The sequence below is a fragment of the Glycomyces artemisiae genome (assembly GCF_003002955.1).
Lineage (GTDB): Bacteria > Actinomycetota > Actinomycetes > Mycobacteriales > Micromonosporaceae > Glycomyces > Glycomyces artemisiae.
Genome location: NZ_PVTJ01000007.1, coordinates 285,175 through 341,741, shown reverse-complemented (window position 1 = coordinate 341,741; position 56,567 = coordinate 285,175). Strand labels below are relative to the sequence as shown.

At 71.2% G+C, this 56,567-nt stretch carries 51 protein-coding genes (1 of these 51 running past the window's edge); 30 read left to right on the top strand and 21 right to left on the bottom strand.

Going from position 1 to position 56,567, the window contains the following annotated elements; all coding sequences use genetic code 11:
• The first annotated feature begins 11 nt into the window (after positions 1-11).
• Both thrS and B0I28_RS19175 read left to right on the top strand, forming a co-directional pair.
• Positions 12-2,060 (top strand): threonine--tRNA ligase, encoded by a 2,049-nt coding sequence (thrS, locus tag B0I28_RS19180; RefSeq protein ID WP_106365442.1) that lies wholly within the window; start codon positions 12-14, stop codon positions 2,058-2,060.
• Positions 2,061-2,288: 228 nt separating this feature from the next.
• Positions 2,289-3,068, top strand: a complete 780-nt coding sequence (locus tag B0I28_RS19175; RefSeq protein WP_106365441.1) for a hypothetical protein — start codon at positions 2,289-2,291, stop codon at positions 3,066-3,068.
• Between the two features lie 2 nt (positions 3,069-3,070).
• Here B0I28_RS19175 and B0I28_RS19170 read toward each other — a convergent pair whose 3' ends face one another.
• On the bottom strand, positions 3,071-4,564 hold the full coding sequence (locus B0I28_RS19170; RefSeq protein WP_106365440.1) for a potassium/proton antiporter: 1,494 nt from the start codon (positions 4,562-4,564) through the stop codon (positions 3,071-3,073).
• Between the two features lie 81 nt (positions 4,565-4,645).
• Between B0I28_RS19170 and B0I28_RS19165 the strand changes: the two genes are divergently transcribed.
• The 6 genes from B0I28_RS19165 to pdxS all read left to right on the top strand — a co-directional run bounded on the left by B0I28_RS19165 (position 4,646) and on the right by pdxS (position 9,471).
• On the top strand, positions 4,646-5,185 hold the full coding sequence (locus B0I28_RS19165) for an HIT family protein (protein WP_245889037.1): 540 nt from the start codon (positions 4,646-4,648) through the stop codon (positions 5,183-5,185).
• Between the two features lie 112 nt (positions 5,186-5,297).
• Positions 5,298-5,927 (top strand): phosphatidylinositol phosphate synthase, encoded by a 630-nt coding sequence (pgsA, locus tag B0I28_RS19160; RefSeq protein WP_106365439.1) that lies wholly within the window; start codon positions 5,298-5,300, stop codon positions 5,925-5,927.
• Complete coding sequence (locus B0I28_RS19155) at positions 5,920-6,804, top strand: phosphatidylinositol mannoside acyltransferase (RefSeq protein ID WP_106365438.1); 885 nt, start codon at positions 5,920-5,922, stop codon at positions 6,802-6,804. Before pgsA ends, B0I28_RS19155 begins: the two co-directional genes overlap by 8 nt.
• 8 nt (positions 6,805-6,812) lie before the next feature.
• Positions 6,813-7,931, top strand: a complete 1,119-nt coding sequence (locus tag B0I28_RS19150) for a glycosyltransferase (protein WP_106365490.1) — start codon at positions 6,813-6,815, stop codon at positions 7,929-7,931.
• Between the two features lie 43 nt (positions 7,932-7,974).
• On the top strand, positions 7,975-8,454 hold the full coding sequence (locus B0I28_RS19145) for a hypothetical protein (RefSeq protein ID WP_106365437.1): 480 nt from the start codon (positions 7,975-7,977) through the stop codon (positions 8,452-8,454).
• Between the two features lie 96 nt (positions 8,455-8,550).
• The gene (gene pdxS / locus B0I28_RS19140; protein WP_106365436.1) at positions 8,551-9,471 is read left to right on the top strand and encodes a pyridoxal 5'-phosphate synthase lyase subunit PdxS; all 921 of its coding nucleotides are present in this window, start codon (positions 8,551-8,553) and stop codon (positions 9,469-9,471) included.
• A gap of 49 nt (positions 9,472-9,520) precedes the next feature.
• On the opposite strand, the gene B0I28_RS19135 is transcribed toward pdxS, so the two are convergent.
• A complete protein-coding gene (locus B0I28_RS19135) occupies positions 9,521-9,940 on the bottom strand; it encodes an SSI family serine proteinase inhibitor (RefSeq protein WP_106365435.1) in 420 nt (139 codons plus the stop codon).
• Positions 9,941-10,000: 60 nt separating this feature from the next.
• On the opposite strand from B0I28_RS19135, the gene B0I28_RS19130 reads away from it, so the two are divergent.
• Positions 10,001-10,300 (top strand): hypothetical protein, encoded by a 300-nt coding sequence (locus tag B0I28_RS19130; RefSeq protein WP_106365434.1) that lies wholly within the window; start codon positions 10,001-10,003, stop codon positions 10,298-10,300.
• On the opposite strand, the gene B0I28_RS19125 is transcribed toward B0I28_RS19130, so the two are convergent.
• Together B0I28_RS19125 and B0I28_RS19120 are read right to left on the bottom strand one after the other, a co-directional pair.
• The gene (locus B0I28_RS19125) at positions 10,297-10,911 is read right to left on the bottom strand and encodes a hypothetical protein (protein WP_106365433.1); all 615 of its coding nucleotides are present in this window, start codon (positions 10,909-10,911) and stop codon (positions 10,297-10,299) included. The two genes, B0I28_RS19130 and B0I28_RS19125, sit on opposite strands and share 4 nt — an antisense overlap.
• A 33-nt stretch (positions 10,912-10,944) precedes the next feature.
• Positions 10,945-11,355, bottom strand: a complete 411-nt coding sequence (locus tag B0I28_RS19120) for a hypothetical protein (protein ID WP_106365432.1) — start codon at positions 11,353-11,355, stop codon at positions 10,945-10,947.
• A 177-nt stretch (positions 11,356-11,532) separates the two neighbouring features.
• Here B0I28_RS19120 and pdxT point away from each other — a divergent pair, with 177 nt between their 5' ends.
• Entirely contained in the window at positions 11,533-12,147 is a 615-nt protein-coding gene (gene pdxT, locus B0I28_RS19115) for a pyridoxal 5'-phosphate synthase glutaminase subunit PdxT (RefSeq protein ID WP_106365431.1), read from the top strand.
• Between the two features lie 40 nt (positions 12,148-12,187).
• Entirely contained in the window at positions 12,188-12,949 is a 762-nt protein-coding gene (locus B0I28_RS19110) for a YebC/PmpR family DNA-binding transcriptional regulator (RefSeq protein WP_106365430.1), read from the top strand.
• A 55-nt stretch (positions 12,950-13,004) separates the two neighbouring features.
• Here B0I28_RS19110 and B0I28_RS19105 read toward each other — a convergent pair whose 3' ends face one another.
• The gene (locus B0I28_RS19105; protein WP_219926855.1) at positions 13,005-14,255 is read right to left on the bottom strand and encodes a multidrug effflux MFS transporter; all 1,251 of its coding nucleotides are present in this window, start codon (positions 14,253-14,255) and stop codon (positions 13,005-13,007) included.
• A 282-nt stretch (positions 14,256-14,537) separates the two neighbouring features.
• On the opposite strand from B0I28_RS19105, the gene ruvC reads away from it, so the two are divergent.
• The 6 genes from ruvC (at position 14,538) to secF (ending at position 20,516) form a co-directional block, all read left to right on the top strand.
• On the top strand, positions 14,538-15,083 hold the full coding sequence (gene ruvC, locus B0I28_RS19100; protein WP_106365428.1) for a crossover junction endodeoxyribonuclease RuvC: 546 nt from the start codon (positions 14,538-14,540) through the stop codon (positions 15,081-15,083).
• Complete coding sequence (ruvA, locus tag B0I28_RS19095) at positions 15,080-15,679, top strand: Holliday junction branch migration protein RuvA (protein ID WP_106365427.1); 600 nt, start codon at positions 15,080-15,082, stop codon at positions 15,677-15,679. The genes ruvC and ruvA overlap by 4 nt, the downstream gene beginning before the upstream one ends.
• Before the next feature lie 3 nt (positions 15,680-15,682).
• Positions 15,683-16,753, top strand: coding sequence for a Holliday junction branch migration DNA helicase RuvB (gene ruvB / locus B0I28_RS19090; RefSeq protein WP_106365426.1), 1,071 nt, complete (start codon positions 15,683-15,685; stop codon positions 16,751-16,753).
• A 67-nt stretch (positions 16,754-16,820) separates the two neighbouring features.
• Positions 16,821-17,294 (top strand): preprotein translocase subunit YajC, encoded by a 474-nt coding sequence (gene yajC / locus B0I28_RS19085; protein ID WP_219926854.1) that lies wholly within the window; start codon positions 16,821-16,823, stop codon positions 17,292-17,294.
• 162 nt (positions 17,295-17,456) lie between these two features.
• Entirely contained in the window at positions 17,457-19,295 is a 1,839-nt protein-coding gene (secD, locus tag B0I28_RS19080) for a protein translocase subunit SecD (RefSeq protein WP_146148170.1), read from the top strand.
• A gap of 6 nt (positions 19,296-19,301) precedes the next feature.
• The gene (gene secF / locus B0I28_RS19075; RefSeq protein WP_106365424.1) at positions 19,302-20,516 is read left to right on the top strand and encodes a protein translocase subunit SecF; all 1,215 of its coding nucleotides are present in this window, start codon (positions 19,302-19,304) and stop codon (positions 20,514-20,516) included.
• An 81-nt stretch (positions 20,517-20,597) separates the two neighbouring features.
• Here secF and B0I28_RS19070 read toward each other — a convergent pair whose 3' ends face one another.
• The gene (locus B0I28_RS19070) at positions 20,598-20,789 is read right to left on the bottom strand and encodes a YtxH domain-containing protein (RefSeq protein WP_106365423.1); all 192 of its coding nucleotides are present in this window, start codon (positions 20,787-20,789) and stop codon (positions 20,598-20,600) included.
• Between the two features lie 167 nt (positions 20,790-20,956).
• Here B0I28_RS19070 and B0I28_RS19065 point away from each other — a divergent pair, with 167 nt between their 5' ends.
• Positions 20,957-22,144 (top strand): FAD-dependent monooxygenase, encoded by a 1,188-nt coding sequence (locus B0I28_RS19065; protein ID WP_106365422.1) that lies wholly within the window; start codon positions 20,957-20,959, stop codon positions 22,142-22,144.
• Positions 22,145-22,192: 48 nt separating this feature from the next.
• On the opposite strand, the gene B0I28_RS19060 is transcribed toward B0I28_RS19065, so the two are convergent.
• The 4 genes from B0I28_RS19060 to B0I28_RS19045 form a co-directional block, all read right to left on the bottom strand.
• Entirely contained in the window at positions 22,193-22,669 is a 477-nt protein-coding gene (locus B0I28_RS19060) for a hypothetical protein (RefSeq protein WP_106365421.1), read from the bottom strand.
• 54 nt (positions 22,670-22,723) lie between these two features.
• Positions 22,724-25,009, bottom strand: coding sequence for a RelA/SpoT family protein (locus B0I28_RS19055; protein ID WP_106365488.1), 2,286 nt, complete (start codon positions 25,007-25,009; stop codon positions 22,724-22,726).
• A gap of 226 nt (positions 25,010-25,235) precedes the next feature.
• Positions 25,236-26,132: a peptidylprolyl isomerase gene (locus B0I28_RS27985; protein ID WP_146148169.1), complete on the bottom strand. Its 897-nt coding sequence runs from the start codon at positions 26,130-26,132 to the stop codon at positions 25,236-25,238.
• 32 nt (positions 26,133-26,164) lie between these two features.
• Positions 26,165-26,500 carry a hypothetical protein gene (locus B0I28_RS19045; RefSeq protein WP_106365419.1) on the bottom strand — a complete coding sequence of 112 codons (336 nt, stop codon included), beginning with the start codon at positions 26,498-26,500 and terminating at the stop codon, positions 26,165-26,167.
• Between the two features lie 123 nt (positions 26,501-26,623).
• On the opposite strand from B0I28_RS19045, the gene B0I28_RS19040 reads away from it, so the two are divergent.
• Both B0I28_RS19040 and hisS read left to right on the top strand, forming a co-directional pair.
• Entirely contained in the window at positions 26,624-27,292 is a 669-nt protein-coding gene (locus B0I28_RS19040) for an MBL fold metallo-hydrolase (protein ID WP_106365418.1), read from the top strand.
• 50 nt (positions 27,293-27,342) lie between these two features.
• Positions 27,343-28,668: a histidine--tRNA ligase gene (gene hisS / locus B0I28_RS19035; RefSeq protein WP_106365417.1), complete on the top strand. Its 1,326-nt coding sequence runs from the start codon at positions 27,343-27,345 to the stop codon at positions 28,666-28,668.
• Between the two features lie 65 nt (positions 28,669-28,733).
• Here the strand turns inward: hisS and B0I28_RS19030 are convergent, their stop codons facing one another.
• From B0I28_RS19030 to B0I28_RS27350, 6 genes are all read right to left on the bottom strand, one after another.
• A complete protein-coding gene (locus B0I28_RS19030) occupies positions 28,734-29,603 on the bottom strand; it encodes a hypothetical protein (protein WP_146148168.1) in 870 nt (289 codons plus the stop codon).
• Positions 29,604-29,756: 153 nt separating this feature from the next.
• Positions 29,757-30,599, bottom strand: a complete 843-nt coding sequence (locus tag B0I28_RS19025) for an SDR family NAD(P)-dependent oxidoreductase (RefSeq protein ID WP_106365415.1) — start codon at positions 30,597-30,599, stop codon at positions 29,757-29,759.
• Between the two features lie 93 nt (positions 30,600-30,692).
• Entirely contained in the window at positions 30,693-31,889 is a 1,197-nt protein-coding gene (locus B0I28_RS19020; protein WP_106365414.1) for an NAD(P)/FAD-dependent oxidoreductase, read from the bottom strand.
• A 102-nt stretch (positions 31,890-31,991) separates the two neighbouring features.
• Positions 31,992-32,939: an RNA polymerase sigma-70 factor gene (locus B0I28_RS19015; protein WP_106365413.1), complete on the bottom strand. Its 948-nt coding sequence runs from the start codon at positions 32,937-32,939 to the stop codon at positions 31,992-31,994.
• A gap of 79 nt (positions 32,940-33,018) precedes the next feature.
• Complete coding sequence (locus B0I28_RS26935) at positions 33,019-33,855, bottom strand: hypothetical protein (RefSeq protein ID WP_146148167.1); 837 nt, start codon at positions 33,853-33,855, stop codon at positions 33,019-33,021.
• 135 nt (positions 33,856-33,990) lie between these two features.
• Positions 33,991-34,935 carry a hypothetical protein gene (locus tag B0I28_RS27350; protein ID WP_181245860.1) on the bottom strand — a complete coding sequence of 315 codons (945 nt, stop codon included), beginning with the start codon at positions 34,933-34,935 and terminating at the stop codon, positions 33,991-33,993.
• Positions 34,936-35,301: 366 nt separating this feature from the next.
• Between B0I28_RS27350 and gltB the strand changes: the two genes are divergently transcribed.
• The 6 genes from gltB to B0I28_RS18975 all read left to right on the top strand — a co-directional run bounded on the left by gltB (position 35,302) and on the right by B0I28_RS18975 (position 47,402).
• Positions 35,302-39,780, top strand: a complete 4,479-nt coding sequence (gene gltB / locus B0I28_RS19000) for a glutamate synthase large subunit (protein ID WP_106365412.1) — start codon at positions 35,302-35,304, stop codon at positions 39,778-39,780.
• On the top strand, positions 39,773-41,242 hold the full coding sequence (locus B0I28_RS18995) for a glutamate synthase subunit beta (protein ID WP_106365411.1): 1,470 nt from the start codon (positions 39,773-39,775) through the stop codon (positions 41,240-41,242). Before gltB ends, B0I28_RS18995 begins: the two co-directional genes overlap by 8 nt.
• 168 nt (positions 41,243-41,410) lie before the next feature.
• Positions 41,411-42,820: a pyruvate kinase gene (gene pyk / locus B0I28_RS18990; protein WP_106365410.1), complete on the top strand. Its 1,410-nt coding sequence runs from the start codon at positions 41,411-41,413 to the stop codon at positions 42,818-42,820.
• Entirely contained in the window at positions 42,820-43,713 is an 894-nt protein-coding gene (locus tag B0I28_RS18985; protein ID WP_106365409.1) for an acyl-CoA thioesterase, read from the top strand. Before pyk ends, B0I28_RS18985 begins: the two co-directional genes overlap by 1 nt.
• 204 nt (positions 43,714-43,917) lie before the next feature.
• Positions 43,918-46,104, top strand: coding sequence for an acyltransferase family protein (locus B0I28_RS18980; protein WP_106365408.1), 2,187 nt, complete (start codon positions 43,918-43,920; stop codon positions 46,102-46,104).
• A 110-nt stretch (positions 46,105-46,214) separates the two neighbouring features.
• Positions 46,215-47,402 (top strand): sulfotransferase family protein, encoded by a 1,188-nt coding sequence (locus B0I28_RS18975; protein ID WP_106365407.1) that lies wholly within the window; start codon positions 46,215-46,217, stop codon positions 47,400-47,402.
• 19 nt (positions 47,403-47,421) lie between these two features.
• Here B0I28_RS18975 and B0I28_RS18970 read toward each other — a convergent pair whose 3' ends face one another.
• Positions 47,422-47,928 carry a GNAT family N-acetyltransferase gene (locus B0I28_RS18970; RefSeq protein ID WP_219926853.1) on the bottom strand — a complete coding sequence of 169 codons (507 nt, stop codon included), beginning with the start codon at positions 47,926-47,928 and terminating at the stop codon, positions 47,422-47,424.
• A 150-nt stretch (positions 47,929-48,078) separates the two neighbouring features.
• Here B0I28_RS18970 and B0I28_RS18965 point away from each other — a divergent pair, with 150 nt between their 5' ends.
• On the top strand, positions 48,079-48,303 hold the full coding sequence (locus B0I28_RS18965) for a CsbD family protein (RefSeq protein ID WP_106365405.1): 225 nt from the start codon (positions 48,079-48,081) through the stop codon (positions 48,301-48,303).
• Between the two features lie 51 nt (positions 48,304-48,354).
• On the opposite strand, the gene B0I28_RS18960 is transcribed toward B0I28_RS18965, so the two are convergent.
• The gene (locus tag B0I28_RS18960) at positions 48,355-49,416 is read right to left on the bottom strand and encodes a LacI family DNA-binding transcriptional regulator (RefSeq protein WP_106365404.1); all 1,062 of its coding nucleotides are present in this window, start codon (positions 49,414-49,416) and stop codon (positions 48,355-48,357) included.
• Positions 49,417-49,512: 96 nt separating this feature from the next.
• Complete coding sequence (locus tag B0I28_RS18955) at positions 49,513-52,431, bottom strand: glycoside hydrolase family 2 TIM barrel-domain containing protein (RefSeq protein WP_106365403.1); 2,919 nt, start codon at positions 52,429-52,431, stop codon at positions 49,513-49,515.
• Between the two features lie 334 nt (positions 52,432-52,765).
• Between B0I28_RS18955 and B0I28_RS18950 the strand changes: the two genes are divergently transcribed.
• Positions 52,766-53,692: a DMT family transporter gene (locus tag B0I28_RS18950; RefSeq protein ID WP_106365402.1), complete on the top strand. Its 927-nt coding sequence runs from the start codon at positions 52,766-52,768 to the stop codon at positions 53,690-53,692.
• A 10-nt stretch (positions 53,693-53,702) separates the two neighbouring features.
• Here the strand turns inward: B0I28_RS18950 and B0I28_RS18945 are convergent, their stop codons facing one another.
• On the bottom strand, positions 53,703-54,257 hold the full coding sequence (locus tag B0I28_RS18945) for a hypothetical protein (protein ID WP_106365401.1): 555 nt from the start codon (positions 54,255-54,257) through the stop codon (positions 53,703-53,705).
• 133 nt (positions 54,258-54,390) lie between these two features.
• On the opposite strand from B0I28_RS18945, the gene B0I28_RS18940 reads away from it, so the two are divergent.
• Entirely contained in the window at positions 54,391-55,176 is a 786-nt protein-coding gene (locus B0I28_RS18940) for an SGNH/GDSL hydrolase family protein (RefSeq protein ID WP_106365400.1), read from the top strand.
• Between the two features lie 153 nt (positions 55,177-55,329).
• A complete protein-coding gene (locus B0I28_RS18935) occupies positions 55,330-56,112 on the top strand; it encodes an SGNH/GDSL hydrolase family protein (protein WP_106365399.1) in 783 nt (260 codons plus the stop codon).
• Between the two features lie 104 nt (positions 56,113-56,216).
• On the opposite strand, the gene B0I28_RS28305 is transcribed toward B0I28_RS18935, so the two are convergent.
• Positions 56,217-56,567, bottom strand: the end of a protein-coding gene (locus tag B0I28_RS28305; RefSeq protein WP_106365398.1) for a RecQ family ATP-dependent DNA helicase. It continues 1,764 nt past the right edge of the window; the window shows 351 of its 2,115 coding nt (coding positions 1,765-2,115); its start codon lies beyond the right edge, outside the window; it ends in the stop codon at positions 56,217-56,219.

Genomic DNA, 56,567 nt, shown 5'->3' with positions numbered 1-56,567 from the left:
ATTCCCATTCCATGAGGAGAACCGTGGCTTCCGCAGCACCGAACCAGAGTCCAGTCGTCGTCGAACCCCTCTGGGTGACGGCCGGCACGACCGGTGCCGACGCGGTGGCCGAGGCCGGCCTGCCCGTCGCGGGCCCGAACGCCATCGTCGTCCTCCGCGACGCCGAAGGCCAGCTCCGCGACCTCTCGTGGGCCCCGGAGACCGACGCGAAGGTCGAGCCCGTCCCGCTGAACAGCCCCGACGGGCTCAACGTGCTGCGCCACTCGGCCGCGCACGTCATGGCCCAGGCCGTCCAGGAGCTCCACGAGGCCAAGCTCGGCATCGGCCCGCCGATCACCGACGGCTTCTACTACGACTTCGACGTCGCCGAGCCGTTCAACCCCGACGACCTCAAGGCCGTCGAGAAGCGCATGCTCCAGATCATCAAGCAGGGGCAGACTTTCCACCGCCGCAAGTACGCCTCGCTCGACGAGGCCCGCGCCGAGCTCGCGAACGAGCCCTACAAGCTCGAACTCATCGACACCAAGGGCGAGGGCACCGACGCCGACGAGGTCATGGAGGTCGGCGGCGGCGAGCTCACCGCCTACGACAACCGCGACCGCACCGGCGAGAAGGTCTGGTCCGACCTCTGCCGCGGCCCGCACCTGCCCTCGACCAGGCTCATCGGCGCCGTCAAGCTCATGCGCTCGGCCGCCGCGTACTGGATGGGCTCCGAGAAGAACCCGCAGCTCCAGCGCATCTACGGCACCGCGTGGCCCACCGTCCAGGAGCAGAAGGACTACCTCGCGCGCCTCGCCGAGGCCGAGAAGCGCGACCACCGCAAGCTCGGCCAGCAGCTCGACCTGTTCTCGTTCCCCGACGAGATCGGCCCGGGCCTGCCGGTGTTCCACCCCAAGGGCGGCATCATCCGCTACGAGATGGAGTCCTACCTGCGCGAGCGCCAGCGCGAGGCCGGGTACGAGCTGGTGAACACCCCGCACATCACCAAGGAGCAGCTGTTCCACACCTCGGGGCACCTGCCGCACTACGACGAGGGCATGTTCCCGCCGATCGAGCTCGAAGGCGCGAACTACTACCTCAAGGCCATGAACTGCCCGATGCACAACCTGATCTACCGCTCGCGCGGGCGCTCCTACCGGGAGCTGCCGCTGCGCCTGTCGGAGTTCGGGACCGTGTACCGGTACGAGAAGTCCGGCGTGGTCCAGGGCCTCACCCGCGTGCGCGGCCTGACCCAGGACGACGCGCACATCTACTGCACCCAGGAGCAGGCGCCCGGCGAGATCCGGAGCCTCCTGGAGTTCGTGCTCCAGCTGCTGCGCGACTACGGCCTGAACGACTTCTACCTGGAGCTGTCCACCAAGGGCGACTCCGACAAGTTCATCGGCGACGACGCCCAGTGGGAGGAGGCCACCGCGGTCCTGCGGCAGGTCGCCGAGGAGTCGGGCCTCGACCTGGTTCCGGACCCGGGCGGGGCGGCCTTCTACGGCCCGAAGATCTCCGTGCAGGCGAAGGACGCGATCGGCCGCACCTGGCAGATGTCGACCATCCAGCTCGACTTCAACCAGCCCGCGCGCTTCCACCTGGAGTACTCCGCGGACGACGGCACCCGCAAGCAGCCGGTCATGATCCACCGGGCGCTGTTCGGCTCGATCGAGCGGTTCTTCGGGGTCCTCACCGAGCACTATGCGGGCGCCTTCCCGGCGTGGCTCGCGCCGGTCCAGGCCGTCGGCATCCCCGTGCGCGACGAGAACGCGGACTACCTGGAGGCCTTCGTGTCGCGCCTGCGCGCGGAGGGCCTGCGCGCCGAGGTCGACCACTCGGACGACCGGATGCAGAAGAAGGTCCGCAACGCGCAGCTCCAGAAGATCCCGTTCATGATCATCGCCGGCGACGACGACCAGAACGCCGGGACCGTGTCCTTCCGCTACCGCGACGGCTCCCAGCGCAACGGCGTGCCCGCCGACGAGGCGGTCGCCCACGTCGCCGAGGTCGTCCGCTCGCGTGTCAACGAAGGCCCTTCGGCCGCAGCCGAACCCGCGGGCGGGGACGCCGCGGAGTAGACCGGGAACGCCCGGTGTCGCGAATGCGACACCGCGGCCGCCGCAGCAGTTCAGGAGCGCAACCGATGCAGATCGGTTGCGCTCCTTGGCATTCCGCTCCGAAACCGCGCGTGCGGGCCGCGTCCGCGGCCGCTCACTTCAGCGGACGGACTCTGGCACGCTGAGTGATGACGTCTCGTGCCGGACCGGCCGCGGCGTCTGATCCTCTACGGCCGGAAGGGGAGTGCGATGAACATCGACACGAGCGGACTGCTGGCGAAATGGACCCGCCGGGTCCTCTACTTCGGGCTGATCGCGGGCGTCCCGGTCGTCGCGGTCGCGGCGCTGCTGAACCAGCTGTTCTTCAGCCTCGCGCTGGCGGTCCCGCTGCTGCTGGCCGCGAACGCGTTCGCACTCGCCTCGGTCGACCAGATGCGCCGCCGCTTCGACGACGTCGACCGGCTCCGCGACGAGATCCGCCACTTCGGCTCTAACAACGCCCGCATCTACCGCAACGACACCGACTTCTACGCCGACGTGCGCGGCTCGGTGGCCCGCGCCCGCGAGTCCGTGTGGGTCAGCTACATCCGCCAGTTCAGGGAGAACGCGCCCCGCGCGGAGTTCGAGCGGCACCTGGAGGCGTGCTTCGAATGGGCCCGCAGCGACTCCCGGCACGTGTTCCGCCGCATCATGTCCAACGGCACCGCGGCCGAGCCCATGACCACCGGGCGCCTCTTCGGCGAGCAGCAGCTCCAATACGTCGCGGCGGCCGAGGCGGGCGGCTTCAACTACCTCGCCAAGGTCCTCACGTGGATGCCGATGCACAACACCGACTCGTACAGCATGATCCTCATCGACGACGAGGAGTTCTACTTCGTGCTGTCGGGCGCCGAGGACGAGTTCTGGGCGCTGCACGTCAACTCCCGCAACCTCGCCGCCGGGCCGCTGCGCGACCGGTTCAACCACCTCTGGCACGACGCCCACAGCCTCCGCGCCCACTACGAGGGCCGCTGCGAGTGCGACGTCTAACGTCAGTCCTTTCCGGTCTCGCCGAGCCAGCGGGCGAGGCGTCCGGCTCTTGCGAGGGCGGTGAGGCGCTGCTCGGTGGCCTCGCGGAGCTTCGGGGTGGTGACGACGATGAGCTGGTCGCCGGAGCGGAGCCGGTCTGCTTTGGCGGGCACGAAGAGCCGGTCGACGCGCACCACCCCTGCGATGGCGGAGCCCTCGGGGAGCCGCAGCTCGAAGATGCGGATGCCCGCGAGCCCCGATCCCTTGGGGACGGTGATGGTGAGGACCTCGCCGTCCACGGCGTCGAGCGGCGCGGTCTCGATGTCCACTTCCTGCACGACACCGGTCTGGGCGAGGCCGAGGCGCTTCGCGGCCCACGGCAGGGTCGGCCCCTGGAACAGGGTGAACACGACCACGAGGATGAACACGAGGTCCCACAGCGACTGCGACCCGGGCAGGTGCTCGGACTGCGGGATCGTGGCGAGCATGATGGGCACGGCCCCGCGCAGGCCCGCCCACGACAGGAGCGTCTTCTCCCGGCCGGAGAACCGGAACGGGATGAGCGACAGCCACACCGACACCGGCCGCGCCACGAGCGTCAGGACCGCGCCGAGGACGAGCGCCGGGACGAGCATGCGCAGCAGGTTCTCCGGGGACGCGAGGAGCCCGAGCATGACGAACATGCCGAGCTGCGCGACCCAGCCGAGGCCCGACGCGAACGACTGCGTCGCGGCCCGGTGCGGCAGCCGCGAGTTCCCCAGGACCAGCGCCGCGAGGTACGCGGCGATGAACCCCGACGCGTGCAGCGTCCCCGCCGCCGCGAACGCCGCCATCCCCAGGCTGAACACCGCCAGCGGGTAGAGGCCCGACACCGGGAGCGCGAGGCGCCGCAGCAGCCACGCCCCGCCCGCGCCCACCGCGAGCCCGATGACCGAACCGGCGGCCAGCTCCCACACGAGCAGCCCCAGCAGCTCGAACGTGTTCGGCAGGCCCTCGGCCGCGGAGAACGCGAGCACCAGGATCACCGCGGGTGCGTCGTTGAACCCCGACTCGGCCTCCAGGGTCCCGCTGAGCCGCTTCGGGAGTCCGATGCCGCGCAGCTCCGAGAACACCGCCGCCGCGTCCGTGGACGCCACGACCGCGCCCATGACCAGCGCGGTCTGCCACGCGAACCCCAGCAGGAAGTGCGCCCCGAGCGCGGTCACCGTCACCGAGACGCCCACGCCCACCGTCGCGAGCATCGACGCGGGCGCGAGCTGCCCCGAGATGGCCCGCCACCTGGTCGACAGGCCGCCCTCGATGAGGATGAGCGCCAGCGCGAACGTCCCCAGCACCTGCGCGAGCTCGAAGTCCTCGAACGGGATGCCCACGCCGTCCTCGCCGAGGACCATCCCGGCCCCGAGGAACACCAGCAGCGCGGGCAGCCCGAGCCGGTGGGTGGCGCGGATCGCCGCGATGGACACGAGCACGGTGACGCAGCCGATGAGCACGACTAGGTACAGCTGGGGCAACGTCACGATCGGAGCTTATCCGAGGTGGAGTGTCCCGGGCGTTTCGTCGCGTTACCGCTTTCCATCGCAGTGGCCTAGGATCGTCCCGTGGAACAGCGCGAAGGACCAGGCGTCCCCGACGGGTACGAGCGGCTGTGGACGCCGCACCGGATGGCCTACATCCAGGGGGAGGGCAAGCCCACCGGCGACGACGCCGACATCGAGGGCTGCCCGTTCTGCGAGATCGCCAAGCAGGGTGACGCCGAGGGCAACATCGTCGCCCGCGGGCAGACGATGTTCGTGGTGCTGAACAAGTACCCGTACAACTCCGGGCACGTCATGGTCGTCCCGTTCCGGCACGTCCCCGACTACACCGACCTCGACGCCGAGGAGGTCGCCGAGATGGGCGCGCTCACCCAGCGGGTCATGACGGTCCTGCGCTCGGCGATCGGCGCGCACGGGTTCAACATCGGCATGAACCAGGGCCAGGTCGCGGGCGCCGGCATCGCCGGGCACCTGCACCAGCACGTCGTCCCCCGCTGGGGCGGCGACGCGAACTTCATGCCGATCATCGGCCGCACCAAGACCCTCCCGCAGTACCTCTCGGACACCCGGGAGCAACTGGCGGCCGCATGGGAGCGGGTGTGACCGGCCGGGCACGGTTAGAGTCAAAGGCACAGCCCCGCTCCGGCCGGCCGGAGCGGACCGCACCCACTTGCCCGAACACCCACTTGGGCGCTGCCGAGAAAATCAGGAGACCATGGCGAAGTTCCTTCGGACCTCCGGCCGAGCGGGCGTGCGCCGCTACGTCGACGCCGCCGCGAGGCTCCTCATCCGCGTCGGCGTGTCCGCCAACGCCGTCACCGTCGCCGGGACCGCCCTCGTGGTCGCCGCCGCCGTCCTGCTGCTGTCGCAGGGCCACCTGCTCGCCGGGCTCATCGTCGTCGGCCTGTCCGTGCTCACCGACATGCTCGACGGCGCCATCGCCCGGGTCAAGGGCACCTCCAGCCGCTTCGGCGCGCTCCTCGACTCGACGTGCGACCGCCTCGCCGACGGCGCGATCTTCGCGGGCCTCGCCTACTACCTGCTCGCCGAGGACCGCTACCTCGGCGCCGCGCTGGCGCTGACCACCGTGGTCGTCTCCCAGCTCGTGTCGTACGTGAAGGCCCGCGCCGAGAGCCTCGGCGCGGAGTGCAACGTCGGCATCGTCGAGCGCCCCGAGCGGCTCATCATCGCCGGGCTCGCCGTCCTCGTCGAGGTCTTCCGCGTCCCGTTCGCCCTGGAAGCGGGCCTGGGCCTGCTCGCGGTGCTCTCCACGATCACTGTCGTGCAGCGGCTCGTCCACTCCCACGCGGCCCTCGCCGCGAGCGAGGAGCCCGTCGATGCCTGAGCGCCTCACCGAGCTGGCCTACCTGGCGGCCTGGCGGGGCGTGCGGCTCATGCCCGAGTCCGCCGCCTACGCCCTGAGCCGCCGCTTCGCCGACCGCGCCGCCCGCAAGAACGGCCGCGGCGTGCAGCAGCTGCGCCGCAACCTCGCCCGCGTCGTCGGCGGCGAGCCGGGCGAGGACCTGGTCCGGGACGCGATGCGCTCGTACGCGCGCTACTGGATCGAGGCGTTCCGCCTCCCGTCGATGAGCGACGAGCACCTGCTGCGCCGCTTCGAGATGAACGGCTTCGAGCCCGTCCACGAACGCGCCCGGCAGGGCCTCGGCTCGATCGTGGCCCTGCCGCACTGCGGGAACTGGGACCTCGCCGGGGCCTGGGTGCCGCGCATCTCCGGCGACCCGCTCACCACCGTCGCCGAGCGCCTCAAGCCCGAAGGGGTCTACCGCCGGTTCCTCGAATACCGCGAGTCCCTCGGCATGACGATCGTCCCGGCCTCCGGCGGCGACCGCAACCCCCAAGCGGCCCTTGGGGAAGCACTCGACGCCGGGCATGTGGTGGCCCTCGTCGCCGACCGCGACCTGGGCCGCTCGGGCACCGAGGTGAAGTTCTTCGGCGAGGCCACGACCTTCCCGTCGGGCCCGGCGCTCCTGGCGATCCGCAACCGCGTCGAGCTGTTCACCGCCGCCATCCACTACGAGGACGACCGGGCCGTCTGCCACATCTCCGGCCCCGTCGACACCGGCTCCGGGACCCTCCGCGAGCGCCTCGCCTCCACCACCCAGCGCGTCGCCGACGCGTTCGAGGAGGGCATCCGCGCCCACCCCGCCGACTGGCACATGCTCCAGCGGTTCTGGACCGCCGACTTCCCGCCGAGGCCGTGATGGGGACCCTGCGGATCGGGATCGTCAGCCCCTACTCCTTCGACGTGCCCGGCGGCGTCCAGTTCCACATCCGCGACCTCGCCGAGACCCTCATTGACGCCGGGCACGACGTGTCCGTGCTCGCGCCCGCCACCGAGACCGAGGGCCTGCCCGACTTCGTCGTCCCCGGCGGGAAGGCCGTCGCCGTCCCCTACAACGGGTCCATCGCCCGCCTCGCCTTCGGCCCCCGCTCGGCGGCGCGGGTCCGCAAGTGGTGCAACGAAGGCGGCTTCGACGTCATCCACGTCCACGAGCCGCTCACCCCGAGCCTCGCGTGCCTCGCCGTCCTCAACGCCCGCTGCCCCGTCGTCGCCACCTTCCACACCGCGATGACCCGCTCCCGCATCCTCGCCGCCGGGAAGCACATGGCCCAGCTGGTCCTGGAGAACCTCTCCGCGCGCATCGCCGTCAGCCCCTACGCCAGGAAGGTCCAGGTGGAGCACCTCGGCGGCGGCGCCGTCGAGATCCCCAACGGCGTCCCCGTCGCCTTCTACCGCAAGGCCGCGCCCCTCGACGGACTCCCCGACGGCCCCACCATCGGCTTCATGGGCCGCTTCACCGAGCCCCGCAAGGGCTTCCCGATCCTCCGCGACGCCTTCGCCGCGCTCGCCGCCGACCGCCCCGACCTCCACCTCGTCGTCGTCGGCCGCGGCGACCCCGAGGCCGCCGTCGCCGGACTCGACCCCGACATCGCCCGCCGCATCCGCTTCCTCGGCGCCGTCTCCGACGAGGAGAAGGCCTCCATGCTCGCCGGCGTCGACCTGTACGTCGCCCCCAACACCGGCGGCGAATCCTTCGGCATGATCCTCACCGAGGCCATGGCCGCGGGCACCTGCGTCCTCGCCAGCGACATCGAGGCGTTCTCCGCGGTCCTCGACGAAGGCCGCGCGGGGGAGCTGTTCGCCGTCGGCGACGCCGCCGACCTCGCCGCGAAGGCCGCCCGCCTCCTCGACGAACCCGCCCTCCGAGGCGCCTATGTGGAGCGCGCGAACGAATGGGTCAAGCGCTACGACTGGCCCGAGGTCGCCGCCCGGCTCCTGGAGGTCTACCGCGCCGCCATCGAAGCGGGCGTCGAGCGCCGCAGGTGATCCCGGCCCGCCCGCCAAGCCGTATGCCCGTACGATGATCCCGATGTGGTGGTTGGCCGTGCTCGTGACGATCGCGGCCGTCGCAGGAGCGTACGCGACCTGGACGGTCGCGCGGGTCGAGCGTCTCCACCGCCGCGCCCGCGCCGCCGAGACCGCGCTCCTCACCAAGCTCGACGACCGCGCCGAGACCGTCCTCCGCTTCGTCGGCAACCCCGGCTTCGAAGAGGTCGTGGCCCTCGCGCTCTCCGTCGTCGCCGTCCCCGCCGACACCCAGCGCCAGCGCGAGCTGCGCGAGTACGCCGAGAACGACCTCACCCGCGCCCTCCGCGAGCTCGCCCAGGACCCGATCTGGACCGACGACCTCGAATCCGCGAACCGCCGCGTCGCCCTCGCCCGGCAGATCCACACCGACTTCGTGCGCGACGCCGTCGCCTCCCGGTCCCTGCGCGTCGCCGTCCTGCTGCGCCTCCACCACCGGCTCCCGCGCCCCCAGTACTGGGACATCGACGACCCCGTCCAGTGACCGGTCACTCCCTCACCGGTTTGTATCAAGGGGCCTGTGAGACGGGTCGCGGCGTAGAATCGGCCAGGTCAGCACCCCTAGCCGCGATGTACCCAGATGGAGCCGGTGACCGTGTCAGAGACCCAGAAGACCGAGGCCGAGGTCGGGACCGCCCGCGTCAAGCGCGGCATGGCCGACATGCTGAAAGGCGGCGTCATCATGGACGTCGTCACCCCCGAGCAGGCCAGGATCGCCGAGGACGCCGGGGCCGTCGCGGTCATGGCCCTCGAACGCGTCCCCGCGGACATCCGCGCCGAGGGCGGCGTCTCCCGCATGTCCGACCCCGACATGATCGACGGCATCATCGAGGCCGTGTCGATCCCGGTCATGGCCAAGGCCCGCATCGGCCACTTCGTGGAGGCCCAGGTGCTGGAGTCCCTCGGTGTCGACTACGTCGACGAGTCCGAGGTCCTCACCCCCGCCGACGAGGCCAACCACATCGACAAGTGGAAGTTCAACGTGCCGTTCGTGTGCGGCGCGACGAACCTCGGCGAGGCCCTGCGCCGCATCGCCGAGGGCGCGGCCATGATCCGCTCCAAGGGCGAGGCCGGCACCGGCAACGTCGTCGAGGCCACCCGCCACATGCGCCAGATCCGCCAGGACATCGGCCGCCTCAAGACCCTCGACGAGGCCGAGCTCTTCGCCGCCGCGAAGGAGCTGCGCGCCCCCTACGAGCTCGTCGCCGAGGTCGCCAGGCTCGGGAAGCTCCCGGTCGTGCTGTTCACCGCGGGCGGCATCGCCACCCCCGCCGACGCGGCCATGATGATGCAGCTCGGCGCCGAGGGCGTCTTCGTCGGCTCCGGCATCTTCAAGTCCGGCGACCCCGCCAAGCGCGCCGCCGCGATCGTCAAGGCCACCGCCTTCCACGACGACCCGAAGATCATCGCCGAGGTCTCCCGCGGCCTGGGCGAGGCCATGGTCGGCATCAACGTCGACACCCTCTCCGAGGAGCAGAAGCTCGCCAAGCGCGGCTGGTAGGACATGCGAAAGGGCCCGGAGCGGATCGCTCCGGGCCCTTTGCGCCGCATCAGCTCTCGACGATGTCGAAGACCGTCCCGCCCGTGGCGAGGACCCCTTCGCACTGGTTCCCGAACGTCTCCTCGTAGTACTTGAACTTCCCGTCCCAGAACCCGAAGCCCTTGAACGTCACCGGCGCGAACATCTTGTTGCAGATCCCGTCGGCCGCTTCGAGCGAGCCGATCTCCCCGTCGACGGCCGTGAGCTGGAGGCACGCCTCCTCGCCGCGCGAGTGGCCCTGCCCGCCGGGGCACGACAGCACCGCCCGCTCGGTCGGGCCGTCCTCGGGGGCGATCTCCAGGTACAGGAAGCCGGTGTCGACGCCGCTGCCGATGCCCGGGTCCACGGGGATCGGATCGGCTTGTGCGGGAGCGGGAGTCATCACCGCGAAGGCTGCGGCGCCGAGGGCGCCGACCGCGAGTTTGCGCATGGGCAGATCCTAAGAACCGGACCGGCTCCGATCGGGCTCCGACACGCCTACGCTAGGCGCATGAACGCAACGGACCTGGACCAGTACGACACTCCCGACCTCCAGCGCCGCGCCTTCGCGCTGGCGCGCGACCGCCACGACTGGCGGTTCTTCATCGACCTGTTCCGGCACACCCCGACCGCCCTCGAAGCCGAGGACCTGGACCCCGACGTCGCCGAGATCGGCGTCGCCATCGACGACCTGGTGGGGATCTGGCGCGAGGCCACGAAGGGCGACTGGGGCGGCGCCGAACCGCTGGCCCGGGCCGCCTTCATCGACTACATCCGCGAGCACGGGAACGGCGACGACGCCGCGAACTAGTCCTCGTCGGCGCCTTCGTCGTCCTGCTGCCGCTTCTTGCGCGGCTCCGCCGCCGGGGCCGCGCTGCCGTCCATCCAGTAGCGGATGTCGGCGGAGAACAGCCACCACAGGGCCAGGATCGAGGCGAACACCCACGGGCCGACGTAGAGGCCGAAGATCGTGGACATGAACATGCCGACGATGAACAGGACCGCGGTGGCGCCGACCGCCCACCAGCGGACGGCCTTCTGGCGGGACTTGAGGCGGACCGCGCACAGCGCGGCGACGATCGCGGCCACGAGCGCGAAGCCCGCGATGACGAGGTTCGAGGCGAGGAAGTTCGTCGACTGGTAGAAGTCGTGCGCGGCCTGGGCGGTCTCGGCCGGGGTCTGGTCGAGGTCCATGTTCGAGTTCTCGTACACGTCCGTCAGCTCCGCGACCGACGCCGAGCGCAGCGAGAACGTGTAGAACGCGAGGATGTTCCCCGCGACGACGGCGCTGACGACCTCGACCCACAGGGCGATCTGGAGGCGCAGGAGCTTCTTGGGCTTCGCGTTCGGGTCGTCCCCCTCTGGCTCGGGCGCGCCCTTGCCTGGATCGCGGTCGCGGCCGAAGTTCGGTTGGGGGAGCATCTCGTGCCTCTCAGACGGGGATCGGACGTCGCCCTAGTGGTTGAACCACCGGCGGGCGAAGCGCTCGGTAAGCGTTCCCAGAATCGTAATCGGCACGATGGCGAGACCGATGCACAGCGCCCAGTACAGTCCGCTGGTGAACAGCAGCCAGCCCAGCCCGACGAGCGCGGCGGCCTGCACGAGCAGGTTCAGGAGCCACAGGATCCGCCACTGGAAGCGCATGAGCAGCGTCGAGAGCAGCAGGAACACCGCGAGCGCGCCGAGGCCGACCGCGCCGCGGTAGACGTCGTGCTCGGCGGCGGGCGGCACGAACTCCTTCGCGGAGTGGTGCAGGAGCACGATGAGGCCGCCGGCGACGAGGGCGATGGCCGCCTCCAGCCACATCGTGTTCCGCGCGGCCCGCACCGAGCGGGGCATCGGGTTGCGCTTCGAGGTCTTCGCCATTGCTTTCTCCCGGGCATGAAGGGGTGCGTCACGTTCGATCGGTGACTTTAACGGATCGTCACCCAACACCCGAGTTCAGGCCGGTTTCGGTCACAGCCGCGATCTTCCAGCTAGGCGCCCCGCCGGACCGCCATTACGCTTGAACGGCCCGACGCCGCCTAGTTTTGGAGTTCTCTGATGACCGTGCCCCGGATCGGCGTGCTCGCCCTGCAAGGCGACGTGGTGGACCACATGCGCGCCCTGGAGGCCGCGGGGGCCGAGGCCGCGCCGGTGCGGCGCGCCGCCGAGCTCGACGCGGTCGACGGCCTGGTGATCCCCGGCGGGGAGTCCACCACGATGAGCAAGCTCCTCGACATCTTCGACCTGTTCGACCCGGTCAAGAAGCGCCTCGACGAGGGGATGCCCGCGTTCGGGTCGTGCGCGGGCATGATCATGCTCGCCGACGAGGTCCTTGACGGCCGCCCCGACCAGCGCTCCTTCGGGGTCATCCCGATGACCGTGCGCCGCAACGCGTTCGGGCGCCAAGTGGACTCCTTCGAGACCGAGATCGGCATCGACGGGATCGACGGCGGCCCGTTCAGGGCCGTGTTCATCCGCGCGCCGTGGGTCGAGCGGACGGGCGACGGGGTCGAGGTGCTGGCCCGGGTGGACAGCGGTGAGACAGGCCTCGATGCGTCGGGCGGTAGGATCGTCGCGGTACGTGCGGGCGCCTGCCTGGCCACCTCCTTCCACCCGGAGGTGACCCCCGACGCGCGGGTGCACCAGTACTTCGTGGACATGGTCCGAGGCTGAGAGCCGGACCGGACGAGCAAGAGGAACGAGGAACGCCGGGATGAGTGGTCACTCCAAGTGGGCGACGACCAAGCACAAGAAGGCCGCGATCGACGCCAAGCGGGGCAAGATCTTCGCGAAGCTGATCAAGAACATCGAGGTCGCGGCGCGTACCGGCGGTGCCGACCCCGCGGGCAACCCGACGCTCTTCGACGCGATCCAGAAGGCCAAGAAGAGCTCGGTCCCCAATGACAACATCGACCGCGCCGTCAAGCGCGGCGGCGGGCTCGACGGCGCCGGCGTCGACTACGAGACCCTCATGTACGAGGGGTACGCCCCGGGCGGCGTCGCGGTCCTCATCGAGTGCCTCACCGACAACCGCAACCGCGCCGCGGCCGAGGTCCGCGTGGCCCTGACCCGCAACGGCGGGTCCCTGGGCGAGGCCGGCTCGGTCGGCTACATGTTCTCCCGCCGCGGCGTCATCATGGTCCCCGCCGCGGACGGCCTCACCGAGGACGACCTGCTCATGGCGGTCCTCGACGCGGGCGCCGACGAGGTCAACGGCCTCGGCGAGGACGGCTTCGAGGTCCTCTGCGAGCCCACCGACCTGGTCGCGGTCCGCACCGCCCTCCAGGACGCCGGGATCGACTACGACTCGGCCGAGGCCGGGTTCCAGGCCTCCACGAACATCGAGCTCGACGTCGAGGGCGCGCGCAAGGTCATCCGCGTCGTCGATGCCCTGGAGGACTCCGACGAGGTCCAGAACGTTTGGACGAACGCCGATATCTCCGACGAGATCCTCGCGAAGCTCGACGAGGAGTAGACGGACACACGAAGGGGCCCGGAGCGCATCGCTCCGGGCCCCTTCCGCTTGCCTCCTAGACGATCCCGGGGACCGGGTCGCGGCGGTAGACGACGATCGTCCACGCCACCGCGGCGGCCGTCGCGACCGCGTACACGGCGATGCCGAACGTCATGCTCGCGAGGGTCACGCCGCCGACGGTGACCAGGGCCGGCAGGACGCCGCCCGCGGCCATCTGGGTCGCGCCCATGAACGCCGACGCGGTGCCCGCGATCTGCGGCGGCTGCGAGGACATCGCGGCCGCACCGGCGTTCGGGAAGACCACGCCGCAGCCGAACATCATGAGGACGATGCCTGTCGGGACCGTCCACAGGTTCGCGGCGCCCACGAGCTGCACCACCGTCAGGAACGCGACGCCCCCGAGCGAGATCGCCATGCCGGTGATCATGCGGCTGGAGGACTTCGTCCGGTCGATGGCGAGCATGTTCGCCTGGTTGCCCGCCAGGAGCGCGAGCGTGCCCACCGCGAACAGCAGCGAGTAGAACCCGGGGGAGGCCCCGAGCTCGTTCTGCGAGATGAAGCTGAACGTCGACACGTACGTGAACAGCATCGAGAAGTTCATGAGGACCGCGATCGTGGGCGCGATGAAGTGCGCGTCGCGCACCAGCGTCGCCACGGTGGACCCGAACTCGCGCACCGTCATCGACCGGCGCTCCTCGGCCGGAAGGCTCTCGGGCAGGTACTTCCACACCAGGAACGTCGACAGCGCCGACAGCGCCGCCATGAACAGGAAGATCGTGGGCCACGGGCCGAAGCGGATGAGCTGGGCGCCGACGATCGGGCCGAGCATCGGCGCGAGCATCGTGACGAACATCATCTTCGCCGTGAAACGGGTCATGTCGTCCCCGGCGAAGTGGTCGCGGATGACCGCGCGGGCCACCACGACACCGGCCGCGCCGGACAGGCCCTGCACGAAGCGCAGCGCGATGAGCAGGTCGGCGCTCGTGGCGACCGCGCACAGCAGCGACACGAGCGTGAACACCGACATGCCGATGAGCAGCGGCTTGCGGCGGCCGAACCGGTCCGAGAGCGGGCCGACGACGGCCTGGCCCACGCCCATGCCGATCATCATGGCGGTCAACGTGAGCTGGATGCGGCTCTCGGGGGTGCCGAGGGCCTCGGCCATCGCGGGGAAGGCCGGGAGGTACAGGTCGATGGCGATCGGCGCGGTCGCGGACAGGGCGCCGAGCACGAACACCATGGTGGCTATGAAGCGTCGGGAGTGGCCGTCGGCGGCGACGGGCGGCATGAAGGCGGCAGCAGACACAGTTGTTCCCAACCAGTGGTTCGCAGGTGCGGAGGAAGAGGCGGCCGGGCCCGCGGTCGCCTCGTTGCGCCGATGGGTGGCGGATGCGGTGCTACCGACCGACTACAACGAAATCACGTGACTTGCCGACCGGCAAGTGGTTTATGGGCAAGGCCACCAGTCCGATTCCCGACCATCCGGTGTCGCTCCAGGTCGCCTCGAACACCCTCCGCAGTGGCGGTTGCGCGCGGACGTCGGACCGGCCGGATAAGCTGACGCGAAGCCGAGCGACAGGAGGAACGCGTGCGCGTCATGGGGATCGACCCGGGCCTGACCCGCTGCGGCGTCGGGGTCGTCGAAGGGCGCCCCGGAGCGCCCGGCACCATGATCGCCGTCGGCGTCGTGCGCACCGATCCCGAAGCGGGCCTTGCCGACCGCCTCCTCGCCCTCGACGACGGCCTGCGCGCCCTCCTCGACGAGCACCGGCCCGAGGCGGTCGCCGTCGAACGGGTCTTCAGCCAGCACAACGTCGCCAGCGTCATCGGCACCGCCCAGGCCTCCGGCATCGCGCTCCTCGCCGCCGCCCGCCTCGGCCTGCCCACCGCCACGTACACGCCCTCCGAAGTGAAGAACGCCGTGTGCGGCAACGGCACCGCCGACAAGCGCCAGGTCACCACCATGGTCACCCGCATCCTCCGCCTCAAGCAGGCCCCGAAGCCCGCCGACGCGGCCGACGCGCTCGCCATCGCCGTCTGCCACTTGTGGAGGGGCGGCGTCAAGTCCCGCATCGCCGAGGCCGCCGCCTCGCAGGCCGCGGCCGTCGCCGCAGCGAAGGAGCGCACCCGATGATCGCCCAGCTCACCGGCACCATCGCCGCCGTCGGCGAAGCCTACGCCGTCGTCGACGTGGGCGGCGTCGGCTACGCCGTCCACGCCGGGGCCCACACCCTCGCCAACCTCAAGGTCGGCTCCGAAGCCGTCCTCGCGATCTCCACGATCGTCCGCGAGGACTCGATCACCCTGCACGGCTTCAACACCGCGGAAGAACGCGACCTGTTCGAACTCCTCCAGGGCGCCCAGAAGATCGGCCCGCGCATCGCCCGCGACGCCATCGAGGCCCTCCGGCCCGACGTCATCCGCCACGCCATCGCCACCGGCGACACCGCCACGCTCTCCCGCATCCCCGGCGTCGGCAAGAAGAGCGCCGAGCGCATCGTCCTCGACCTCGCCGACAAGATCGGCCCCGTCGACCTCCACGGCGTGCCCAAGCAGACCGGCGGCCGCCCCGGCGGCTGGCGCACCCAGGTCAGCCAGGGCCTCCAGGCCCTCGGCTGGTCCGCGAAGGAAGCGGAGACCGCCGTCGAGAAGCTCGACGCCGAAGGCGCCGACGGCCAGGACGTCCCCACCCTCCTCAAGCAGGCCATCCGACTCCTCGGGAAGCGGTAACCCATGGCAGACGAGATCGACGACATCGAGTACTCCGCCGAAGAATGGGACCGGGCCCTCACCGCCGCCGAGGCCACCGAGCTCGAACGCAAGGCCGAAGCGGGCATCCGCCCCGGCAAGCTCGACGAGATCATCGGCCAGGGCCGCGTCCGGGAGCAGATCGGCCTCATCCTCGAAGGCGCCCGCCACCGCGGCACCCCGCCCGACCACATCCTCCTGTCGGGCCCGCCCGGCCTCGGCAAGACCACTCTCTCCATGATCATCGCAGCCGAGCTCGGCGTGAGCCTGCGCCAGACCTCCGGGCCCGCCCTCGAACGCTCCGGCGACCTCGCCGCGATCCTCACCAGCCTCGAACCCCGCGAAGTCCTCTTCATCGACGAGATCCACCGCATGGCCCGCCCCGCCGAGGAGCTCCTCTACACCGCCATGGAGGACTACCGCGTCGACGTCGTCGTCGGCAAGGGCCCCGGCGCCACCGCCATCCCCCTCGAACTCGAACCGTTCACGCTCGTCGGCGCCACCACCCGCGCCGGGCTCCTCACCGGGCCCCTCCGCGACCGCTTCGGCTTCCTCGGCCAGCTGGAGTTCTACGCCGAGGACGAGCTCGAAGCGATCGTCAACCGCTCCGCCGCCATCCTCGACGTCGGCATCACCCCCGAAGGCGCCGCCCAGATCGCCGGGCGCTCCCGCGGCACCCCCCGCATCGCCAACCGCCTCCTGCGCCGCGTCCGCGACTTCGCGCAGGTCCGCGCCGCCGGCACCATCACCGAGCAGGTCGCCGTCGACGCACTCCACCTCTACGACGTCGACACCCTCGGCCTCGACCGCCTCGACCGCGCCGTCCTCCGCGCCCTCGTCCAGACCTTCAACGGCGGCCCCGTCGGCCCCAAGACCCTCGCCGTCGCCGTGGGGGAGCAGCCCGACACCGTCGAGGAGGTCTGCGAGCCCTTCCTCGTGCGCGCCGGACTCGTCGCCCGCACCCCCCGCGGCCGCGTCGCCACCGACGCCGCCTGGCAGCACCTCGGCCTCCGGCCCCCGAGCGCCGACGGGCTGTTCCGCAGCGGCGACGCGTAGGGTGGGCCGTGGAGACGGGGCGACACCACGTATTGGATAGACTCCGCGCACGCCACCCTCCCAGACCGTGACCACCACGACGAAAGGCACCACCGTGCTCGCAACCGACGTCCTCGCTCAGGAAAGCGCCGGCGGCTCCAACATCATGTTCCTCATCATGATCGTCGGCTTCATCGCGCTCATGTACTTCGTGATGATCCGCCCGCAGCGCAAGCGCCAGCGCGAGCAGCAGGACATGCAGTCCAACGTCCAGCCCGGTGCCCGCGTCATGACCATCGGCGGCCTCTACGGCACCGTCGTCGACTCCGACGACGAGACCATCACCATCGAGGCCAGCGACGACACCTTCCTCGTCTTCGCCCGCCAGGCCATCGCCAAGGTCGTCACCCCCGCCGAGGCCGACGCCGAGCCCGAGGCCGCCGAGACCGTCTCCGACGAAGAGGCCACCCTCTCCGACGAGGACCTGGAGAAGCTCGCGAACGGCGACGAGAAGACCGACGGCGACAAGCACTCCGGGAACCCCGACCGCAAGGAGTACTAGGCCGTGCATGCCCTTTGAGGCACCCGTCCTAGAATGAGCCCCGCCGAAGGTGCGTGTGCGAGCCCACTCCCTCCGGCCCGCGAGCGCGGGCCGGCGCCCGCCACCGTCTGCGCGGTCGCTTCGCGCCCGCCCCTGTCCGAGTTCTGAGGAAGAGACCGACCATTGGCTTCAGTAACGGGCGCTGACCGCCCACGGAAGAAGATCCAGCGCAAGCGCCTGGCAGTCGCCCCGTACTTCGTGGCCCTGCTCCTCGTGCTCGCGGTCCTGTGGGTGTCCGCGCTGGCGGGTTCCGGGTGGAAGTTCCCCACTCCGAAGCTCGGGCTCGACCTCCAGGGCGGGCTCTCCATGACGCTCACGGCGTACCAGCAGGGCAGCGATGAGCCGCCCTCGGCCGAGACGATGGAGCAGGCCCGCCAGATCATCGAGAGCCGCGTCAACTCGACCGGCGTCTCCGAGCCCGAGGTGTTCGTCGAGGGCAACGAGAACATCGTCGTGAACGTCGCGGGCGACGACATCGACGAGCAGGCGCTCCGCGACGTCGGCGCGCCCGCGGAGCTGCGGTTCCGGATCGTCACGAACTCGACGATGGACACCTCCGCGCTGGAGGACGCCCTCGCCGAGGAGACCCCGACCGAGGAGCCCACCGACGGCGCGTCCGAGGAGCCCACGGCCGAGTCCAGCGAGACGCCGACCGCGGACGCCTCCGAGACGCCCACCGAGGAGGCCGCGAGCGAGGACACGTCCGGTTCGGGCCAGGCGCCCACCAGCGACGACGCCGACATCACGCTCGACGACGTGTGGGCGAAGGTCGGCGCCGACGCCGCCGCGACCGCGCAGGCCCTCACCGCGGCCCCCGCCGACGAGGCGACCATGGCGCTCCTGGAGCCGTTCGGCGAGCTCACCGCCGAAGAGGTCTCGCTGCTTCCCGCGAACGTGCAGTTCTTCGTCCCGCAGGTCACCTGCTCGCAGCTGGACTCCCGCCCGCCGGGCGCCGTGCAGCAGGCGGACGTCGAGGTCGTGGCGTGCTCGGCCCCCGAGCCGTACTCGCCCGACGACCCGTCGCTGAAGGTCTCCTACAAGTACCTGCTCCAGCCCGCGACCGTGCTCGGCTCGGACGTCACCTCCGCCGACGTCGGCAACGACCAGGCCAACCCGAACCGCTTCGTCGTGAACGTCGCGTTCTCCTCCGCGGGTGCCGAGAAGTGGGGCACGCTCACCACCGAGAACGTCGGCTCCCAGGTCGCGATCGTCCTCGACAACGAGGTCGTGTCGGCCCCGGAGATCCAGGAGGCGTCGAGCAACTCCACGCAGATCTCGGGCGACTTCACCGCCGACGAGGCGAACCAGCTCGCCGACCAGCTCAACTTCGGCTCGCTGCCGACGACGTTCGTCGTCGAGACCGTCAACGAGGTCACCGCGACGCTCGGCGTGGACCAGCTCGAAGCGGGCATGTACGCCATGCTCCTCGGCCTGATCCTGGTGTTCCTGTACTCGATGGTCTACTACCGGCTCATGGGCTTCGTGGTCCTCGGCTCGCTCATCGTCGCCTCCGCGGTCCTGTACCCGGCGATCGCGCTCCTGGGCTCCCAGGTAGGACTGACGCTGACCCTCGCGGGCGTGGCGGGCTTCGTGGTCTCGATCGGCATCACCGCGGACTCGTTCATCGTGTACTTCGAGAGGATCAAGGAGGAGATGGCCGGGGGCCGCTCGGCCCGCTCGGCGATCCCGCGCGCGTGGGTCCGCGCCCGCCGCACGATCCTGTCGGCGAACGCCATCTCGATGATCTCCGCGGTCGTCCTGTACATCCTGGCGATCGGCCCGGTCCGCGCGTTCGCGTTCTCGCTCGGCATCTCCACGATCGTCGACGTCATGATCGTCTTCCTCTTCACCCACCCGATCGCCGAATGGCTCTCGCGCGGGAGGGTCCTCAACAGCCAGGCCCTCTCCGGCCTGCACACCAAGACCGCCCCGGCCACCGGCGACGCGGCCGCGAAAGGCTAAGGACCGATGAGCACCAAGCAGACCGAGAAGCGGCCGAGCGTCCTCAGCCAGCTCTACCGCGGCGAGACGAACTTCCAGTTCATCGCCAACCGCCGGAAGTTCTACCTCGCCTCCGGGATCGTCATCGCCGCCCTCGTGGTCGTCATGATCTTCAAGGGCTTCGTCCTCGGCATCGACTTCGCGGGCGGCGTCCAGTACGCCGTGCCCGCCGCGAGCACCTCCGCGTCCCTCGAAGACGTCGAGAACGCCGCGGAGGCCGCGGGCGCCGAGGTCGGCACCGGCCAGGTCGCCGGGACCGGCGACGGCCGGTCGTACATCATCCGCGTCGGCGAGCTCGAAGGCGACCAGTCCACGCAGGTCCGCGACGCGATGGCCGCCGAGGCGGGCATCGGGGCCGACTCGATCTCCGTCTCCGAGGTCTCCGCGACCTGGGGCGCGGCCGTGTCCAAGCAGGCGCTCATCGCGCTCATCGTGTTCCTGGTGCTGGTCTCGGCCTTCATCTGGATCAGGTACGAGCGGCGCATGGCCATCGCCTCGCTGGGCGCGCTCGCGCACGACATCATCATCACCGTCGGCATCTACTCGCTCGTCGGCTTCGAGATCACGCCCTCCACGATCGTCGGCCTCCTGACGATCCTCGGGTACTCGATCTACGACACCGTCGTCGTCTTCGACAAGGTCCAGGAGAACACCGCGCAGCTGCTCAAGTCGCGCAACCAGACCTTCGCCGAGGCGGTCAACGACGCGGTCAACCAGACGCTCATGCGCTCGATCAACACCTCCGTGATCGGCGTGCTGCCCGTGGCGGCACTGCTGTTCGTCGGCGTGGGCGCGCTCGGCGTCGGCACGCTGAAGGACCTGGCGCTCGTGCTGTTCGTCGGCATGGTCGTCGGCGCGTACTCCTCGATCTTCCTGGCCGCCCCGTGGGTGGTGGACCTGGCCGAGCGCAGCGCCGCCGTCCAGCGCCACAACAAGAAGGTCTCCACGGCCCGCGGCCGCGGCGAGGACGACGCCGAGAAGGCCGAGAAGCCCGCCCGCAAGCCCGCCGCCGCGGACGACGACGAGGACGACGACCGCCTGGAGACCGCCAAGATCGACGACCTCCCGCTGGAGCTGCTGGAGGAGCCCGTCAAGTCCGGCTCCAGCACCGTCAGGTCCGGCCCGAACCGGTCCGCGCAGTCGCGGCCGAGCAGCAACAACAAGAAGCGCAAGCGGCGCTAGCAGGCAGTACGAAAGCGGCGGGCGGACCACCAGGTCCGCCCGCCGCTTTGCAGCTGGCTGGCTCGCTACGGGAGCCTCAGGTCACTCGGGGCCTTTGTCGCCCTTGAACTTCGAGATCAGGCCCTGGGCCTTCTCCTTGACCTGGTCGGTGACGTCGTCCAGTTTGTCGCCCACCGGCGACTCCTTGGCCTTGTTGTACAGATCTTCGGCCTTGTCCTTGGCGTCGTCGGCCATGTCGCCGGCCTTGTCCTTCATCTCGTTGAACTTGTCCACGAGAACCCCTCCCTACGTGAGTCGATCTCACTATAAGAGCGGATCCGGGACCCCGCGGCGATTCGCCGGACAATCGCTTGCACGACCGCGTCGTACAACCGTGGTCGAATCCCGAACGCTACCCCAGGATGACGCCGCGCGCGCCGATTGCGCCCTACGCTCCCGCTATGACGAACGAACAGCACCGCAGGGCCACGACCGCGCTGGTCATCGGCGGCGGCGTCGGCGGCCCCGTCGCCGCCCTCGCCCTGCGCAAGGCCGGGATCGACGCCCAGGTCTTCGAGGCCTACCGGCCCGGCACCGGCTCCAAGGGCGGGCCCCTCGGCCTCGCCTCGAACGGCCTGAACGCCCTCAGCGTCGTGGGCGCCGACGCCGACCTGGCCGCCGCGGGCATGCCCACGCCGCGCATGGTCATCTCCTCGGGCACCGGCAAGGTCCTCGGCACCATCGACACCGACCCGTCCCTGCCCGGGCGCGTCACGCTCCCGCGAGGCCGCATCTCGGAGCTCCTCCAGGCCCGCGCCGAAGCCGACGGCGTCCCGATCACCTACGGCAAGCGCTTCGAGGGCGCCGTGGACACCGGCCGCAGCGTCATCGCCCGCTTCGACGACCGCACCACCGCCGAAGCCGACATCCTGATCGGCGCCGACGGCATCCGCTCGGCCGTCCGCGGCGTCATCGACCCGTCCGTCAAACCCCGCTACACCGGCCTGGTGGGCCTCGGCGGCTACATCGACGGCCCCGCGGGCATCGAGCCCACCGGCGGCGACTTCCGCATGATCTTCGGCCGCCGCGCCTTCTTCGGGTACCTCTCCGACGGCGCGCAGACCGGCTGGTTCGCGAACATGCCCTACCGCCGCCTGGAGGACGCCGACCTGCGGAACACCACCTTCGACCAGTGGATGTCCCGCATGAGGGCCGCCTTCGCCGACGACGCCGGACCGGCCATGACCATCCTCGACCACGTGACGCCCGACGGGTTCATCCCGCCGTCGCCGCTCGAAGACCTCCCGCACGTCCCAGTCTGGTCCAAGGGCCGCATCGTCCTCCTCGGCGACGCCGCCCACGCCACCTCGCCGTCCTCCGGCCAGGGCGCCAGCCTCGCCGCCGAGTCCGCCGTCGAACTCGCCAAGTGCCTCCGCGACCTCCCCGTCGACCAGGCCTTCCAGGCGTACGAGTCCCGCCGCCGCGCCCGCGTCGAACGCGTCATCGCCGAAGCCGCCCGCACCAACCAGTCCAAGGCCGCCGGACCCGTCGCCGCCCGCTTCCGCGACGCCTTCATGCCCTTCTTCATGTCCCGCTTCACCACCCCGGAGAAGACCGCCTGGCAGTACGCCCACACGATCGAGTGGTGACACGCCGAAGGCCCGCACCTGAGCAGGGTGCGGGCCTTCGGCGTCGGTCTAGGCGGTCAGGGCCTGGTGGAGGTCGTCGAGGAACATGCGCTCGCCCTCGTTGATCGCCACCTTCTTGGAGAAGAGGCCGCCCTGGCGGGTCTTGACGGCGCTCGCGACTTCGGTGGCGAGGTGGAGGAGCCAGGCGGTGTAGGCAGCGGCGTCGTCGGGGGTCGCCTTGCGGCGCAGGAGATCGGCGACGTCGGCGGCGAGCTTGAGGGCCTCGGACATGGCGACGTCGTCGACCGGGAGCTCGTCCTCCGAGGACTCGGGGTCGCGTTCGCGCAGGGCCTGCGCCACGGACTTCACGAAGGCGTTCTCATGCTTGCGGGCCTCTTTGAAGACCTTCGCGCCCGCGGTGACCTCCTTGAGGAACACGAGGGCGTTCTTGGACCCGTCGGAGACCACGGTCCCCTTGAGGACGACTCCGGGGGTGTTCAGGATCAGGGCGCGCTCGTCGTCGTCGAACTGGGACAGTTCCGTCATGGCCTTGCTTTCTGGTGGGCGGGTTGGCGACCGGCCCACCATATATCGCGAGGACTAAGTGCGTTCGGCCCCGGTGAGGCGGTAGGCGTCGTAGACGCCGTCGACCTTGCGGATGACCTTGATGATGTGGTCGAGGTGCTCGGGGTTCGCCATCTCGAACGTGAAGCGCGACAGGGCGACCCGGTCCCGGGTCGTGGTCACCGTCGCGGAGAGGATCGAGACCCGCTCGCCCGAGAGGACCTGTGTGACGTCGGCGAGGAGGCGGTGCCGGTCGAGGGCCTCGACCTGCACCGTGGCGACGAACGTCGCCTGGTCGTCCTCGTGGGACCAGTGGACTTCGAGGACCCGGTCCGGCTGGAGCTCGATGCGCTCCTCGGCGTTCTCGCAGTCCCTGCGGTGCACCGAGATCACGTGGTAGCGGGTCGCGAAGCCGATGATCGAGTCGCCCGGGATCGGGTTGCAGCAGTGGGCGAGGCGCACCGGCATCTCGCCCTCCTCCATCCCCGCGACGGTGACGGCGGCGTGGATGTCGCCGTGCGCCTCGGGCACGATCCGCGCGGGCTGGGTCGGGGCCGTGGCCTCGGCCATGTCCTCCGCGGCGCCCTCGGCCCCGCCCTGGACCTCCAGGAGCTTCTGGACCACGGCCGACGCCGAGATGTGGTGCTCGCCGAGCGCCGCGTACAGCGCCTCGACGTCCTTGAGGTTGAGGTCCTTCGCGAGGGACGTCAGGTTGTCGTGCGAGAGCATCCGCTGGAGCGGCAGGCGCCGCTTGCGCATCGCCCGCGTCAGCTCGTCCTTGCCCAGCTCGATGGCCTCTTCGCGGCGCTCGCGCTTGAAGTGCTGCTTGATCTTCGTGCGGGCGCGCGGGCTCTTGACGAACGCGAGCCAGTCCTCGCTGGGCGTGGCGTTCTCGGAGTTCGAGGTGAACACCTCGACCACGTCGCCGTTCGACAGCGTCGACTCCAGCGGCACGATCTTGCCGTTGACCTGCGCGCCGATGCAGCGGTTGCCGACCTCGGTGTGCACCGCGTACGCGAAGTCCACGGGCGTCGAGCCCGCGGGCAGGGCGATGACGTCGCCCTTCGGCGTGAACACGTACGCCTCGGAGGAGGCCAGGTCGAAGCGGAGCGCGTCGAGGAACTCCGACGGGTCGGCGGCCTCGCGCTGCCAGTCGAGGAGCTGGCGCAGCCACGCCATGTCGTCGATGTGCGCGGGCGGCCCGGCGACGGTGGAGTTCTTGGTCTCCTTGTACTTCCAGTGCGCGGCGATGCCGTACTCGGCGGTGCGGTGCATCGCCCACGTGCGGATCTGCATCTCGACGGGCTTGCCGTTCGGGCCGATCACCGTGGTGTGCAGCGACTGGTACATGTTGAACTTCGGCATCGCGATGTAGTCCTTGAAGCGCCCCGGCACCGGCTGCCAGTTCGCGTGGATCACCCCGAGCGCCGCGTAGCAGTCCCGCTCGTCCTCGACGAGGATGCGCAGGCCCACCAGGTCGTAGATGTCGTTGAAGTCGCGGCCGCGCACGATCATCTTCTGGTAGATCGAGTACAGGTGCTTCGGCCGCCCGGAGACCTCCGCCTTGATGCGCGAGCCCTTCAGGTGGTCCTTGACCTGGGCCACGACCTGCTGGAGGAGCATCTCCCGCTGCGGGGAGTGCTCGGAGACCAGGCGCGCGATCTCGGCGTAGCGCTTCTTGTAGAGCGTGGCGAACGACAGGTCCTCCAGCTCCCACTTGATCGTGTTCATGCCGAGCCGGTGGGCCAGGGGAGCGAGGATCTCCAGCGTCTCCCGGGCCTTCTGCTCCTGCTTCTCGGGCGGCAGGAACGTCAGGGTGCGCATGTTGTGGAGCCGGTCGGCGAGCTTGATGACCAGGACCCGCGGGTCCTTCGCCATGGCGACGACCATCTTGCGGATCGTCTCGGCCTTCGCGGCGTCGCCGAGCTTCACCTTGTCGAGCTTCGTGACGCCGTCGACCAGGAGCGCGACCTCCCCGCCGAACTCGTCGCCGAGCTCGTCGAGCGTGTAGTCGGTGTCCTCGACGGTGTCGTGCAGCAGCGCCGCGACCAGCGTGTTCGTGTCCATGCCGAGTTCGGCGAGGATCGACGCGACCGCGAGCGGGTGCGTGATGTACGGGTCGCCGGACTTGCGGAACTGCCCGTTGTGCAGCTGCTCGGCGCGCGTGTACGCCTGCTGGAGGAGCCGCACGTCGGCGCGGGGGTGCGCGGCCCGGTGGGCCGCCACGAGCGGCTCAAGGACCTCCGGGAGGGTCGAGGACTGCCACGGCGCGTTGAAGCGCGCCAGCCGGGCCCGCATGCGGCGCCCCGTGGGCGGGCCCATCGGGCCGCCCGAGGTGGGCGCGGCGTCGGCGGGATTGCCGGACGCGGCTCGCTCGGTCACCACGCACGCCTCCTCGGTCTCGCACGGCACTTCCGCTTCTCAAAGCCTCAACAAGGCTCCGATACGCATTAATCCTAGCCGCGGGGCGCCGCCGGGGCCGCCTGCGCTGCCCCGACCGCGCCCGCGACTGAGTCACATCGAGAACGCCGTCGCGTCCAGAGCGCCGCTACATGACGCCCGCGGCCGCGACCTGCTCGACGATGTCCAGGCCCGAGGTGATCTGGCCGAGGATCGTGTAGTCCGCGCCCAGCGTGGTGTCCTCGTACACGATGAAGAACTGGCTGCCGGTGGTCCCGGCGCCCGCGTTCGCCATCGCGATGGTCCCGGCCGGGTAGTTCGCCTCGGCCTCGACGGGCGTGTTCTCCTCGCCGTACTGGTAGCCGGGGGAACCGGCGCCGGCGTTCTCGGGCGTGCCGGCCTCGATCGCGGCGCGCGCGTCGGGGTCACCGCACTGGAGGACGTAGATGCCGTCGGTGGTCAGGCGGTGGCACTGCTGGTCGTCGAAGTAGCCGTCCTTCGCGAGGAACGTGAAGGACCCGGCGGTGCACGGGGCCTCGGCGGTCTCGATGTCGGCGGTGATGACGCCGAGGTTGGTCACGATGGTCATCTCCTGCGACCCGGCGGCGGGCTGGGTCGCGAGCGGAACCGGGCTGGTCCCGTCCATCGAGGTGTACATGCACGGCGCGGTCGAGGAGGCGTCCGGCGCCGACATCTGGAGGCATTCGAGGTAGACGTCCTGCACGGGGCGGCCGTCGGTGAGGCCCTCGGTCGCGGTGCCCGTGGCGCCCTCGCCGCTGGGCTCGACGTCGCCGCAGCGGTCGGCCGCCGCCTCGGCGTCCTTCACCAGCTGCTGCACGTCCGGGTCGCTGGACCCGCCGCCGTCGCCGTCGGGGCCGAGCCACGCGAACGCGCCCCAAGCCAGGAGCACGAGGGCCGCGAGGCCCGCCACGCCGCCGACGCTCCACGCGACGGTGCGCCTGCGGCGCTCCTCCTCGGCCTTGACGGCCATGCGCTGCTGCAACTGCTGCCGGGCCGCCAGTCGCTGAGCCTGTTTCGACGCCACCGTCGGTTCTCCTTCGCGCGGGTTGGGGGTGCTTACTCGGTCTCGGTGTCGGTCGGGGTCTCGGAGGACTCCGCCGTCGGGTCGGCGGTCGGGTCGGCCGTCGCCGTCTCGGTGCCGTCGGTGGGCGCGTCTGTCGCCAGCGGATCCGTCGTGACCTCGGCCGTGGGCTCCTCCGTCGCGGGCTCCTCGCCCTTGAAGAACCCGTCCTGCCAGAGGTAGACCAGCGTCAGGACCGCGGCGACGGCGAGGAGTCCGCCCAGCGCCTGGAGCTGGCGCCGCCTGCGCAGCTTGCCCGCGAGGCGCGCGTTCTTCTTCGCGTTCGCGATGCGCTGCTTGCGCTGCTCCATGTGCTTGGACTTCGCGGGCACCTGGACTCCTCATGACGTTCGCTTGTGTTGGGGGTTACGAGTTCCGCAGTCTAACCGGGTCAAGTCAGACGCGTCACCGCAGGATGCCCCGTGTATTCTGAGCCCGCGAAGGGAGGGGGAGCGGTGCTCATCGAGACGCTGGTGGCCGATGCGTTCGGGACGAACTGCTACGTGCTGTCCTCCGGTCCCGGCGCCGAGTGCGTGGTCGTGGACCCGGGCATCGGCATCGCCCCGCGCCTGGAGGCCCTGCTCGGCGAGCGCGGCCTCAAGCCCGTCGCCGTGGTCCTCACGCACGGGCACTTGGACCATACGTTCTCCGTGACGCCCGTGTGCGGCGCGAACGACGTCCCCGCGTACATCCACGCCGACGACGCGCACCTGCTCGCCGACCCCACGCAGGGCTTCGGACCGAACATGATGTCGCTCGTGGGCACCGGCCTGGACTGGACCGAGCCCGACGACGTGCAGGTCCTCGCCGACGGCGGCGCCGTCGAGATCGCGGGGATGCGCTTCACCGTGGACCACGCGCCAGGCCACACCGCCGGGTCGGCGATGTTCCACACCAGCGGCGACGAGGCCGCGTACACGCTCACCGGCGACGTGCTGTTCCGCGGCGCGATCGGCCGCACCGACCTGCCCGGCGGGTCCGACGCGGCCATGCAGGAGACGCTGCGCACGAAGGTCCTCCCGCTCGACGACGGCACCGTCGTCCTCCCCGGGCACGGCCCGGCCACCACGATCGCGGCCGAGCGCGCCCGCAACCCGTACCTGAAGCGCCTGACCGCCCATTAGGGACGGTCCCGCTTCCCATCCGATCGATCGATTCGCGCGAGGAGACACCCATGTCACGACCCCAGCCGCTCTCGGGCTTCCCCGAACTGCTGCCCCGGCAGCGGATCGTCGAGCAGCAGGTCGTGGACCATCTCCGCCGCGCCTTCGAGCTGCACGGCTTCGCGAACCTCCAGACCCGCGCCGTCGAGCCCATGGACCAGCTGCTGCGCAAGGGCGAGACCTCGAAGGAGGTGTACGTGCTGCGGCGGCTCCAATCGGACGAGCGCGACACGAGCGATGCCGAGCTGGGCCTGCACTTCGACCTGACGGTGCCGTTCGCGAGGTACGTCCTGGAGCACGCCGGGAAGCTGAACTTCCCGTTCCGCCGCTACCAGATCCAGCCGGTGTGGCGCGGCGAGCGCCCCCAGGGCGGGCGCTACCGCGAGTTCTGGCAGGCCGACATCGACATCGTCGACCAGGGGGAGCTGCCCGCGCACTACGAGGTCGAGGTGGCGCTCGTCGTCGCCGACGCGCTGCGGGGCCTGCCGCTGCCGAAGGTCACGATGCACGTGAACAACCGCAAGCTCTCGCAGGGCTTCTACCAGGGCCTGGGCATCCGCGACACCGACGAGGCGCTGCGGATCATCGACAAGCTCGACAAGATCGGGCCCGACGCGACCGCGAAGCTCCTCATCGACGGCGTGGACGCGACCCCCGAGCAGGCCGAGGCGTGCCTGAAGCTGGCGGCGATCAGCGGCGAGGACGCCTCCTTCGCGGACGAGGTCCGCGCCCTCGGCGTGTCCGACTCGCTCCTGGAGGAGGGCCTGGCGGAGCTGACCGCGGTCGTCGAGGCGGCGGCGTCGGCCGCCCCCGGGTTCGTCGTCGCGGACATGAAGATCGCCCGCGGCCTCGACTACTACACGGGCACGGTCTACGAGGTGTTCATCGAAGGCGAGGAGCACCTCGGCTCGATCTGCTCGGGCGGCCGCTACGACAAGCTCGCCTCCGACGGCAAGAACACGTATCCCGGTGTGGGCCTGTCGATCGGCGTCTCGCGCCTCCTGGTGCCGCTGCTCCAGGCCGGGAGGCTCGACGCGACCCGCGAGGTCCCGACCTGCGTCCTCGTCGCCCTCAACCACGAGGACGACCGCCCGGCCGCGAACGCGACCGCCCAGCGCCTGCGCGCCCGCGGCATCCCCGTCCAGGTCTCGCCGTCGGCCGCGAAGTTCGGCAAGCAGATCAAGTTCGCCGACAAGCGCGGCATCCCCTTCGTGCTGTTCACGAACGACGAGGGCGACCAGATCAAGGACATCCGCTCCGGCGACCAGGCCACGGTCGACCTCGACACTTGGAACCCCCCGGCGGAGGACCTCCACCCGCGGATCACGGCCGAATAAGCACACGAAAGCGGGCGCCCCGAGGGGCGCCCGCTTTCGTACTTCTCGAGGCTGTCGAACTCGGATCAGCCGATGATGTCGGCGACGCTAGGCGCCAGAACCGCACGTTTCACCCAAGCGCGGAGCTGAGCTATGTCGGTGCAGTCCTCGATCCTGCGGCGCTGGCTTTCGGAGATCGGAAGTTCGCGCGTCTCGATGACGCCCAGCAGCGCCTTCGCGATTCCCCGGGCTTCCCCGCGCGCTTCCCCGCGTGCTTCGCGGTCCGTGAGGAGTTTGCTCTGGTACGGGTACGTCTCTTGCTTCATCAGGGCCTCCAGGATCGTGCGGGGCTTCTCAGAGAGCTGCCCCAGCATGTATTCAGCGTAGCGTGCCGCCCGTTCCGGGGGCAGCCACGAAAGTTCTTTGTTCGTGGTTTTGAAGAGCTGCGGGATGTCCTCCGAATGCTCATGGATGAGCGTGCCGAGCACCATGTGGTCGGCGAGTGTGCCGTCACCGCTGGGCTCGGTGTACTTCGGATAGTTGCGCGGTCCGAGAACGAGCGGCCGGAAGGTGAATCCCGGATGTCCGGTCTCGATGGCCTCGGCCGCCCAGTCCGCGGTCGCGGCTTTCGGGCAGATCACGATGAGCACCACTGGTGCATTGATGCGGTGCCGGATGTTGACCTGGTATGCGGGCCAGGAGAACGACTTTCTCCTGTCGCGCTCTCGTTGGACCTCGATGATGATGCCGAGCTGGTTCTCTTTGCCGTTTTGGCATAGGACCACGTTGTCGGCGTTGAGGTCCCGGATTTCGGGGTCGTTCGCCGATTCCGAGTACGGGTTGACCTGGTCGTGGTCTGGGATCTGCACACCGAACAGTCGGTCCGCGAGCTCGACCGCGAGTCGCGGTCGTTCCCGGCAGAGCTTCAGTGGTGTGTCGTGTACGTGAGTCGTCACGGAATGAAAGCTACGAGCCCCGTGCGACGTCCTGACCAGGCGTAACACGACCGCAATTCTCGTTAGCGATGACAATCACTTTCGCTTGTGCCACAACATCCCCTAAAACAGGCAAAGCGGGCGCCCCGGGGCGCCCGCCTCTTTCTGTTTCCCTTAAGCGCTCAGCTCGCCCTGGGCCTCCAGTGAGAGGTCCTTCCAGTCCTCCCAGTTCTGGAGCCGCGCCGCATACGCCTGCTTGAGCATCGGGTGGAAGCCGAGGCCCCACAGGACGCGCAGCGGCGGCTGTTCGAGGTCGACGAGCTTGAGCATCGCCCGCGCCGAGGCGGCCGGGTCGCCCGCGGGCTGGCCCTTGACCGCCTGGGCGAGCTTCTCGCGCAGCGGCACGTACGCGGGGTGCGCGGCGGCCATGTGGCCGTTGTCGAGCGGGTCGGGGTTCTTGCCCTGCCTGGTGGCGAAGCCGCCGGGTTCGACGATCGTCACCTTGATCCCGAACGCGGCGACCTCGCCCGCGAGGGCCTCGTTCAGCCCTTCGAGAGCCCACTTCGACGCGTGGTACGCGCCGCCGAGCGGCATCGCGATGAGGCCCGCGGCCGACGACAGCTGCACGATGTGGCCCGACCCCTGCGCGCGGAGCTGGGGGAGCACGGCCTGGATCACCCAGACGGCGCCGTAGAAGTTGGTCTCCATCTCGTCGCGAAGCTCCGCCCCGGACAGCTCCTCGACGGCGCCGACCTGCGCGTACCCGGCGTTGTTGACCACGACGTCGATCCGGCCGAAGTGCCCGACGGCCGCTTCGACGGCCGCGGCGACGGCGGCCTTGTCGGTGACGTCCATGGCGAGCGGCAGGATCGCGTCGCCGTACTTCTCGGCCAGCTCGCCGAAGGACTCGGTGCTCCGCGCGGTGGCGGCGACCTTGTCGCCGCGACCCAGGGCCGCTTCGGTGAACTCCCGGCCGAGGCCGCGGGACGAACCGGTGATGAACCAGACCTTGCTCATGGCAGTGTTCCTTTGCATTGTGTGCGTTAGTGATGCGAGAAAGCGGGGGAGTGGGCCGGGCGGCGCGGGCCGCCCGGCCCGGGGGAGGGGGGGTCAGGCCAGGGCCTTGACGGCGGTGCCGGTACGCTCGGCGGCCCGCGCGGTGCGGCGGCGCCGGACCGGCATGCCGTAGGTCGGGTTGGCGACGCCCCAGGCGGCGCCCTTGCAGATGAGCTCCTTGTACCGGGCGGCGAACCGACCGCGCAGCGACACCGATCGCGCCTGGTCGTCGGCGGTCACGTACTGGATCAGCCCCTCGGTGCGGCCCAGGCTGATGCACTGGTTGAAGTACCCCAGCGGGACCTTCCCGGCCTTCGCGCCGGTGAGGCGGGCGGTGATCGCGTCGGCCGCGACCTGGGCCATCGGGATGCCCGAGGCGCACGACATGCGCAGGGGCACACCGGCGTCGCCGATCGCGTAGCCCGCGTCGCCCACGGCGAACACATCGGGGTGCGAGACCGAGGCCATGTCGCGGTCGACCACGATCTGGCCCCGGTCGGTGGTCTCGATCGCGGTGGCGGCCGCGATCGGGTGGACGGCGAAGCCGGCGGTCCACACCGTCGCCGCGCTGGCGATCTCGGTGCCGTCTGCGGTGACGACCGCGTCGGCGCGGACCTCGGCGACGTCGGCGTGCTCGTGGACCTCGATGCCGAGCTTCGCGAAGACCTTCCGCATGTGGGCCTGGGCCTTCGGCGAGACCCAGTCGCCGAGGCCGCCGCGGGCGACGAGCGCGACCTTGAGGTCGGGCCGGGCCTCGGCGAACTCGGTGGCCGCTTCGACCCCGGTGAGGCCGCCGCCGACGACGGTCACCGTCTGGCCGGCGTCGAGGCGGGCCAGGTGCTCCCGCAGCTTCAAGGCGCCGGGGCGGCTGGCGATCTGGTGGGCGTGCTCGGCGGCGCCGGGGACGCCGTGGTCGGTCCAGCCGCTGCCGAGGGCGTACACGAGGGTGTCGTAGGCGAGGGTCTCGGCGCCGTCGGCGCCGGTGACCGCGACGGTCTTCGCGTCGGCGTCGACGGCGGTGACCTTCGCGAGCTTGAGTTCGACGCCGGTGCCCGCGAACATCTCGGCGAAGGGCCGGGGCTTGAGGTCCTGTCCGGCGGCGACCTGGTGCATCCGGACGCGCTCGACGAAGTCGGCCTCGGCGTTGACGAGGGTGATCTGCACGTCCCCGGGGTGCAGCCGCCGCGCGAGGCGGCCGGCGGCGAATGCGCCGGTGTAGCCGGCGCCGAGGACGATGATGCGGTGCTGCATGGGCTTGCTCCTGTCTGCTTCGTGTTCGCGACCTGAACCGGGCAGGCCAGCGAAAGCTGACAGGAATAAGCAGTGAAGCACGTCACATGGCGTCAGGAGGCGTCAGAACGCCTGCTCCACCAGGGGTTCCCCGTGGTCGAGCGTGGCCCACAGGGCTGTCGCGCGTTCGAGCTTGTCGGGGTTGACCTGGGTGCGGCACGCGGCGACGCCGCCCTCCGCGATCTCGACCGCCATGATGCCGACGACCTGGCCGCCGACGACCGCGACGAGTCCCGGCTCGCCGTTGACGGGCCACGCGTACAGGTCGGCGGCGCCGCCGATCATGTCGCGCTTGGCCGCGGCGGGCCGGAACATGCCCCACAGGAACTTCGCGACCGCGGTCGCGCCTTCGAACGCCTTCGCGCGGGCCGGGACCTTCCCGCCGCCGTCGCCGATCGCGATCGAGTCGTCGGTGAGCAGCTCCAGCAGCGGCGCCACCGAGCCGCCGGTGGCCGCCGCGAGGAACTCCTCGACGATCCTGCGGGCGGCGGCCTGGTCGATCTCGACGCGGGCGCGCCCGTCGGCGACGTGCTTCTTGGCGCGGTGGAAGATCTGCTGGCTGCCCGCCTCGGTGATGTCGAGGATCTCGGCGATCTCCTTGTGCGGGTAATCGAACGCCTCGCGAAGCACGTAGACGGCGCGCTCGTTGGGGGACAGGCGCTCCATGAGCGTCAGGACCGCGTACGACACCGACTCGCGCTGCTCGGCGGTGTCGGCCGGGCCGAGCATCGGGTCGCCGCCGAGGACGGGCTCGGGCAGCCATTCGCCGACGTAGGTCTCGCGCCGCGCCCGCGCCGAGGTGAGCTGGTTCAGGCACAGGTTCGTGAGGACCTTCGTCAGCCACGCCTCGGGGACCTCGATCCGCTCCACGTCGGCGCTCTGCCAGCGCAGGAACGCCTCCTGGACGGCGTCCTCGGCCTCCGCGGCGGAGCCGAGCATGCGGTAGGCGATGGCCGCCAGGCGCGGCCTGGCGGCCTCGAAGCGGTCGACGTCGTCCAGGGTCAGGGTCATGGCCCGATCCTAGCGCCGCCCGCGCAGGTCGGCTCCTTCGTTGGGGCCGTAGGCCACTCGGCTGCGGTGCTCGGCGCTGCTACTCGACCTCGCGGACGCAGTAGAGCGCGGTGATCGAGTCGATGTCGGGGTCCCAGTCGCGGCTCGCGGCGATCGCGGTGTCGGTGTAGTAGTACTGGGTCCACTCGTAGCCCTCGCACGCGTCGGCGGCGGCCACGGCGTGGGTCGGGTCGCTCGGGTCGGCGTCGGCGGGGTTCTGCACGATGTGCACGACGTACCAGTAGGCGGTCTCGGCCTCGCAGTCGACGACGTAGAAGCCGGTGGTGACGTTCTCGATGCATTCGCCTTCGGCGGGCACCCGGTACTCGGACTCGCCCGCGCTGGTCTCGGTCTCGGTGGGCTCCTCGGAGCTCTCCTCGACGCCCGCGCCGGTGGTCTCCTCCTCGGCCGCCTGGCTGGTGGACTCGTCGGCGACGGGGTCGCCTTCGTCGCCGCCGAGGCTCAGGGCCAGGACGGTGCCGCCGACGGCGACGGCGAGGACCACGGCGACGAGGGTGACGATGAGCTTGGTGTTGCCGCCGGTCCGCGGCGGCGGGGGCGCGGCCTGGCCGGGGACGAACGCGCCGCCGGGCGGGCCGGGCGGCGGGGGCGGCTGGAACCCGGCGGGCTGGCCGGGCGCGTAGCCGGGGGCGCCGGGGGAGTACGGCTGGCCGGGCGGGGCGCTGCCGGGCTGCACGTTGAGCGGCGGGCTGCCGTAGCCGGTGCCGGGGCCGTACACGTCGGGGCGAGAGTACGGGTCGGCGTCGGTCGTGTAGTGCTGCGGCGCGGAGGGCTGGCCGAACTGGGGCGCGGACGGCTGGCCGAAGCCCGGCTGCTGCTGCGAGGGGTCGTAGGGGTTCGGGGGCGGGTAGGTCATGGCGGCTCTCCGTCGGGTGGCCGTGCTCGGGGCGGTTCCCCTCCATCATAGGCGGGTCGGGCGAACGGGCCCTGCTGGTGAGAGGGCGAGGGCCGCCCCCGCAGTGCGGGGACGGCCCTCGATGTCGTTGCGGCGCTAGACGTTGTCACTGGAGCAGTAGGCGCCCCAGACGAGTCCGTCGCCGCCGATCAGGGACGTGGCGTAGTAGCCCGAGTTGGGGCACCCGCCGACCGCGGTGGTGTAGTCCCACGAGGCCTCGTCGACCGGCGGGTCGTAGGTCTCGGTCTCCTCGACGATGTAGAGCGCGCCCGCGGCGGAGCAGTCGATCTTGAGCCCGTTGGCGTCGGCGCAGTCGCCGGTGTTCGGGGTGACCGGGAGCGCGCCGTCGGCGTTCTCCTTCTCGATCGCGGTCAGGCACAGCAGGTAGTCGACCTTGCCGCCGTCCCAGTCGTACACGTAGAAGTACGACTGCCAGACCTCGCCGAACGCGCCGCGCAGCGCCACGGCGCCGCACTCGGTCTCGACGCCCGCGTAGTCCTCCAGCTCGCCGAGCGAGTCGGCGCGCAGGTCGGGGTCGTCGACGAGCTTGTTGACGGTCCAGTACGCCTCGGCGGCCTCGCACTCGGCGGTGAGGCCGGCGGTCGGGTCCGTGTCGGTGGACGTGGTGGTCGAGTTGAGGTCCTCAATGAGGCAGTCGCCTTCGGCGACGGACGCCGACGTGTCGGAGTCGGTCATGTCGTCGAGGGTGTTGCCGACGTCGCCGTCGTTCGACATGAGGCGGACGACGAACACGACGCCGATGATGAGGACGACCGCGATGGGGGCCAGGATCTTCCACACCAGGCCGCCGTTGCCGCCGCCGCCCGACGGCGGGATGGGCGGGGGAGCGCCGTAGGGGCCCCCGGGCGTTCCGGGAGGAGGCGGGTAGCCGCCGGGCTGCTGCTGGCCGTAACCGGGCTGCTGCGGCTGCGAAGGCTGGCCGTAGCCGGGCTGCTGGGGGGCGTACCCGCCCGGCTGCTGCGGCGGGTAGCCCGGCTGCTGCGGCTGCTGTCCGTAGCCAGGGGGCGGGGGATAGGTCATTGGAAGAAGACTCCTTGCGAACGTACTCTGGTCGAGGGGTGCCTGCACGGGATGGGCACCGTGCGATATGGGGATCACTCTAACCACCCGTGTCCACCGGCCCGCACGGCCCGGTCCCGGTGCGAGGTGCTGTTACACCTCCATTACGCGAAGGTTGCGCACTTGCCGGGGGTCCGCCTGAGGGCTCGTTCAGAAAAACCGCGCGACCTGCTCGGATCGTAGGACGATGGTGTCCGAAAGATGAGCGATGCATTACACTCGGCTGACACTTTGCATTCTCTCGGGCCGACGTCGTCCCGTATGAAACACCGCCGTGCACGGGCATCCCCACATGCCGTGCGCGCTTGACGACGAAGGAGGCCACGGTTGGTTTCTGCCCTGAACCCCGCACCCGGTCTTTACCGCCCCGCCTGGGAACACGACGCCTGCGGCGTCGCCTTCGTCGCGGACATGCAAGGCCGGGCCGCCCACAGCGTCATCGAGCGGGGCCTGTCCGCGCTCGTGCGCATGGAGCACCGCGGCGCCACCGCCCCCGACCCCGACTCGGGCGACGGCGCCGGCATCATGCTCCAGATCCCGGACTCCTTCTACCGCGACGCGGTCGACTTCCCCCTGCCCGCCGCCGGCCACTACGCCGCCGGCCTGGTCTTCACCCCCGAGGACGACGACGCCGTCCAGCTCACCCGCGCGATCGTCGAGAAGTACGCCGTGGCCGAGGGCTGCCGCGTCCTCGGCTGGCGCGACGTGCCCACCGACCACTCCGGGCTCGGCGCGGCCGCGCTCGCCTCCAAGCCCCGCGTCTCCCAGGTGTTCCTCGCCGCCGAGGACGCCTCCGCCGCCGGGATCGAGCTCGACCGGCTCGCGTTCTGCGTCCGCAAGCAGGCCGAGCGCGAGATGCGCGAGCGCCAGCTCGACGGCGCCGCGATCGTCAGCCTCTCCGGCCGCACCGTCGTCTACAAGGGCATGCTCACCCCCGCGCAGGTCCCGCAGTTCTACCCCGAGCTCGCCGACGAGCGCCTGACCTCCGCCATCGCGCTGGTCCACTCCCGGTTCTCCACCAACACGTTCCCGTCGTGGCCGCTCGCCCACCCGTTCCGGATGGTCGCCCACAACGGCGAGATCAACACGATCCGCGGCAACCGCAACTGGATGACCGCCCGCCAGGCCGAGCTCGCGACCGAGGCCCTGCCCGGGCGCCTGCGCCGCCTGTTCCCGATCAACACCCCCGGCGGCTCCGACTCCCTCAACTTCGACGAGGTCGTCGAGCTGCTGCACCTCGGCGGGCGCAGCCTGCCGCACGCGATGCTCATGATGGTCCCGGAGGCGTGGGAGCACAACGCCACCATGGACCCCAAGCGCCGCGACTTCTACCGCTACCACGCGTCCATCATGGAGCCGTGGGACGGCCCGGCCGCCGTCTGCTTCACCGACGGCGTCCAGATCGGCGCGGTCCTCGACCGCAACGGCCTGCGCCCCGCCCGCTGGTGGCGCACCACCGACGACCTCGTCGTCCTCGCCTCCGAGTCCGGCGTCGTCGACATCGACCCCGCGAAGGTCGCCCAGAAGGGCCGACTGGAGCCGGGCCGCATGTTCCTCGTCGACACCGAGGCCGGGCGCATCGTCGACGACGAAGAGGTCAAGGACGCGCTCGCGAAGGAGCACCCCTACGGGGACTGGCTCCACGCCGGGCTCATCCGCCTCGAAGAGCTGCCCGAGCGCCGCCCCCGCACCTACGACGCCGAGTCCGTGCGCCGCCGCCAGCTCACCTTCGGGTACACCGACGAGGAGCTGCGCATGTTCCTCGCCCCCATGGCCTCCAACGGCGAAGAGCCGCTCGTGTCCATGGGCTCCGACACGCCCATCGCCGGGCTCTCGAAGCGCCCGAAGCTCCTGTTCGACTACTTCACGCAGCTGTTCGCGCAGGTCACCAACCCGCCGCTGGACGCCATCCGCGAGAAGCTCGTCACCGCGCTCGGCACCACCGTCGGCCCCGAGGGGAACCTCCTCGAACCCGGCCCGCACTCGTGCCGCCAGATCGAGCTCGCCCGCCCGATCCTCACGAACGAGGAGCTCGCGAAGATCCTCCACATCGACGAGGACGGCGACATGCCCGGCTTCCAGGCCGTGCGCGTCTCCGGGGTCTACAAGGCCCGCCACGGCGCCCGCGGCATGAAGGACCGCCTGGTCGAGATCTGCCGCCACGTCTCCGAGGCCATCGAGGACGGCGTGCGCATCCTCGTGCTCTCCGACCGCGACTCCACCGCCGACCTCGCGCCGATCCCCTCGCTCCTGCTCACCGCCGCCGTGCACCAGCACCTCGTGCGCGAGCAGACCCGCACCAAGGTCGCGCTCCTGGTCGAGACCGGCGACTGCCGCGAGGTCCACCACGCCGCGGTCCTCCTTGGCTACGGCGCCGCCGCGATCAACCCGTACCTCGCGTTCGACTCCGTCGAGGAGCTGAGCGCCCAGGGCGTGGTCGCCGCCGAACCCGCGCAGGCCGTCGAGAACTACATCAACGCGCTCTGCAAGGGCGTCCTCAAGGTCATGTCGAAGATCGGCATCTCCACGATCGCGTCCTACACCGGCGCGCAGATCTTCGAGGCCGTCGGCCTCGACGCCGACTTCGTCGACCGCTACTTCACCGGCACCGACTCCTCCATCGGCGGCATCGGCCTCCAGACCCTCGCCAAAGAGGTCGCCGAGCGCCACCGCGCCGCCTACGAGCGGACCGTCGAGGCCACCGAGCCGCTGCCCCCGGGCGGCGACTACCAGTGGCGCCGCGAAGGCGAGGTCCACCTGTTCAACCCCGAGACGGTGTTCCTGCTCCAGCACGCCACCCGCTCGGGCCAGTACGAGGTGTTCAAGCGCTACACCGACAAGGTGAACGCCATCGCCGCCGACTCCGGGCTCCTGCGCGGCATGCTCGGCTTCGAAGACGACCGCCCGGCCGTCCCGCTCGCCGAGGTCGAGCCCGTCGAGGCCATCGTCAAGCGGTTCCACACCGGCGCGATGTCCTACGGCGCGCTCTCCTCGGAGTCCCACGAGACCCTCGCCGTCGCCATGAACCGCCTCGGCGGCCGCTCCAACTCCGGCGAAGGCGGCGAGGACGTCGACCGGCTCTACGACCCCGAGCGCCGCTCGGCGATCAAGCAGGTCGCCTCCGGCCGCTTCGGCGTCACCTCCGAGTACCTCGCCACCGCCGACGCCATCCAGATCAAGATGGCCCAGGGCGCCAAGCCCGGCGAGGGCGGCCAGCTGCCCGGCAACAAGGTCCACCCGTGGATCGCCAAGACCCGCAACGCGACCCCGGGCGTGGGCCTCATCAGCCCGCCCCCGCACCACGACATCTACTCCATCGAGGACCTCGCGCAGCTCATCCACGACCTCAAGCACGCCGGAGGCGGCGACGCCGAGGTCCACGTGAAGCTCGTGTCCGAGGTCGGCGTCGGCACCGTCGCCGCGGGCGTCTCCAAGGCCAAGGCCGACACCATCCTCATCTCCGGCTACGACGGCGGCACTGGCGCGTCCCCGGCGAACTCGATCAAGCACGCGGGCACCCCGTGGGAGATCGGCCTCGCCGAGGCCCAGCAGACCCTCATCCGCAACGGCCTGCGCGACCGCGTCCGCCTCGAAGTCGACGGCGCCATGAAGACCGGCCGCGACGTCGTCGTCGCCGCGCTCCTCGGCGCCGAAGGGTTCGGCTTCGCCACCGCCCCGCTCGTCGTCGCCGGCTGCGTCATGATGCGCGTCTGCCACCTCGACACCTGTCCGGTCGGGGTCGCCACCCAGGACCCGGTCCTGCGCAAGCGCTACACCGGCAAGCCCGAGTTCGTGGAGAACTTCTTCCGCTACATCGCCGAAGAGGTCCGCGAGCTCCTCGCCGAGCTCGGCTACCGGAGCCTCGACGAGGCCATCGGCGACGTCGAGCGCCTCAAGCAGCTCCCCGCGCCCGGCCGCAAGGCCGCCCGCGTGGACCTCGCCAACGTCATCGCCGCCCCCGTCGCCGGGCCCCGCGTCCAGGCCACCGTCCAGGACCACGGCGTCCACGCCACGCTCGGCGCGGCCCTGGTCGACCTCGCCCGCCCCGCCATCGAATCGGGCGAGCGCGTCGAGGCCGACCTGCCGATCCGCAACACCGACCGGTCCGTCGGCGCGCTCCTGGGCGCGGCCGTCTCCCGCGCCCACCGCGAGGGACTCCCCGAGGATTCCGTCAAGCTCACCTTCCGCGGCACCGCCGGGCAGTCCTTCGGCGCGTTCCTCACCAAGGGCGCCACGTTCAAGCTCGTCGGCGACGCCAACGACTACGTCGGCAAGGGCCTCTCGGGCGGGCGCCTCGTGCTCACGCCCGACGCCGGGGCCCCCTTCAAGGCCGAGGACAACATCATCGCCGGGAACACGCTCCTGTACGGGGCGACCTCCGGCGAGGCGTACATCCGCGGCAAGGTCGGCGAGCGCTTCGCCGTCCGCAACTCCGGCGCCGTCGCCGTCGTCGAAGGCGTGGGCGACCACGGCTGCGAGTACATGACCGGCGGCACCGTCCTCGTCCTCGGGCCCACCGGCCGCAACTTCGCGGCCGGCATGTCCGGCGGCACCGCCTACGTGTGGCGCCTCGACGAGTCCCGCACCAACACCGCGCTGGCGGACCTCGACCCGCTGTCGGCCTCCGACATCGACCTGGTCCACTCGCTGCTGCTGCGCCACGGCCGGGCCACCGGCTCGGCGGTCGCGTCCGAGCTGCTCGGCAACTGGCCCAAGGCCGCCAGCGGCTTCACGAAGGTCATCCCGCGCGAGTACAAGGCCGTTCTCGCCCTCCAGCAAGCCCAGACGGAGGCCGACAATGCCTGACCCCAGCGGATTCCTCCAGCACCAGCGCGAGGTCCCGAAGAAGCGCCCGATCCCGGTGCGCATCCTCGACAACCGCGAGGTGTACACGCGCACGTCGAACGAGCTCGTGACGGCCCAGGCCTCGCGCTGTATGGACTGCGGCATCCCGTTCTGCCACAACGGCTGCCCCCTCGGGAACCGCATCCCCGAGTGGAACGACCTGGCGCGCACCGACCGGTGGGGCGCCGCGATCGAGCAGCTGCACGCGACGAACAACTTCCCGGAGTTCACCGGGCGGCTGTGCCCGGCGCCGTGCGAGGCCGCGTGCGTCCTCGGCATCGGCGACGACCCGGTGACCATCAAGAACATCGAGGTCGAGATCATCGACCGGGCCTTCGACGACGGCAACGTTGAGCCGCGCCCCGCCTCGTCCGCGACCGGCAAGTCCGTGGCGGTCGTCGGCTCGGGCCCGGCGGGCCTGGCCGCGGCCCAGCAGCTCGCCCGCGCGGGCCACGCGGTCACGGTGTACGAGCGCGACGACGCCCCCGGCGGGCTCCTGCGCTACGGCATCCCCGACTTCAAGCTGGAGAAGCACCACATCGACCGCCGCGTCGCCCAGATGCGCGCCGAGGGCGTGGAGTTCCTCTGCGACGTGAACGTCGGCGTCGACATCACCGCCGAGGACCTGCGGGAGCGCCACGACGCGGTCGTGCTCGCCGTGGGCGCCCTCGAAGGCCGCGAGACCGACCAGCCCGGCCGGAACCTCGCCGGGATCCACCAGGCCATGGAGCACCTCGTGGGCGCCAACCAGGTCGCGGCGGGCAAGGCCCCGTTCGCGCCGATCGACGCCAAGGGCAAGCACGTGGTCATCATCGGCGGCGGCGACACCGGCGCGGACTGCCTGGGCGTGGCCCACCGGCAGGGCGCGGCCTCGGTCCGCCAGCTCGACCTGTACCCGATGCCCCCGGCCGACCGCGACGCCGCGAAGGACCCGTGGCCGACCTGGCCGGTCATCGTCCGCAACTACCCGGCGCACGAGGAGGGCGGGGAGCGCAACTACGGCTCCGCGGCCGCCGAGTTCGTCGGCGACGAGCACGGGCACGTGCGGCAGATGCGCCTCTCGGAGGTCACCGTCGACAAGTCCCAGGGCCGCCGCGACGTGATCCCGGTGCCCGGCACCGAGCAGATCGTCCCCGCCGACCTGGTGCTCCTCGCGATCGGCTTCGCCGGGACCGAGGACCAGCCGCTGCTGCGCCAGCTCGGCATCGAGCGCACCCGCCGCAACGTGATCGACTGCGGCGAGGACTGGCAGACGGACGCGCCCGGCGTGTTCGTCGCCGGGGACGCCCACCGCGGCGCCTCGCTCATCGTGTGGGCGATCGCGGAGGGCCGCGCCGCGGCCGCCGCCGCGCACCGGTACCTCGGCGGCCAGACGGCGCTCCCCGCGCCCGTCGCGGCCTCCGCACAACCGCTCGCCGCATAACGTGCAATAGGCGGAATTGAGCGCAGTAAATATGTTCGGACGCTTGCGCCCCGGACCCACTGCGCTCAATTCCGCCTACGCTTTTTCCGTATTCACATACGGTGAATCACAGCTCTCAACTGCGGTGACCCCCTGAGTGCGAGTGAGCGTCCGATATAACATCGCAGGGTGACTCGTAGAGCAAAAATCGTCTGCACCATCGGGCCTGCGACCGCCACGCCCGAGCGCATGGCCGGCCTGATCGACGCGGGGATGAACGTCGCCCGCATGAACTTCTCGCACGGCGCCCAGTCCGACCACGAGGCCGTGTACCAGATGGTCCGCGACGCCGCCGCGGCCGCCGGGAAGCCCGTCGCGATCCTCGCCGACATGCAGGGCCCCAAGATCCGCCTCGGCACCTTCGCCAACGGCTCGGAGCAGTGGAACGCGGGCGACCGCATCAAGATCACCTCCGACGACATCGACGGCACCCACGACCGCGTGTCCTGCACCTACAAGAAGCTGCCGGCCGAGGTCACCAAGGGCGACCGCCTCCTGGTCGACGACGGCAAGCTGGCGCTCGAAGTGCTCGGCGCCGACGACACCGACGTCGAGTGCCTCGTCGTCGAGGGCGGCCCGGTCTCCAACAACAAGGGCCTGTCGCTCCCGAACGTGAACATCAGCGTCCCGGCACTCTCCGAGAAGGACATCTCGGACATGAAGTTCGCGCTGAACCTGGGCGTGGACCTCATCGCCATGTCGTTCGTGCGCACCCCCGACGACGTCCGCCTGGGCCACAAGGTCATGGACGAGGTCGGCGTGCGCCGCCCGATCATCGCGAAGATCGAGAAGCCCGAGGCCGTCGCGCGCCTCGAAGAGATCGTCCTGGCCTTCGACGGCGTCATGGTCGCCCGCGGCGACCTGGGCGTCGAGATGCCCCTCGACGAGGTCCCGATCGTGCAGAAGGAGATCGTGCGCCTCTGCCGCGAGAACGCGAAGCCGGTCATCGTCGCCACCCAGATGCTCGACTCGATGATCGAGAACGCCCGCCCGACCCGCGCCGAGGTCTCCGACGTCGCCAACGCCGTCCTCGACGGCACCGACGCCGTGATGCTCTCCGGCGAGACCTCGGTCGGCAAGTACCCGATCGGCACCGTCCGCACCATGGCGAAGATCGTGGAGACCACCGAGTGCGGCCCGATCCCGCTCGCCGAGCTCAAGCACGACCCGCGCACCAAGTCCGGCGCCGTCACGCACGCCGCCGCCGAGATCGCCGACGCGATCGGCGCGAAGGCCCTCGTCGCGTTCACGCAGACGGGTGACACCGTCAAGCGCCTCGCGCGCCTGAAGCCGAACCGCCCGATCTTCGGCCTCACCCCGATCGAGTCGGTCCGCAACCAGATGGCGCTCTCGTGGGGCACCGACGCGTACCTCGTCGAGCACGTCGACCACACCGACGCGATGTTCGCGCTGGTGGACAAGACCGTGCAGGAGCACCACCTGGCCGCCCCCGGCGACCTCGTGGTCATCGTGGCGGGCACCCCGGCGGGCACGCCGGGCTCGACCAACACGGTCCGGGTCCACCAGATCGGCTCCTGATGGTCGAGGTCCTCGTGGGCCAGGACGCCGTGGACTCGCTCCTCGGCGTCCTCGACCTGGAGCGCATCGACGCGGGCCTGTTCCGCGGGCCGCGCGCCGAGGTCGGCCTCCAGCGGGTCTTCGGCGGCCAGGTCGCCGGGCAGGCGCTGGTGGCCGCCGGGCGGACCGTCCCGGCCGACCGGCGCGTCCACTCGCTGCACGGGTACTTCGTGCGCCCCGGCGACTCGGACAGGCCGATCATCTACCAGGTCGAGAACATCCGCGACGGCCGCTCGTTCTCGGTGCGGCGCACCGTGGCCCTCCAGGGCGGGCAGACGATCTTCTTCATGTCCGCGTCGTTCCACACCGGCGAGCCGGGCCTGGAGCACGCGGACCCGGCCCCGCCGGACCTGCCCTCCCCTGAGTCGATCCCGCCGCTGAGCGAGCAGCTCAAGTCGCACCCGGACCGGCTCGGCATGTGGGCGCGGGTGCCGCGTCCGATCGACGTGCGGTACTTCGGCGGCTCGGGCTTCTCCGCCTCGGGGGAGCGCCCGGCCCTGGAGCGGCAGCGGGTGTGGATGAAGGCCGACGGGAAGCTCCCCGACGACCCGCTCATCCACGTGTGCGTGCTCACGTACGCCTCTGACCTGACGCTCCTGGACTCGGTCCTGTCCCGCCACGGCGCCGTCTGGGGCCCCGGCGGGTACCTCGGGACGAGCCTGGACCACGCCATGTGGTTCCACCGCCCGTTCCGGTTCGACGACTGGGTCCTGTACGACTCGGTCTCCCCGACCGCGGCCGACGGCCGCGGGCTCGCCCAGGGCCGCTTCTTCGACGCCGCGGGACAGTACCTCGCCTCCGCGACCCAGGAGGGCCTGCTCCGGCAGACCCCCGAATCACCTGGGGTCCCGTAGGCGGGCTCCCGCAATCCGGGAGCGTCCTGACGCACGGTGAGCACGCTGATTGAGGCTGATTTCACCGATTTCGAGGGGGTCGGTACCGGTAAGGGGCGAATGCTATGGTCGGCGTTCGTCCCCGGTACCGACCCCCATCGTCAGCAGCCGGTCCTGCCCGACCGGCTTGTCCCTGCCCGGTGAACCATTGCGGAGACCCGATTTATGCGTCTGACCAACGCGGAACAACAGGCGACGCCCAGCGGCGGCGCCCCCATACCGGCCCCAGCGGCCCCGACCCGGGAGCCCGGGTCGCGACCGGGCCACTGGCGGCCCGACATCGAAGGACTCAGAGCCCTGGCCGTGGGCGCGGTGATCGCGTCCCACATCGGCTTCTTCTATTCGGAAGGGGGCTTCGTCGGCGTCGACGTCTTCTTCGTCATCTCCGGCTTCCTCATCACCTCGCTGCTCCTGCGCGAGATCGACCGCACCGGCCGCGTCTCCATCACCGGGTTCTACGCCCGGCGCGCCGTGCGCCTCCTGCCCGCCGCCGCCGTGGTCCTCGCCGCGACCCTCGCGGCCGCCTGGATCTGGCTGCCGCGCACCAGGCTCCCCGACATCGCCACCGACGCCGCGGCCGCCGCGCTCAACGTCGTCAACATCCGCCTCGCCCGCGAGGGCACCGAGTACCTGAACGCGGACGCCGTGCCCTCGCCGCTCCAGCACTTCTGGTCCCTGGCGGTCGAGGAGCAGTTCTACCTCCTCTGGCCGCTCCTGCTCCTCGCCGTCGCGCTGCTCGCGCGCCGAATCTGGGGCGGGCGCTTCGCCCCCGAGGACCACCTGCGCCGCCGCCGCACCGCCGCGATCGCCGTGGTGCTCACCGCGATCGGCGCCGCCTCGCTCTACCTGAGCGCAACTCAGTCCGGCCCCGACCCGGTCTGGTCCTACTTCGGCATCCACACGCGCGCATGGGAGCTCGCCGCGGGCGCCGGGGTGGCCGTCGCCGCCGCGCGCCTGAAGCGCCTGCCCGCGTGGGCCGCCGCGGTCGGCTCCTGGGCGGGCCTGGGCCTCATCGTCGCCTCCGTGTTCCTCATCGGCGAGCGCACCACGTTCCCGGGCACCGCCGCGGCCCTCCCCGTCGCGGGCACCGCCCTCGTCATCGCCGCGGGCTGCGCGCCGCACCGCTTCGGCGCCACGACGCTGCTCGGGATCGCGCCCGCCCAGTACGTCGGGAAGATCTCCTACGGCCTGTACCTGTGGCACTGGCCGCTGGTCATGATCGGTCCCGCGATGCTCGGTGTCGAGGAGCCGCGCCTGCGCCACTACCTGGTGCTCATGGCCGCCGCGTTCCTGCTCTCCGTCGCCACGTTCCACCTGGTGGAGAACCCGATCCGGACCCGCAAGACCCTCGTCCAGGTGCCCTCGCGGGCCCTCGCCATGGGCGGCGGGCTCATCACCGGCGCGCTCGCCCTGTCGATCCTCGCCTCGCTCCAGCCGATGCCCGCGGCCTCCAACGAGGAGGCCGCCGAGATCACCGGCGACGACGCCACCGTGTGGGACCTCCTCGACGAATCCTCCGATGTGGACACCGTCCCGGCGAACCTCACGCCCGCGCTGGAGGACGCGAAGCTCGACGAGCCCGCCCTCTACGACGACGGCTGCGTCGTCGAGCGCGACGACCCGAACGTGGACGAGGACTGCTGGTACGGCGACCCCGACGGCGACAAGACCCTCGTCCTGTTCGGCGACTCCCATGCCGCCCAGTGGTTCCCGGCCGTCAACCAGCTCGCCGAGGCCGCCGGATGGCGCCTGCTCGCCATGACCAAGGCCAACTGCTCCGTCCCCGACGTGCGCGAGTACGACCCGAAGCTCGAACGCGAGTACACCGAGTGCCCCGAGTGGAAGGACGGCGTCTACGACCTCCTCGACGACGTCGAGCCCGACGCCGTGGTCGCCGCGACCTACGACGACAAGGACGTCCTCGCCGACGACCCCGACGAGGCGTGGACCGACGGCTGGGTCGACAGCGTCGAGCGCCTGGAGGAGTCCGCGGACGAGGTCTACTACCTCGCCGACTCGCCCGACCTCGGCGAGGACGTCCCCGACTGCCTCGCCCAGAACCCGCAGGACGCCACCAACTGCGTCGGGCGGCTCGACGACGCCGTCATCAAGCCCGACCGCCGCGCCGACACCGAAGCGGCCCTGGAGGACGCGGGCGCCCACGTCGTGGACCCGATCCCGTGGATGTGCGACGTGGACGAGGGCACCTGCCCCGTCGTCGTCGGCAACCTCCTGGTCTACCGCGACTCCAACCACCTCGCGGCCCGCTTCGTCGCCGAGCTCGCACCGCAGCTCGCGACCGCGATCCCGCTCGAACCGGCGGAGTCGGTGTACGACCCGGAATCGCAGTAGGCAGCAGAGTCGCAGTGACAACCTGCACAGGCAGGACCCGAGGCGGGCCTACCGTCGCACGACGGTAGGCTCACCTCTATCCACAAGCGGCACAAAAGGAGTCAACCCGGATGGAGCGCGTCGCGCCCTGGCTCAGAGCCGTCAACACGGTCCTCACCCCCGCCATCGCAGGCCGCCGCAAGAAGGTCGACCGCCTCGTCGAGCGCGCCGTCCGCGACGCCGAGAGCCGCACCGGCTCCACCGCCCGCGGCGACGACGAGTTCACCGACGACATGCGGGCCCTCCTCCACGCCTACGCCGAGGTCCCCGGCCTCACCCCCGTCGGCTGGCTCGGCGCCGTCCAGGAGGTCACCGACCGCATCGAGAACCGCCTGCGCATCCGCAAGCTCCACGCCCTCAACCCCGAGATCGCCGACGAGCGGATCGACCGCCCCATCGTTGTCACCGGCGTCCCCCGCACCGGCACCACGCTCCTCCAGCGCCTCCTCGCCGTCCCCGTCGGCAACCGCTCGCCCCTGCTCCACCAGCTCATGCACCCCGACCTCCCCGGCGCCCCCGACCACGACCACCGCCGCCGCACCGAACGCACCGTCGACGCCATGCACAAGGCCGTCCCCACCTTCGGCGCCCTCTACGACATGCACCCCGACAAGCCCGACTCGTGCATCTGGGTCCTCCCGCACGGCGTCGGCCACCTCGTGCGCATCCACCCGCCCGGCTACGTCCAGTGGATGCTCGACCGCGACGCCGCCCCCGACTACCGCTACCTCAAGCAGACCCTCCAGGTCCTCCAGCACGGCGGCCCCAAGCGCCGCTGGGTCCTGCGCGCCCCCGCCCACCTGTGGAGCCTCGGGCCTCTCATGAAGGCCTTCCCCGACGCGCAGATCGTGTGGACCCACCGCGAGCCCGCCGACGCCCTCGCCTCGCTGTGCTCCATGACCGAGACCGCCATGGCCGTCAACACCACCGAGGCCGACCCCGGCGACATCGGGCGCCTGTGGCTCGGCCTCCTCGCCACCGGCACCGACCGGGCCCGCACCGAGCGCGCCCGCCTCCCCGCCTACACCGTCATCGACGTCCCCTACCGCCACCTCACGACCGAGGCGCCCCGCCAGGTCCCCGCGCTCTTCCAGCGCCTCGGCCTCCCCTGGGGCCTCGCCGAGCAGGCCGCCCTCGACGCGGCCCTCGCCACCCGCCCCCGCGGCCACCGCTACGACCTCGCCCGCTACGGCCTCGGCCAGGCGGAGGTCGACTACGCGCTGGCCGACTACAAGCGGATCTACGGGGCGTTCCTCTAGCGGCGGGGCTCCGGGGCCTCTAGAGCCGCAGGGAGAACGCCCACAGCCGCACGTCCGGCAGCGGCGACCAGTCGAGCGCGGGCTCGCGCTCGAAGCCGAGCTTCCGGTAGATCCGGTGCGCCGTGGTCATCGTCTGCTGCGAGCACAGCACCATGCGCTTCGTGCCGGCCTCCCGCGCGAGTTCGACGCACGCCGCCGCCAGCGCGGACCCGACCCCGCGTCCGCCCGCGGCCGGGTCGACGGCGAGCATCCGGATCTCGGCCTCGCCGTCGCCGCCCAGCTCCATGAGCGGGCTTCCGGGGAACGCGAGGGTCACGCCGCCGAGCAGCCGCTCCCCGTCGACCGCGACGAGCACGGTGGCGTTGGCGGCCCGGTGCGCGACGTCGCGCAGGTGCGGTGTGTAGCCGTCGTCGAGCCCTCCGATGAGGAAGCCGCCCTTGAGGTAGGAGTCGACGGTGAGGTCGCCGAGGGCGTCGTGCTCGCTCGGGAGCACCGGCCGGATCTGGAACGCGCTGTCAGAAGTCACCCGGGAATTCTGCCCCGCCGGGCCGGTATCCGCCATCGGGAATCCGACGGGGGTTCCGGCGGGCGGCGCACCTGGTCACAGCGCCGATGCATGATCCGCGTCCGAAAGGGTATCCGTCCGTATGACCGCACCGAAGGGGGTACGGAAACCATGGGCGCTTTCGACAAAGCGAAGGACCAGGCCGAGCAGATGAAGGGCCGCGCCAAGGAGAAGTTCGGTGACGCCACCGACAATGAGAGCCTCGAAAACGAGGGTCGCGCGGACGAGCTCAAGGGCAAGGCGAAGGAGAAGTGGCACGACCTCAAGGAAGAGGCCGACGACAAGCTCCACGACGCCAAGGAGCGCATGGCCGGCAGGGACCGGGACGAGCGCTGACCGAGACGCTGAAGGGGCCGGGGCGAACACGTCCCGGCCCCTCGCGTGCGTCTACTTGCGGCGCGGGGGCGCCACGGTCTCGCGGACCACGATGTGGGTGCCGAGGACGACCCGGTCCTCCACTTCGGGTCCCCTGTGGAGGGCGAGGCGCACGGCCTCGCGACCCAGCTGCTCGTGGGGGACGTGGACCGTCGTCAGCGCGGGGGTGAGGTCGGAGGCCAGGGGGATGTCGTCGAAGCCGACGACGGACATGTCCTCGGGGACGCGCACGCCCGCTTCGCGCAGGGCCTTGAGGACTCCGGCGGCGACCATGTCGGTGGCGGCGAAGACCGCGGTGACGTCGTCGCGTTCGGCGATGAGCTTCCGGGTCAGCTCGTGCCCGCTGGCCTTGGAGAACGACCCGGGGAGGATGAGCGACTCGTCCACTTCCACGCCGTGGTCGGCGTGGGCGCGTTTGAATCCGCGGATGCGCTCGTCGGTGGTGGTCAGACCCTCGCCGAAGCCCATGTAGCAGATGCGGCGGTGCCCGGCCGACAGCAGGTGCGAGGCCATGGCGTACGCGCCGCCCTCGTTGTCGTAGTGGACGACGGTGGCGGGCACGTCGTCGCCGGGGGAGGGCCGCCCGCACAGGACGAGCCGCGAGCCGGAGCGGTCAAGCGCGGTCGCGAAGTACCGCATGCGCTCCTGGTAGTGCTCGTTGTCCCAGGCGCCGCCGACGACGATGACGGCCTCGGCGTGCTGCTCGCGCATGAGCTCGACGACGGCGAGCTCCCGCTCGGGGTCGCCGTGGGTGGTGCACAGGAGGCACAGGCGGCCTTCGGAGGCGGCCTGCTGCTCGACGCCGCGCGCGATGTACGCGTAGAAGGGCCCGGTGACGTCGTCGACGACGAACGCGACGGTCTTGGTGGTCGCGCCCGCGAGGGCCCGGGCGTGGGCGTTCACCACGTAGTCGAGGTCGCGCATGGCGCGCAGGACCTTCGAGCGGGTCGCGGGCGCCACCGGGTAGTTCCCGGCGAGGACCCGCGAGACCGTCGGCACCGACACGCCCGCGCGGGCGGCGACGTCCCTGATGGTGGGGCGCTTCGCGGTGTCGGCATTCGACTTCTTGGGCACAGGGGTCCTTCTCTCACCGGTTGGGATGCGACGGGTCCGCACTCAGGGTAGTTCACACGGTGGACGACCGCGGAGCGCGAACCCGCCGCATCGTGTTTACTCGCCCGCTCGGAAGCCCAGCGTGAACGCGGTGGCGCGCGGCAGGAGGCGGTGCTCGGGGAGCACGCCGGGGCCGCACGCGGCCGAGCCCATGCCCTGGAGGTCCGCGTCCAGGTTCACGTAGACGCGGTCGCGTTCGGCCAGGTCGGTGCGGTGCCTCGCCGCCTCCAGGTCCTCGCTCGTCCACGGCCGCACCGTGAGCGCGAACTGCGGCGCGCCGTAGACGGTGAGCGCGGGGCCCCCGGCGGCGGCCAGGCGGGCCCAGCGCACGTCGATGCGGGAGCCGTTCTCCTGCGGGAACACGTACGGCGTCTGGAGTCCGGCCACGGTGGACCGGAACCGGCCGACCCGGGCGGCGTCCCTCGTGTCCGCGTAGGCTTCGCCGGGGCCGCCGCCGAACCACGTGACGTCGCCGAACGCCTTCGGCAGCGAGGCGCGCACGCCCAGGCGCGGCAGCGGGAAGTCCCACTCGCCCTCGGGGTCGACTTCGACGGTGAGCCACAGGACGCCGCCGGTGTGGGTCCACCGGTAGACGGCGCCCATGCCGATCTCGGCGCCTCCGGCGGCGACGCGGGTGGTGACGGCGAGGCCGTCGTCCCCGGCGTCGATCCCGAGGACCTTGTGCTCCAGGCGGTGCAGACCCACGGCGTTGTCGCGCCACTTGTCGGCGAGGGGCGCGTGCCAGGACCGGAGGTCGTTGTCGGTGGGCGCGCGCCACAGGTCCAGGCGCGGCCCTTCGATCTCCAGGCCGCCGAGCGCGGTGAGGCGCCCGTACGCGTCGAACTCGGCGTCCCCGAGCAGGTACCCGCGGTCGGCGGCGGAGGCCGCGAGCGTGGCGGATCCAGGCGCGGGTGCGGCGGCAGCGGCGAGCTGCCCTTGGCCCCAGGCGATCTCGTGCCCGGCGGCGGCCCACGGCTCGTCCTTCGCGAGGACGGCCCGCACGGTCAGCCACCGCTCGCCGCGCGGGTCGGCGAGCTCGCCGACGCCCGCCGGGAACGGCACGATCGCGGCGTTCCCGGGCGCGAGCGCCGGAAGGTCGAGGCGCCCTTCGTGCTCGGGCTCCCCGCCGTCCTCGACGGCCCACGTGAACTCCAGGTCGCCGGTGTCGGCGAAGTCGCGGAGGTTCTCCACGGTGATCCGCCGCGAGCCGGCGTCCACGGTGATGCGGACGGGCTCGACCACCTTCTTGAACTCGATGAGGCCGGGGGAGGGCTCGCGGTCGGGGAAGACGAGGCCGTCGACGACGAAGTTCCCGTCGTGGAGCGGCTCGCCGAAGTCGCCGCCGTACGCGAACCACTCGCGGCCGTCCTCGGTGCGCATGCGCACGCCGTGGTCGATCCACTCCCAGATGAACCCGCCCTGGCAGCGCTCGTGCTGCTCGAACAGGCGCTGGTACTCGGTCATGCCGCCGGGGCCGTTGCCCATGGCGTGCGCGTACTCGCAGAGGATGAACGGGATGTTCCGGCGGTGCTCGTCGAGCGCGGGGTCCTTCGTAGGCGCCTCGGTCTTCTGCCCGATGCGGTCGGTCTCGGCGTGGTCGGGGTACATGCGGGAGTAGACGTCGACGTACCCGGAGTCCCAGTCGCCCTCGTAGTGGATGGGCCGGGACGGGTCGCGGTCCTTGGCCCACGCGGACATCGCGGCGAGGTTCTGCCCGGTGTGGGACTCGTTGCCGAGCGACCACATGATGACCGACGGGTGGTTCTTGTCACGCTCGACCATGCGCGCCATGCGGTCGAGGTACGCCTCGCGCCACATCGGCACGTCGCTCGGGTTGTCGCGCCAGTCGTAGAAGAAGAACCCGTGGGTCTCCAGGTCGCACTCGTCGACGACCCACACGCCGATCTCGTCGCACAGGTCGAGGAACCGGCGGTCCGGCGGGTAGTGGCTGGTGCGCACGGCGTTCACGTTGTGCCGCTTCATGACCTCCAGGTCGCGGCGCATCGTCTCGACCGAGAGGGTCCGGCCGTGGTCGGGGTCCCACTCGTGGCGGTTGACGCCGCGCAGGAGGATCCGCTTCCCGTTGACCTTGAGGAGGCCGTCCTCGATCTTCACGGTGCGGAACCCGATCCGCAGCGAGACGCGCTCGCTCTCGGTCGCGACCTCGGCGTCGTACAGGCGGGGCGTCTCGGCCGTCCACGGCTCCACCGCCAGCGAGACGGTCTCGCCCGCAGCGATGTCGATCCCCAGCTCCGGCACCGAGACCCGCGCACCCTCGGGGGCCTCGACGCGGAGCGTCCCGCGGCCAGTGCGGTGGTCGTAGTCGGCGTGCGCGAACACGTCCTCGATGCCGCCCTCGGGGCGGTGCACGAGCGACACGGGCCGGAAGATCCCCGACAGCCACCACATGTCCTGGTCCTCCAGGTACGAGGCGGCCGACCACTGGTGGACGCGGACGGCGACGGTGTTCTCGCCCGCGCGCACGTGATCGGTGGCGTCGAACTCGGTGGGCAGGCGCGAGCCCTTGCCGTCGCCGAGGCGGACCCCGTTGACCCACACCGCGAACGCCGAGTCCACGCCCTCGAAGCGCAGCACGGTGCGGCCCGTGGCGGGCCAGTCGGCGGGGAGGGTGAAGACGCGGCGGTACTCGCCGGTGGGGTTCGCGTCCGGGACCCGCGGCGGATCGACCGGGAACGGGTAGACCACGTTCGTGTAAGCGGGCTTCCCGTACGGCGCGTCGCCGTCGAGGTCGTGCATCTGCCACATCGACGGCACCGCGAGGACGTCCCACGCCCCCGCGTCGAACCCGGGGTCCTCGAACCCCTCGGCGACGTCGTGCAGCCCCGCGGCCAGGCGGAACCGCCAGTCGCCGTCGAGGCTCAGCGCGGCGGCGTCGGAGGCCAGCGCCGCCCGGGGACCGCGCCGCCCGCTGCCGGGGCTAACGCTTTCCACGTAGGTGAAACCGGTCTGACTCATGAATCAGCTTCCCTCTCCAGTAAATGGGCCGTTCCCGTCGGGCTGCCGCGCTCCAGCACGGCCGCCTCGTCTCGGTCCGACGGGAGGAGTCCGACCATTGTCCGCCATGATCCGGCCGACCGCATCCGGCCAGGTCCCGGCAGTGCCGCAGGTGTAGATACCGGTTTCCATCCTAGGGTCCTCGACCCAGGCCGCCGCAACAAGGGGGCCCGCGCCCAGTCGATCGACGGATACGGACGTCGGCCGCCGGTGCTACCTTGACGCAGGCGCGAACCGCGCCACGCCCGCACCCGCAGCACACCCCGCCTGCGCCCGTCCGCCGAGGAGCCCGCCCATGAGCGAGCGTTTCAACACCCGCGCCGCACTCGCCGTCGTCGTCACCGTCTTCTGCTGGGCCTCCGCGTTCGTCTCCATCCGCGACGCCGGACAGCACCTCGACGCCGGCCCCCTCGCCCTCGGCCGCGCCGCCACCGCCGCCGTCGTCCTCCTCGCCGTCTGGGCCCTGCGCCGCGAAGGACTCCCCAGCCGCAAGGCCTGGCCCGGCATCGCCACCGCCGGCGTCCTCTGGTTCGGCGTCTACATGGTCGCCCTCAACTGGGGCGAGCAGCTCGTCGACGCCGGCACCGCCGCCCTCATCGTCAACATCGGGCCCATCCTCATGGCCCTCCTCGGCGGTTGGATCCTCAAAGAAGGGTTCCCGCCCCGCCTCTTCCTCGGCATCGCCGTCGCCTTCGCGGGCGTCGCCGTCGTCAGCCTCTCCATGAGCCAGCACGGCACCACCTCCGTCCTCGGCGTCCTCTTGTGCCTCGTCTCCGCGATCGCCTACGCCGTCAGCGTCGTCGTGCAGAAGCCCACCCTCAAGCACTGCACCTCACTCCAGTTCACCGCCTTCGGCAACGCCATCGCCGCGGTCCTGTGCCTCCCCTTCGCCCCGCTCCTGTTCCGCCAGCTCGGCGACGCCCCGGCCTCCGCGACCCTCCACGTCCTCTACCTCGGCCTGTTCCCCACCGCGCTCGCCTTCCTCACCTGGGGCTACGCGCTGCGGTTCACCACCGCCGGAAAGATGGGCGCGACCACGTACGTCGTCCCCGCGATCGTCGTCCTCATGTCCTGGGCGCTCCTCGGCGAGATCCCCACCTGGCTCACCCTCACCGGCGGCGCGCTCGCCCTTGTCGGCGTCGCCATCTCCCGCTCCGGCGGCCGCGCGGACAAGAAGGCCGCGCCGCCCGCCGCACCCGCCGAAGAGGTCACGACCACCTAGAGGCCCTTCCCTACTCGAACCGCTCCGCCAAGCGGCCGAGGCGCTCCCTCCAAGCCGCCTTGGCCGCCGCGGCCGCCTCCGCCGACGCCAGCTTCGCGACCTCCACCTGCACCGCCGTCCGGTCGCCCTTCGCCGTCAGATTGGCGTGCACCCGGCTCCCGTCCGACGCGTCGAACCGCACCGACTTCGGCGGCGACGCGCTCCGCTGCGTCAACTCCACGTCCCCCAGCCACACCGCCTGCGCCTCCGGGTCCGCCAACTGCTCGAACGCCGCCCCGATCGGGCCCGCCACGGTCTTCGACGCCGACGCGCTGAACGTCCCGTCCGGCCGCTGCCCCGGCTCCCGCAGCCCCCGCTCCTGCTCGTACCCCACGGTGATCGACTGCGCCCACCACCCGTCGATCTCGAACTCGCCCACCAGGAGCCGCGCGATCGCCGCATGCTCCAGGTCCGCCGCGCCCCGCTCGTCGAGCAGCCGCAGCCACGTCTGCCAGTCCGCGCCCGTCGCCTCGATCAGGGCCTGGTCGGACATCGAATCCCGCCGCCGCGCCGTCGAATCACCCATGCGCCCAGCCTAAAACCGACCGCGCCCACAGACGCCCGAAAACGTGATTCCTCCGCATAACAAGGGTTCCGTCCCTATTCGCGAATGAAGGGCAATAAAGTTCCGTCCCATACCGACTCGGAACGGAGCCCGAATGAACCCTGCGCGCCTCGCGGCCGCGGCGCTGGCCGCCACCGCCGCCCTCGTCCTCCTCCCGGCCGCCGCCCAGGCCGAGCCCTGGCCCGCCGACTATGCGGCCCTCGGCGACTCGTACTCCTCCGGGACCGGCGCGGGGGACTACTTCGACGAGGAGTGCCTGCGCTCCGACCTCGCCTACCCGCGGCTGCTCGCCAACGGCGTCGGCGCGGACCTCCGGTTCGCGGCGTGCTCGGGCGCGACGGCCGCCGACCTCCTCGCCGAGCAGCTCGGCGCGCTCGACGCCGGGACCGACCTCGTCACGGTCACCATCGGCGGCAACGACATCGGCTGGACCGAGGCCGTCGCCGCGTGCCTGACGCCGCTCATGGACTGCACCGGCAAGATCGAGGCCTCCGAGACGCTCATGCGCGGCGAGCTGCCGGGCCTGCTCGACGGCGTCTACGGCGCCATCGCCGACCGCGCCCCGCGCGCCGAGGTCCTCGTGCTGGGCTACCCGCGGCTGTTCAACGCGCGCACCACGTGCGGCGCGCTCCACCAGCCGTCGGTCGCCGAGCAGGCCCGGATGAACGAGGCCGCCGACGTCCTCGCCGACGTGCTCGGCGCCGCCGCCGCGGACCACGGGTTCACCTACGTCGACGTGCGCGAGTCCTTCGCCGACCACGCCGTCTGCGACGACGTGCCCTACCTGCACGGCCTGCGCTACCCGGCCGCGGAGTCGTTCCACCCCAACGCCCTCGGCCACGCCAACGGCTACTACCCGGCCGTCGCCAGGGCCCTGTGAGCGAGCGGCGGGGCGGTTCGCCCGCCCCGCCGCACCCACCGCTAGAACGATAAGTGTAAATTTCCCGATTTGTTGGCGTCCGAGGGTTCCCCGCAAGTTACCGGCGAGTTCACAATATGGGCACGTCTTCCCCCGACTCGCGAAGGACCTCCCATGGACCGACTCAGACGATCAACGGTGACCGTCGCCGCCGCCCTCGCCGCCCTCCTCATCGCCCCCGCCGCCGCGGCGCAGGCGCAGCAGACCGAGTACGTGGCCCTCGGCGACTCCTACTCCTCCGGCTCGGGCGCCGGGCCCTACACCGACGCGGCCTGCCAGCGCTCGAACAAGGCCCATCCCGCGCTCCTCGCCGCCGACCTCGGCGCCGAGTTCACCTTCGTCGCCTGCGGCGGCGCCACCACCGACGACGTGCTCGCGAACCAGGTCCAGGCCCTCGACTCAGGGACCGACCTCGTCACGATCGGCATCGGCGGCAACGACATCGGCTGGACCGACGCCGTCATCGCGTGCATCACCCCATTCAAGAACTGCACCCCCGCGATCGAGGAGTCCGAGCGCCGGGCCACCCAGGAGCTCCCCGCGAAGCTCGACGCGGTCTACTCGGAGATCGAGTCGCGCGCCCCCGACGCGGAAGTGCTCGTCACCGGCTACCCGCGGCTGTTCGCCGCCCGCAACACCTGCGACGCGCTCGGCTCCATCAGCATCGCCGAGCAGGCCCGCATGAACCAGGGCGCCGACCTGCTCTCGGGGGTCATCCAGGCCGCCGCCGAGGACCACGGGTTCACCTATGTGGACGTGCGCGACGAGTTCACCGGCCACGAGATCTGCTCGCGCACACCGTGGCTGCACGGGTTCACGATCCTCGACGTCCCCTACCACCCGAACGCCGCCGGGCACGCCTCCGGCTACTACCCGGCGCTCCTCGGCGCACTCTAGAGGCGCCTCCTGGAACCGGCGCCTCCCGGACCGCGCCTCCCCGAACCTGTCTCCTCCTCCGAAAAAGCGGGCCCGGACGCTTCGGCGTCCGGGCCCGCGATCGTCTACGCCTGCAACGCGAGCGCCAGCGGATGCACGGCCGCCGCGCCCGCCTCCCGCAGCCGCATCGCCGCCACGGTCGCCGTCCACCCGGAGTCGCGCACGTCGTCGACGAGCAGGATGCTCGCCGCCGGGACCGGGAAGTCCACGGTGAACGCGTCGAGCACCTGGTGCAGCCGCTGCGCGCTGTTCGCGCGGTGCTGCCCGGACATCGCGCCCGGCGTGCGGCCCAGCGCCCCGAGGTACTCCATGCGGCCCAGCTTCGCGATCCGCTCCGCGAGCCCGTTCACCAGGCGCGGGCGCGACAGCGACCCGGTCGAGACGACCGCGGAGGGCCGGTCGGCCCAGTCCCACGC

What these genes read in the sequence shown, in the direction of transcription:
- B0I28_RS18965 (WP_106365405.1), top strand. Translation starts at nt 48,079, where the DNA reads ATGGGCGCTTTCGACAAAGCGAAGGACCAGGCCGAGCAGATGAAGGGC.
- pgsA (WP_106365439.1), top strand. Translation starts at nt 5,298, where the DNA reads ATGGCGAAGTTCCTTCGGACCTCCGGCCGAGCGGGCGTGCGCCGCTAC.
- B0I28_RS26935 (WP_146148167.1), bottom strand. Translation starts at nt 33,855, where the DNA reads ATGACCTACCCGCCCCCGAACCCCTACGACCCCTCGCAGCAGCAGCCG.
- B0I28_RS18975 (WP_106365407.1), top strand. Translation starts at nt 46,215, where the DNA reads ATGGAGCGCGTCGCGCCCTGGCTCAGAGCCGTCAACACGGTCCTCACC.
- B0I28_RS19130 (WP_106365434.1), top strand. Translation starts at nt 10,001, where the DNA reads ATGAACGCAACGGACCTGGACCAGTACGACACTCCCGACCTCCAGCGC.
- B0I28_RS18935 (WP_106365399.1), top strand. Translation starts at nt 55,330, where the DNA reads ATGGACCGACTCAGACGATCAACGGTGACCGTCGCCGCCGCCCTCGCC.
- B0I28_RS27350 (WP_181245860.1), bottom strand. Translation starts at nt 34,935, where the DNA reads ATGACCTATCCCCCGCCCCCTGGCTACGGACAGCAGCCGCAGCAGCCG.
- B0I28_RS19175 (WP_106365441.1), top strand. Translation starts at nt 2,289, where the DNA reads ATGAACATCGACACGAGCGGACTGCTGGCGAAATGGACCCGCCGGGTC.
- B0I28_RS19015 (WP_106365413.1), bottom strand. Translation starts at nt 32,939, where the DNA reads ATGACCCTGACCCTGGACGACGTCGACCGCTTCGAGGCCGCCAGGCCG.
- pdxS (WP_106365436.1), top strand. Translation starts at nt 8,551, where the DNA reads ATGGAGCCGGTGACCGTGTCAGAGACCCAGAAGACCGAGGCCGAGGTC.
- hisS (WP_106365417.1), top strand. Translation starts at nt 27,343, where the DNA reads ATGTCACGACCCCAGCCGCTCTCGGGCTTCCCCGAACTGCTGCCCCGG.
- B0I28_RS18950 (WP_106365402.1), top strand. Translation starts at nt 52,766, where the DNA reads ATGAGCGAGCGTTTCAACACCCGCGCCGCACTCGCCGTCGTCGTCACC.
- ruvB (WP_106365426.1), top strand. Translation starts at nt 15,683, where the DNA reads ATGGCAGACGAGATCGACGACATCGAGTACTCCGCCGAAGAATGGGAC.
- B0I28_RS18955 (WP_106365403.1), bottom strand. Translation starts at nt 52,431, where the DNA reads ATGAGTCAGACCGGTTTCACCTACGTGGAAAGCGTTAGCCCCGGCAGC.
- B0I28_RS19145 (WP_106365437.1), top strand. Translation starts at nt 7,975, where the DNA reads ATGTGGTGGTTGGCCGTGCTCGTGACGATCGCGGCCGTCGCAGGAGCG.
- secF (WP_106365424.1), top strand. Translation starts at nt 19,302, where the DNA reads ATGAGCACCAAGCAGACCGAGAAGCGGCCGAGCGTCCTCAGCCAGCTC.
- B0I28_RS19025 (WP_106365415.1), bottom strand. Translation starts at nt 30,599, where the DNA reads ATGAGCAAGGTCTGGTTCATCACCGGTTCGTCCCGCGGCCTCGGCCGG.
- B0I28_RS19110 (WP_106365430.1), top strand. Translation starts at nt 12,188, where the DNA reads ATGAGTGGTCACTCCAAGTGGGCGACGACCAAGCACAAGAAGGCCGCG.
- B0I28_RS19135 (WP_106365435.1), bottom strand. Translation starts at nt 9,940, where the DNA reads ATGCGCAAACTCGCGGTCGGCGCCCTCGGCGCCGCAGCCTTCGCGGTG.
- B0I28_RS18995 (WP_106365411.1), top strand. Translation starts at nt 39,773, where the DNA reads ATGCCTGACCCCAGCGGATTCCTCCAGCACCAGCGCGAGGTCCCGAAG.
- B0I28_RS19065 (WP_106365422.1), top strand. Translation starts at nt 20,957, where the DNA reads ATGACGAACGAACAGCACCGCAGGGCCACGACCGCGCTGGTCATCGGC.
- pdxT (WP_106365431.1), top strand. Translation starts at nt 11,533, where the DNA reads ATGACCGTGCCCCGGATCGGCGTGCTCGCCCTGCAAGGCGACGTGGTG.
- B0I28_RS19120 (WP_106365432.1), bottom strand. Translation starts at nt 11,355, where the DNA reads ATGGCGAAGACCTCGAAGCGCAACCCGATGCCCCGCTCGGTGCGGGCC.
- B0I28_RS18985 (WP_106365409.1), top strand. Translation starts at nt 42,820, where the DNA reads ATGGTCGAGGTCCTCGTGGGCCAGGACGCCGTGGACTCGCTCCTCGGC.
- B0I28_RS19055 (WP_106365488.1), bottom strand. Translation starts at nt 25,009, where the DNA reads ATGGGCCCGCCCACGGGGCGCCGCATGCGGGCCCGGCTGGCGCGCTTC.
- B0I28_RS18980 (WP_106365408.1), top strand. Translation starts at nt 43,918, where the DNA reads ATGCGTCTGACCAACGCGGAACAACAGGCGACGCCCAGCGGCGGCGCC.
- B0I28_RS19060 (WP_106365421.1), bottom strand. Translation starts at nt 22,669, where the DNA reads ATGACGGAACTGTCCCAGTTCGACGACGACGAGCGCGCCCTGATCCTG.
- ruvA (WP_106365427.1), top strand. Translation starts at nt 15,080, where the DNA reads ATGATCGCCCAGCTCACCGGCACCATCGCCGCCGTCGGCGAAGCCTAC.
- B0I28_RS18945 (WP_106365401.1), bottom strand. Translation starts at nt 54,257, where the DNA reads ATGGGTGATTCGACGGCGCGGCGGCGGGATTCGATGTCCGACCAGGCC.
- B0I28_RS19155 (WP_106365438.1), top strand. Translation starts at nt 5,920, where the DNA reads ATGCCTGAGCGCCTCACCGAGCTGGCCTACCTGGCGGCCTGGCGGGGC.
- thrS (WP_106365442.1), top strand. Translation starts at nt 12, where the DNA reads ATGAGGAGAACCGTGGCTTCCGCAGCACCGAACCAGAGTCCAGTCGTC.
- B0I28_RS18940 (WP_106365400.1), top strand. Translation starts at nt 54,391, where the DNA reads ATGAACCCTGCGCGCCTCGCGGCCGCGGCGCTGGCCGCCACCGCCGCC.
- B0I28_RS19020 (WP_106365414.1), bottom strand. Translation starts at nt 31,889, where the DNA reads ATGCAGCACCGCATCATCGTCCTCGGCGCCGGCTACACCGGCGCATTC.
- B0I28_RS19125 (WP_106365433.1), bottom strand. Translation starts at nt 10,911, where the DNA reads ATGCTCCCCCAACCGAACTTCGGCCGCGACCGCGATCCAGGCAAGGGC.